At 42.3% G+C, this 57,671-nt stretch carries 46 protein-coding genes (2 of these 46 only partly in view); 13 read left to right on the forward strand and 33 right to left on the reverse strand.

Going from position 1 to position 57,671, the window contains the following annotated elements; all coding sequences use genetic code 11:
• Nucleotides 1–1,560, forward strand: the 3' portion of a protein-coding gene (locus tag G7092_RS14750; RefSeq protein ID WP_166090541.1) for an ABC-F family ATP-binding cassette domain-containing protein. The gene continues 363 nt to the left of window position 1, outside the view; 1,560 of the gene's 1,923 nt are visible here — the last part of the coding sequence; the start codon falls outside the window, past its left edge; it ends in the stop codon at nt 1,558–1,560.
• Nucleotides 1,561–1,663: 103 nt separating this feature from the next.
• Here G7092_RS14750 and G7092_RS14755 read toward each other — a convergent pair whose 3' ends face one another.
• From G7092_RS14755 to G7092_RS14765, 3 genes are all read right to left on the reverse strand, one after another.
• The gene (locus G7092_RS14755) at nt 1,664–3,118 is read right to left on the reverse strand and encodes an alpha-L-fucosidase (protein WP_166090542.1); all 1,455 of its coding nucleotides are present in this window, start codon (nt 3,116–3,118) and stop codon (nt 1,664–1,666) included.
• A gap of 234 nt (nt 3,119–3,352) precedes the next feature.
• A complete protein-coding gene (locus tag G7092_RS14760) occupies nt 3,353–4,855 on the reverse strand; it encodes a RagB/SusD family nutrient uptake outer membrane protein (protein WP_166090543.1) in 1,503 nt (500 codons plus the stop codon).
• Between the two features lie 27 nt (nt 4,856–4,882).
• Nucleotides 4,883–8,026, reverse strand: coding sequence for a SusC/RagA family TonB-linked outer membrane protein (locus G7092_RS14765; RefSeq protein WP_166090544.1), 3,144 nt, complete (start codon nt 8,024–8,026; stop codon nt 4,883–4,885).
• Nucleotides 8,027–9,272: 1,246 nt separating this feature from the next.
• On the opposite strand from G7092_RS14765, the gene G7092_RS14770 reads away from it, so the two are divergent.
• The 5 genes from G7092_RS14770 (at nt 9,273) to G7092_RS14790 (ending at nt 13,314) form a co-directional block, all read left to right on the forward strand.
• Nucleotides 9,273–10,529, forward strand: coding sequence for a type IX secretion system plug protein (locus tag G7092_RS14770; protein WP_166090545.1), 1,257 nt, complete (start codon nt 9,273–9,275; stop codon nt 10,527–10,529).
• Between the two features lie 119 nt (nt 10,530–10,648).
• Complete coding sequence (locus G7092_RS14775) at nt 10,649–11,188, forward strand: acyl-CoA thioesterase (protein WP_166090546.1); 540 nt, start codon at nt 10,649–10,651, stop codon at nt 11,186–11,188.
• Nucleotides 11,189–11,231: 43 nt separating this feature from the next.
• Nucleotides 11,232–11,606 (forward strand): nuclear transport factor 2 family protein, encoded by a 375-nt coding sequence (locus G7092_RS14780; RefSeq protein WP_166090548.1) that lies wholly within the window; start codon nt 11,232–11,234, stop codon nt 11,604–11,606.
• A gap of 24 nt (nt 11,607–11,630) precedes the next feature.
• Nucleotides 11,631–11,834, forward strand: coding sequence for a YqaE/Pmp3 family membrane protein (locus G7092_RS31045; RefSeq protein ID WP_166090549.1), 204 nt, complete (start codon nt 11,631–11,633; stop codon nt 11,832–11,834).
• Nucleotides 11,835–11,967: 133 nt separating this feature from the next.
• Entirely contained in the window at nt 11,968–13,314 is a 1,347-nt protein-coding gene (locus tag G7092_RS14790; RefSeq protein WP_166090550.1) for a sigma-54-dependent transcriptional regulator, read from the forward strand.
• A gap of 26 nt (nt 13,315–13,340) precedes the next feature.
• On the opposite strand, the gene G7092_RS14795 is transcribed toward G7092_RS14790, so the two are convergent.
• Nucleotides 13,341–13,877: an HAAS signaling domain-containing protein gene (locus G7092_RS14795; protein WP_166090551.1), complete on the reverse strand. Its 537-nt coding sequence runs from the start codon at nt 13,875–13,877 to the stop codon at nt 13,341–13,343.
• 56 nt (nt 13,878–13,933) lie between these two features.
• Entirely contained in the window at nt 13,934–14,266 is a 333-nt protein-coding gene (locus G7092_RS14800; RefSeq protein ID WP_166090552.1) for a PadR family transcriptional regulator, read from the reverse strand.
• 155 nt (nt 14,267–14,421) lie between these two features.
• Between G7092_RS14800 and G7092_RS14805 the strand changes: the two genes are divergently transcribed.
• Nucleotides 14,422–15,492: an SDR family oxidoreductase gene (locus G7092_RS14805; protein ID WP_166090553.1), complete on the forward strand. Its 1,071-nt coding sequence runs from the start codon at nt 14,422–14,424 to the stop codon at nt 15,490–15,492.
• A 55-nt stretch (nt 15,493–15,547) separates the two neighbouring features.
• On the opposite strand, the gene G7092_RS14810 is transcribed toward G7092_RS14805, so the two are convergent.
• Entirely contained in the window at nt 15,548–15,796 is a 249-nt protein-coding gene (locus tag G7092_RS14810) for an antibiotic biosynthesis monooxygenase (protein WP_166090554.1), read from the reverse strand.
• A 343-nt stretch (nt 15,797–16,139) separates the two neighbouring features.
• Here G7092_RS14810 and G7092_RS14815 point away from each other — a divergent pair, with 343 nt between their 5' ends.
• Complete coding sequence (locus tag G7092_RS14815) at nt 16,140–18,578, forward strand: T9SS type B sorting domain-containing protein (protein WP_166090555.1); 2,439 nt, start codon at nt 16,140–16,142, stop codon at nt 18,576–18,578.
• 12 nt (nt 18,579–18,590) lie between these two features.
• Here G7092_RS14815 and G7092_RS14820 read toward each other — a convergent pair whose 3' ends face one another.
• The 9 genes from G7092_RS14820 to G7092_RS14860 form a co-directional block, all read right to left on the reverse strand.
• Entirely contained in the window at nt 18,591–18,941 is a 351-nt protein-coding gene (locus G7092_RS14820) for a VOC family protein (protein ID WP_166090556.1), read from the reverse strand.
• 40 nt (nt 18,942–18,981) lie between these two features.
• Nucleotides 18,982–19,887: a DMT family transporter gene (locus G7092_RS14825; protein WP_166090557.1), complete on the reverse strand. Its 906-nt coding sequence runs from the start codon at nt 19,885–19,887 to the stop codon at nt 18,982–18,984.
• Between the two features lie 203 nt (nt 19,888–20,090).
• Complete coding sequence (locus G7092_RS14830) at nt 20,091–21,128, reverse strand: DUF1735 domain-containing protein (protein WP_166090559.1); 1,038 nt, start codon at nt 21,126–21,128, stop codon at nt 20,091–20,093.
• A 72-nt stretch (nt 21,129–21,200) separates the two neighbouring features.
• Entirely contained in the window at nt 21,201–22,889 is a 1,689-nt protein-coding gene (locus G7092_RS14835; protein ID WP_166090560.1) for a RagB/SusD family nutrient uptake outer membrane protein, read from the reverse strand.
• Between the two features lie 25 nt (nt 22,890–22,914).
• Nucleotides 22,915–25,767, reverse strand: a complete 2,853-nt coding sequence (locus tag G7092_RS14840; RefSeq protein WP_166090561.1) for a SusC/RagA family TonB-linked outer membrane protein — start codon at nt 25,765–25,767, stop codon at nt 22,915–22,917.
• Between the two features lie 32 nt (nt 25,768–25,799).
• Complete coding sequence (locus tag G7092_RS14845) at nt 25,800–27,638, reverse strand: RagB/SusD family nutrient uptake outer membrane protein (RefSeq protein ID WP_166090562.1); 1,839 nt, start codon at nt 27,636–27,638, stop codon at nt 25,800–25,802.
• An 18-nt stretch (nt 27,639–27,656) separates the two neighbouring features.
• Complete coding sequence (locus G7092_RS14850) at nt 27,657–31,181, reverse strand: TonB-dependent receptor (protein ID WP_235953830.1); 3,525 nt, start codon at nt 31,179–31,181, stop codon at nt 27,657–27,659.
• Between the two features lie 217 nt (nt 31,182–31,398).
• The gene (locus G7092_RS14855) at nt 31,399–32,610 is read right to left on the reverse strand and encodes a FecR family protein (protein ID WP_166090564.1); all 1,212 of its coding nucleotides are present in this window, start codon (nt 32,608–32,610) and stop codon (nt 31,399–31,401) included.
• A gap of 86 nt (nt 32,611–32,696) precedes the next feature.
• On the reverse strand, nt 32,697–33,275 hold the full coding sequence (locus G7092_RS14860; protein ID WP_166090565.1) for an RNA polymerase sigma factor: 579 nt from the start codon (nt 33,273–33,275) through the stop codon (nt 32,697–32,699).
• A gap of 285 nt (nt 33,276–33,560) precedes the next feature.
• On the opposite strand from G7092_RS14860, the gene G7092_RS14865 reads away from it, so the two are divergent.
• Entirely contained in the window at nt 33,561–34,325 is a 765-nt protein-coding gene (locus G7092_RS14865; RefSeq protein ID WP_166090566.1) for a DeoR/GlpR family DNA-binding transcription regulator, read from the forward strand.
• 7 nt (nt 34,326–34,332) lie between these two features.
• On the opposite strand, the gene G7092_RS14870 is transcribed toward G7092_RS14865, so the two are convergent.
• The 17 genes from G7092_RS14870 to G7092_RS14950 form a co-directional block, all read right to left on the reverse strand.
• A complete protein-coding gene (locus tag G7092_RS14870) occupies nt 34,333–35,064 on the reverse strand; it encodes an acyl-CoA desaturase (RefSeq protein ID WP_166090567.1) in 732 nt (243 codons plus the stop codon).
• A gap of 342 nt (nt 35,065–35,406) precedes the next feature.
• Nucleotides 35,407–35,697, reverse strand: coding sequence for a hypothetical protein (locus G7092_RS14875; RefSeq protein WP_166090568.1), 291 nt, complete (start codon nt 35,695–35,697; stop codon nt 35,407–35,409).
• Nucleotides 35,698–35,734: 37 nt separating this feature from the next.
• Nucleotides 35,735–36,022, reverse strand: coding sequence for an RNA recognition motif domain-containing protein (locus tag G7092_RS14880; RefSeq protein WP_166090569.1), 288 nt, complete (start codon nt 36,020–36,022; stop codon nt 35,735–35,737).
• A 279-nt stretch (nt 36,023–36,301) separates the two neighbouring features.
• Nucleotides 36,302–36,874 carry a hypothetical protein gene (locus tag G7092_RS14885; RefSeq protein ID WP_166090570.1) on the reverse strand — a complete coding sequence of 191 codons (573 nt, stop codon included), beginning with the start codon at nt 36,872–36,874 and terminating at the stop codon, nt 36,302–36,304.
• A gap of 157 nt (nt 36,875–37,031) precedes the next feature.
• Complete coding sequence (locus G7092_RS14890) at nt 37,032–38,438, reverse strand: outer membrane beta-barrel protein (protein ID WP_202985275.1); 1,407 nt, start codon at nt 38,436–38,438, stop codon at nt 37,032–37,034.
• Nucleotides 38,439–38,666: 228 nt separating this feature from the next.
• Nucleotides 38,667–40,007, reverse strand: coding sequence for a sigma-54-dependent transcriptional regulator (locus tag G7092_RS14895; protein WP_166090571.1), 1,341 nt, complete (start codon nt 40,005–40,007; stop codon nt 38,667–38,669).
• Nucleotides 39,982–41,154 (reverse strand): M20 family metallo-hydrolase, encoded by a 1,173-nt coding sequence (locus G7092_RS14900; RefSeq protein WP_317169996.1) that lies wholly within the window; start codon nt 41,152–41,154, stop codon nt 39,982–39,984. Before G7092_RS14900 ends, G7092_RS14895 begins: the two co-directional genes overlap by 26 nt.
• Before the next feature lie 12 nt (nt 41,155–41,166).
• On the reverse strand, nt 41,167–41,712 hold the full coding sequence (locus tag G7092_RS14905; protein WP_166090572.1) for a GNAT family N-acetyltransferase: 546 nt from the start codon (nt 41,710–41,712) through the stop codon (nt 41,167–41,169).
• 208 nt (nt 41,713–41,920) lie between these two features.
• Nucleotides 41,921–42,103 (reverse strand): hypothetical protein, encoded by a 183-nt coding sequence (locus G7092_RS14910; protein ID WP_166090573.1) that lies wholly within the window; start codon nt 42,101–42,103, stop codon nt 41,921–41,923.
• A 189-nt stretch (nt 42,104–42,292) separates the two neighbouring features.
• Nucleotides 42,293–43,531: an SAM-dependent methyltransferase gene (locus G7092_RS14915; RefSeq protein ID WP_166090574.1), complete on the reverse strand. Its 1,239-nt coding sequence runs from the start codon at nt 43,529–43,531 to the stop codon at nt 42,293–42,295.
• A 68-nt stretch (nt 43,532–43,599) separates the two neighbouring features.
• Nucleotides 43,600–44,424, reverse strand: a complete 825-nt coding sequence (locus tag G7092_RS14920; RefSeq protein ID WP_166090575.1) for a DUF1365 domain-containing protein — start codon at nt 44,422–44,424, stop codon at nt 43,600–43,602.
• Nucleotides 44,425–44,427: 3 nt separating this feature from the next.
• Nucleotides 44,428–45,726: an NAD(P)/FAD-dependent oxidoreductase gene (locus tag G7092_RS14925; protein WP_166090576.1), complete on the reverse strand. Its 1,299-nt coding sequence runs from the start codon at nt 45,724–45,726 to the stop codon at nt 44,428–44,430.
• Nucleotide 45,727: 1 nt separating this feature from the next.
• A complete protein-coding gene (locus G7092_RS14930) occupies nt 45,728–46,870 on the reverse strand; it encodes an alpha/beta hydrolase (RefSeq protein WP_166090577.1) in 1,143 nt (380 codons plus the stop codon).
• Nucleotides 46,867–47,901: an SAM-dependent methyltransferase gene (locus G7092_RS14935; RefSeq protein ID WP_166090578.1), complete on the reverse strand. Its 1,035-nt coding sequence runs from the start codon at nt 47,899–47,901 to the stop codon at nt 46,867–46,869. Before G7092_RS14935 ends, G7092_RS14930 begins: the two co-directional genes overlap by 4 nt.
• 470 nt (nt 47,902–48,371) lie before the next feature.
• Nucleotides 48,372–49,166, reverse strand: a complete 795-nt coding sequence (locus G7092_RS14940; RefSeq protein ID WP_166090580.1) for a DUF1295 domain-containing protein — start codon at nt 49,164–49,166, stop codon at nt 48,372–48,374.
• Complete coding sequence (locus G7092_RS14945; protein WP_166090581.1) at nt 49,159–49,494, reverse strand: DUF1475 family protein; 336 nt, start codon at nt 49,492–49,494, stop codon at nt 49,159–49,161. Before G7092_RS14945 ends, G7092_RS14940 begins: the two co-directional genes overlap by 8 nt.
• 6 nt (nt 49,495–49,500) lie before the next feature.
• Entirely contained in the window at nt 49,501–50,031 is a 531-nt protein-coding gene (locus tag G7092_RS14950; protein ID WP_235953831.1) for a peroxiredoxin, read from the reverse strand.
• 160 nt (nt 50,032–50,191) lie between these two features.
• Between G7092_RS14950 and G7092_RS14955 the strand changes: the two genes are divergently transcribed.
• Nucleotides 50,192–51,004 carry an SDR family oxidoreductase gene (locus G7092_RS14955; protein ID WP_166090583.1) on the forward strand — a complete coding sequence of 271 codons (813 nt, stop codon included), beginning with the start codon at nt 50,192–50,194 and terminating at the stop codon, nt 51,002–51,004.
• Between the two features lie 188 nt (nt 51,005–51,192).
• On the forward strand, nt 51,193–52,095 hold the full coding sequence (locus tag G7092_RS14960; protein WP_166090585.1) for a helix-turn-helix domain-containing protein: 903 nt from the start codon (nt 51,193–51,195) through the stop codon (nt 52,093–52,095).
• A 201-nt stretch (nt 52,096–52,296) separates the two neighbouring features.
• On the opposite strand, the gene G7092_RS14965 is transcribed toward G7092_RS14960, so the two are convergent.
• Nucleotides 52,297–53,043, reverse strand: a complete 747-nt coding sequence (locus G7092_RS14965; protein ID WP_166090586.1) for a DeoR/GlpR family DNA-binding transcription regulator — start codon at nt 53,041–53,043, stop codon at nt 52,297–52,299.
• Between the two features lie 507 nt (nt 53,044–53,550).
• Here G7092_RS14965 and G7092_RS14970 point away from each other — a divergent pair.
• Both G7092_RS14970 and G7092_RS14975 read left to right on the forward strand, forming a co-directional pair.
• Complete coding sequence (locus tag G7092_RS14970; protein WP_166090588.1) at nt 53,551–56,676, forward strand: SusC/RagA family TonB-linked outer membrane protein; 3,126 nt, start codon at nt 53,551–53,553, stop codon at nt 56,674–56,676.
• A 12-nt stretch (nt 56,677–56,688) separates the two neighbouring features.
• Nucleotides 56,689–57,671, forward strand: the 5' portion of a protein-coding gene (locus G7092_RS14975; RefSeq protein ID WP_166090589.1) for a SusD/RagB family nutrient-binding outer membrane lipoprotein. 604 nt of this gene lie beyond the right edge of the window; only the first 983 of its 1,587 coding nucleotides appear in the window; it begins with the start codon at nt 56,689–56,691; its stop codon lies beyond the right edge, outside the window.

Here is a 57,671-nt window from a genome sequence, read left to right on the forward strand (position 1 = left end):
AAGCAACATGAGTTTGAACTGCTTGATGGCTATAACATTGAATATAAAGCCCGCGAAATTTTAGCCGGTTTGGGTTTTAGCGACAGCGATTGCGCACGCAAGCTTAACACCTTTTCGGGTGGATGGCGCATGCGGGTAATGCTGGCCAAAATATTATTACAAGCTCCTGATATCCTGCTGCTGGATGAGCCTACCAACCACCTGGACTTACCGTCTATCCAATGGCTGGAAGATTATTTGAAAGCATTTAACGGCGCTATCATCATTGTATCGCACGATAGATGGTTCCTGGATAAAGTGATCAACCGCACGGTAGAATCGCGCAAAGGCAAGCTTACTGTTTACGCCGGTAACTATACTTTTTATCTGGAAGAGAAAGCCCTGCGCGAAGAAATTCAGCGTGGCGAGTTCAAAAACCAGCAATCAAAAATAAAACAGGAAGAGCGTTTGATCGAGCGTTTCCGTGCCAAGGCATCCAAAGCAAAAATGGCACAATCACGTATCAAAATGCTCGATAAAATGGAGCGTATTGATGATGTGGATGATGATAACCCGACAGTTAACTTCGCGTTCCGTTTCAGTAAGCAATCGGGCCGCCATGTGGTAACTTTAGAGCATATCATTAAAAAATATCCGGCTATTGATATTTTGAATGGCGGTGAAGCCGTAATTGAAAAAGGCGATAAAATAGCCCTGATCGGTGCCAACGGTAAGGGTAAGTCAACCTTGCTGCGGATCATTGCTTCGGCAGATAAAGATTTTCAGGGTACGGTAACTACCGGGCATAATGTAACTACTACGTTTTTTGCCCAGCACCAGCTGGAGTCCCTGCACCTGGAAAACCAGATATTGCAGGAGCTACAGGCTTTTGCCCCAAAACATACCGATACGGAACTGCGTACCATCCTGGGTTCGTTCCTGTTTACGGGTGATGATGTATTCAAGAAGATCAAGGTACTTTCGGGTGGCGAAAAATCGCGCGTGGCTTTGGCCAAGGCCCTTACTGCCGATGCCAACTTCCTGGTACTGGATGAGCCCACCAACCACCTGGATATGCAATCGGTAAACATCCTGATCCAGGCGCTCGAGCAATACGAAGGCACGTTCATCGTGGTATCGCACGACAGGTATTTCCTGGATAACGTAGCCAACAAGATCTGGTTTATCGAAGATCAGAAGATCAAGATTTACCCGGGTACTTATGCCGAGTATGATGAGTGGGCGGCTAAACGTAAGCTGGAACCTAAAACAGACATCCCTGCTCCTCAGCCTAAAAAGGAAGAGAAAAAACCGGAGCCGGCTAAACAACCTCAAGGCGAAAACAAATTCCAACAGCTTAAAAAACTGAACCAGGATCTGGCCAAAATGGAAGAGCAGATCTCTGAATTGGAGAAAGTTGTAAAGCAACTGGAAGCCCAACTGGCCGATGATAAAATTTATACCGATAGCAACAAGCTAAAAGATACCAACGCCAGCTATACCCAAAAACAAGCCGAACTAAAACAGGTTCAGCAAAAATGGGAAGATCTGGCAGAGCAGATCATGGAGTTGGAGGCGTAGAGCCCCCTAGCCCCCTGAAGGGGGAACTTTTTGATTTGCAAATTATTATAAGACTTCCGAAGTTTTAAAAACTTCGGAAGTCTTATAATTTCCAGCTCCACAATTACAAGACCTGCTTAAGCTTAATCACCAGCAACTCCGCAGACACCTCCCCGGGCTTTAATGCCGAGAGGTCGATAATACAATCGCTGCCCACATTTTTGAATTTTAGTGCTTTGCTGCTTCCTAAAACAGTAGCTACGGTGTTTGCTCCTGCATGAAAGGCGCGTAACTTAAATTGTGGTACATAGGCAGGCAGTATACAGTACAGGTCTTTATTTTTTTTGGTAAAAAAGGCTTCCACATAAGTGGTGTCTTTTTGAGGTTTTACCAACTGCGCGATGCTGTAACCTGCCATATAGCTTTTTCCGCTTTTTTCACGTTTGATACCCGGGCTCCACTGGTAGGGTTGTTTATAGGCCTTTGTTTCGTAAATAGCTTCGCCGTTTATTTTTAGCCAGTTGCCTATTTCGGTAAGGCGCTGCTGCATGATCACGGGGATTCGCCCGTCAGCCGTCGGACCAATATCTAACAATAAATTCCCGCCGCGCGATACAATATCTGTCAGCATCAGGATCAAATCGTGCCCACTTTTGTAATCCTTCAGTTGCTCGTTACGGTTATAGCCGTAGGAATGCCCTATCCCCTGGCTTTCTTCCCAAATCACGTTGGCATCCATTCCGGCTCCATACTCCGATGTGGTGTAGGTAGCGCCCGTATTTTTCCCGCGGGTATTACTTCCCCAGCGGTCGTCAACCACCACTTCTTTAGCCACCGGCGAGTCGTTAAACAACCAGGCCAGCAATTCCGGGCTATGCCATTCCGCATCCGTCAGGTCCCATTCACCATCCGAAAAAATAATGGAAGGTTTGTATTTGGTTATCAGATCTTTGAATTGCGGAAACATATGTTCGGTCACAAAGCGTTTTTTATCTTTTAGCCATAGCGGATTGTACCACTCATATAGCGAATAATAATAACCCATTTTCAGCCCTTGTTGTCTCACGGCATTGGTCAGGTCGCCCAGCAGATCGCGTTTGGGTGTGCCGGTTACCGCGTTCCAGGGATGCCCCCAGTCACGGTCGGCTTCGGGACTGTTCCATAAACAATAGCCTTCGTGATGTTTGGAGGTAAGCACAACATAACGTGCGCCCGAGTTTTTAAATACCTGCGCCCATTGCTGCGGATCAAACATTTCGGCCTTAAACATGGGCTCAAACTGGGGGTATAAAAAATCCGCACCATAGTTTTTGTTATGAAAAGCGGTAAACTCATTGGGCGTCTTGGGTTCAATGCGGTTCCAATACCATTCGGCATAGCTCATACCGCTGTTCTCAATTACCGGCGCGTAAGCCGGAACAGCATATAAACCCCAATGAATAAATATGCCAAACTTATCCTGGTGAAACCATTCGGGCATTTTTCTTGTATTTAAGGAGGCCCAGTTAGCCTCGTACTGTTGGGCCGAAACCACACCGAAGCTCAAAACCGCGAGCAACAGCATCAATATTTTTTTCATATAGTTGTTTTTTGATTTGGTTTAACTAATGTAGTCTATAATAATAAAATTCTGTCATGCCGAACTTGTTTCGGCACCCCACGTGCTAAGCATAACCGTCTGTCCTGTGAGATCCTGAAACAAGTTCAGGATGACACGCTTCTTAAAAGACTTCCGAAGTTTTAAAAACTTCGGAAGTCTTACCTTACAATTCCCCCAATCACTAATTCACTAACTCACTAATTCACTAACTAATTAATATCCCTTCGTTGGCACCAGATTCGGGTTATTCCGCAACTCCCGGCTTGGTATCGGGAATAACAGTTCCCTGTCTGTTAAAACCGGACCGTATGAAAACTTATGGCCTACATAATTATCAAAACCTTTAGTAACCTCATTAAATGCTTTGCGGGTACGCGCCATATCAAACCAGGTAATGTTTTCAAAGCAGAGCTCATACCAGCGTTCGCGCCAGATGGCCTCGCGGAACTGGTCTTTTGATAAACCGCTCAGATTAGGTAGTTGCGCCCTTGTCCTGATCTGGTTAACTGCGTCATATGCTTTTGCCGTCGGCCCGCCAACTTCGTTGGAAGCTTCGGCATAAACCAACAGCACATCGGCATAGCGGATGAGCGACCAGTTCAGATCACTATTGGCTGTAGTTGTTTGGGCTACTACATCAAATATCTTATAAATAAAGTATCCCCCCAGATCAACCACTTTACTTCTATCGTCCTGATTGGTGAATTTAGTAAAAAAGAATTGCCCCTCTTTTGCCCGCAAATCAGCAGGATCGTAAGATTGTACAAAGGCGGCCATAGCATAGATACCCCCGGTTTCGCTGGAGTAGGCCGAGATATTTTTATTATAAGGGATGATGAGCTCCTGCCAGTTTCCGGGGATGATCTGCGTTTTATACTGGATCATAAAAATGTTCTCGTCCACATTTTTCTTCGCCGGGTTATGCAGGTCGTAATAGTTATCAAACAATTTAAACTGTTTGGAGTCTAATACTTCTGCCGATTTTTTGGCTGCCAGGTCATAATACTCTGCGCCTTTTTGCAAAGGGTAACCGGCCATGGTGAGGTATACTTTGGCCAATAACGATTTTACGGCACCCAAAGTTACCTTTCCGCTGGCGTCAGTCCATGGTAAGCCCGAAGCCTCGGCAGTTTTCAAATCATCCACAATCACTTTATAAACATCTTCTGCGGATGCCTGCTTTGGTCGTAACTGTGTTGATTGCAGATCAACAGGTTCGGTTATCAGCGGTATATTGCCAAACAGCTGCACCAACGTAAAATAATACCAGGCCCGTAAAAAACGGGCTTCACCCAACAGTCTTTTCGACTCGGTGGCATCCATCGCTATCCCCGGTATTTTGGCTATAGAAAGGTTCGCATTGCCTATGCCTTTATAATAATTTTGCCAATAACTTAACCCATAGCCATTATCGGCAGTGTTGCGCAGGTCTTTTACAAAATAGCTGTCAACAGCTTGCCCAAGATCGGTAGCGGCCTGGCCGGTTGCAAATTCTGTCATTGTCCAGGCTCCGCCGCCAAAGCCGCTGCTCATGGGATCGCGCAAGCTGGCATAAATAGCATTTACCGAACTGCGGGCATGCTCAGGCTTGGTAAAGTAATTATCTACAGTAAAATTACTCTTGTCCGTTTCATTTAAAAATTTCTTACATCCGGTAACACCTAAGGTACCAACTGCTAAGGCCAGTAACCCGTATTTTTTTATGATAGTTTTCATGATTTTTCTCTTAATTTTTGCAATAAATTATAATCCGATGTTCAATCCAACCAGGAATACCCTTGGCTTTGGATAATCATACAGGGTTAAGCCCTGATCAAAAGGCGCGCTGGAGTTGGAAACCTCCGGATCGTACCCTTTATACTTGGTGGCCACAAAGAAATTTTGCACCGAACCATAGATTCTTAACCGGCTCAATTTTAATTTGGAGATAGTTTTTGACGGAAAAGTGTATGCCAGCAACAAATTACGCCCGCGGATAAACGATCCATCGGTTACCTTATGGCTATCATTATTGGTGGTATAATAAGCATTGATAGGGCGGATCTGCGCGATAGGTGTATTCTGATTAGTTTCGGTCCAGGCATTCAGCACTGTTTTATAACTGTTGGCGATGCCCTGCCTGTCTTCGGCCGAGTGGATGCTCCTGTCCAATACATCATTACCATAGGTGTATTGCAGATCAACAGTAAGCGACCATGATTTGTACTGAAATGTGTTGAGGAAAGTACCAAAACCATCGGGGATACCTTTCCCGATGATGGTGCGGTCCAGGTCGTTTATCGTACCGTCGTTATTCAGGTCTTTATACTTGATATCGCCAGGCAGCATACCATACTTTTTGGCTTCGGCCGCCTCGGCAGTTCCCCAGGTTCCTAAACTAACCCGACCAAAGAAAGAGCCCACCGGCTGGCCAACCCTGATGATGCCATTGCCCGATAATATATCGGCATTACCATTGGCCAGGGCCAGCACTTTATTTTTATTAACGGAGATATTGAAGGTAGTGCTCCAGGTAAAATCCCCGGTTTTGATATTGGTAGAGTTGAGGGTAAACTCGATACCCTTGTTCTCCATACTGCCCACGTTGGAGTAAACACTGCCGTAACCGCTGGAAAATGGCAGCGGGGCATCCAGCAGCATACCATCTACTTTGCGGCGGTACAGATCAAGCTCCAGGTTCAGCCTGTTGTTGAACAGGCCCAGCTCCATTCCAAAATCCAGCTGTTTGGTTTTTTCCCATTGCAAGGTGGAGTTGGCTACCCGGTTGGTACCTACACCAATATTACGTTCGCCATTAAAAATAACGTTATAGTTACCCAGCCCTGCCAATGCCCTGTATGCTGGAATTTCGGAGTTACCGGTAGCACCATAACTGGCCCGGAGTTTTAAATTGGAAATGGCCGGGATATTCTTCATAAAGTCCTCTTCCATTACCCGCCAGGCCAAAGCCGCCGATGGGAAGAAAGCGAATTGATTATCGGCCCCAAATTTTGAAGAGCCATCATAACGGCCGGTAAAGGTGACCAGATATTTATCGCGAAGACTATAATTGACACGTCCAAAATACGAGTTTAGCCCATACGCCTGCGCGTTGGAATAAGGCGCCTGCGGACTTGACCCGGCACCCAGATTATTGAATTGGAAATAAGGATCGGTAAAGCCTTGTGTACTTGCCTGGTCTTCAAAGCGGTCAACATGCTGCCAGGAAACACCGCCCATGGCGGTTACCGCGTGTATTTTAGCAAACCGTTTATTATAAGTAAGGTAGTTTTCAAACTGCCATGAATTGTAGCGGTTATTGTTTACGGAAGCATCGCCATTATCCGAAATATATTGCATGCCTTTCACAGCCGAATAATCCTCCCGCTGATTAATGATATTGACACCTACGGTTGATTTAAAATCCAATCCCGGGGCCAGGTGAATGTTGGCCGACATGTCGCCCAATAAGGTTTGGGTATGCAATAGCGATATCCTGTCGGCAGCTATCCGTAAAGGGTTATCGCCACCCTCCATTCCCGGGTAATCGCGGTTACTGGCCCAGCTGCCATCAGGATACCTTACCGGGATGATGGGCAGTTCTTCGATCACCTGGCGCATCATGGTAATACCGCCGCCATCCAACTGATCAACCTGTTTATCGTCCTGGTTGGTATAACTCAGCGTACCGCCAATTTTTATCCAGCTTTTTACCTGGCTGTCAAACACAAAACGACCGGCAAATCTTTTTTGCCATGAACCCCTTGCCAGACCCGCCTGGTTACGATAGTTTAAAAAAGCGCCAAGGTTTCTTTTTTCGTCGCCATCAGTAATACCCAATTGGTGGTTTTGCGTAAAGGCCTTTTGAAATGCTTCTTCCTGCCAATCGGTATCATACAACGGGTTGCCGCTGGCATCAAACAGTTTAGGATTGGTACGTTTGGTTTTGGGATTGGTATATTTTGTACCGGTGGCCCAACCAACCGGATCGTACTTTTGGGCGTTGGCATAAGCCAGGTCCTCAACAGCCAAAAACTCTTTGGAGTTGAGTACAGCCAGCTTTTTAGGAAGCACACCGATGCTGAAATCGGGATCATAGGTAATTTTACCACCGCCCGAAGTTCCGCGTTTGGTGGTTACCAGGATAACACCATTGGCTCCACGCGCACCATAAATAGCGGTAGACGAAGCATCTTTTAATACCTCGATAGAGGCGATATCATTCGGGTTCAGATAATCTATCGGCGTACTTCCGTTCCGCAGATCTACAGGGTTCAGGATCACCCCATCTATTACATATAGTGGATTATTGGAAACACTCAATGAACTGGAGCCGCGGATGCGGATATTAGATCGGGCACCAGGCCTGCCGGAGTTGGATGACACATTAACACCGGATACGCGGCCAGATAAGCCCTGGTTTAAAGATGATACCGGGCGCTCCTGTAATGTTTCGGATTTTACCGTACCCACAGAGCCCGTTAAGTCTGATTTTTTAACAGATCCGTAGCCGATAACTACCACCTCATCTAATTTTTTTGATTGCGGTACCAGTTTGATTACCATATTGCCGGAAGCGCTGTTTACTTCCTGGGTAATATACCCGACGTAGGAAACCACCAGGATGGCATTGTCAGGCAGCCCTTTCAAACTAAAGTTACCTTCCGTATCGGTTATGGCGGCTTTGTCAACATTCTTTACTTTAATAGTAGCTCCGGGTATGCCAAGGCCATTCTCATCCACAACTTTGCCCTTTACATCAATAGGTAAAATGGATGAATAATGCAGGGTTCGTAAGCTTTTGGCATTTAGCGGCATGGTGATGGCCATCAATACAGCCAATACAACATACATGATCTTGAGGCCCAAGGCCGGACCTCTGGAAGACAGGGGAAAAATTAATCTCATAGCAGGAAATTTAATTGGGTTACAGGTTAATGAATGAGAGCAGTCAACTTGCAGATAAGACTGCTCACCAGGTGTAAATTGGATAAGATATGTGGGCCATCAACGTTTAGCCGTACGCCCATAAATGCAGCCAGCATACAACATCGGCTACTTTTTTGGGCAAAGCGCGGCCATTACAAGGCAGGGGTAAAACTTGTTTCATTACGAGAAAATTAATTAGTTACAGATTAACCAAATTAGGCTATCAATAGACAGCCATAGCTGTCTGCCTTACTTTAAAAAATAAGTGTGGTTAAATTTTCAGGCTCAGATTTGATAGCATCACTAATACAGTGCGTTCAATAAGAATGATCTTTTTTGGCAAAGCATGGCCACCGGGGGGAAGAGTGTAAATTTTTTTCATTGCAGGAAAATTTAACTGGTTACAGGTTAATTGGTTTAAGCAGTCAATGTGCATAGATATTGCCGCCTATTTTTTAATGTTATAAAACTATAATACTGTCTACTGCCATTAGTCACCAATATGAGCAAACTATTATGTTATCTTAACATGCAAATAATCAATGATATAGATTGCTTATTAAATGTAATTTATACGGTTATTTATTTTATCTGTTGGCAGATCTATGGTATCCCAATCTTGCTTTTTGCATCGGGCAGACGACTCACCCCGTCTACGCTTCGCTGGACGCCCCTCTCTTCGCCTGCGGCGGAAAGAGGGTGAGAATTTTCTACTGTATGTCATTGCGAGGAGGAACGACGAAGCAATCTCCTCGCATACATGAACACGAGGAGATTGCCACGCTGCGCTCGCAATGACATGCAACAGAGGGGGCTTTGCTCCCAAAATCCTTGCTCCTTATTCCAAAAATTCGTATATTTATAAATAACAGCCCGGCTGCCTTTTAAACAGGTAGCCGGGCTGTTCTGTTAAGAGCAAAACAAGGCCAAAAATTGGCCGTTTTATATACAGTTATTTGACAATCAATTATTTAATACTTTTTAAAGTTTCAAAAACACGCTAAAACAGCTTCAAAATTTGTTAAAAAGTGTTAAAATCGATGATTTTGAGTTAATTTTTGAATGATTTTACGCCGTTTTTGAGCAGAAAAGTGTTAAAATCCAGGGTTTAAAAAGGTTTCCTGAAAGGATAATTTTTTAAATACGCGATACCCCGTTATTTCTGTTCCGGAATTTCTTAAATTTCGCCACGCCGATCAGGCCAAATAAAATAAGCTTATACAAAATGAGAAAACATTGCTACCTACTGGTTCTCTTATTCACTACCCTGCGGGGATTTGCGCAATCGCCTTATGATAATAATGTGTATGATCCGGCTATCAAAAGCGTGGAATTTTACAATACCCAAAAGCAGGGCTCATTTCCGGTAATCGCTTTAGGATCAACAGAAAAAGTAACACTAGCCTTTGATGATTTGCGTGGCGGTAGTCGTAATTACTACTATACCATTGAACACTGCGATACCCGCTGGAACTCGTCAAACCTATCTACCGCCGAGTATCTGCAAAGCTTCACCGACGACCGTTTGTATACTTACACCTACTCTACCGGTACCATTCAAAAATATACACACTATGAGCTCAAGCTGCCAAATAACAATATAGCACCCAAAATATCAGGCAATTACATACTCAAAGTTTATGAAAATGGTGACCAGTCGAAACCTGTACTTACGCGCCGCCTATATGTAGTCAACAAAAAGGTATCTATAGCGGCCACTGTCGGCACCTCGCTGGATGTGCAAACCCGCAAAACCAATCAAAAGGTAAATTTCACGGTTGACTATGCTGGTTTACCAATACAAAATCCATCGTTCGAGATCCGTGCTTTACTCATGCAGAACGCGCGCACCCAAACAGGTATCTTAAACACGCAGCCAACCTATATACGCGGTACACAACTGGTTTATAACGATGTATCAATCAATGATTTTCCCGGCCGTAACGAGTTCAGGCTGTTTGATACCCGTACGTTAAAGCTTAATTCCCAGCGTATTTTGCGTATTATAAAAGATACGACCAACAATGTGGTGCTACTTACCGACCCTGTTCGTGACAGCCCGGATTATCTGTTACTGTATGATAATAACGGCAAATTCTTTGTACTGAACCAGGATGGCACCGACCCACGTACAGATGCCGATTATGCTCATATTTATTTTAGCCTGGCCCCTTATAAATCTGCAGCAGAGGGAAGCCCCTATATTGTCGGCGCTTTTAATGATTATAAACTGGATGACCGCAGTAAGTTAACCATGGGCGACGATGGTAAATACCATATCAACTTGCTCCTGAAACAGGGTGTATATGATTATGAATACGTCTGGTATGACAACGCCACCAAAAGAGCCAGCGATATCCCATTGGAAGGCAGTCATTTTGAAACCGAAAATGATTACCAGCTGCTTATCTACTACCGTGCTCCCACCGCCCGCTGGGACGAACTGGTTGGCTTTGGGGAATTGAACAGTGTGAAAAAGTAGGGCCAGGGATCAAGGATTTTTAGAACAAGGAACAAGGATCTGAGAAGCAAAAAAATCCTTACTCCTTGTTCAAAAAATCCTTGCTCCAAAAATGCTTATCTTTGCATAAAATTCAGCACATGACCGGAAAATCGCCCAAAGAATCATATACCATCATGAACGAGCTGGTATTACCCAATGATACCAATACATTAAACAACCTGATGGGTGGGCGCCTGCTGCACTGGATGGATATTGCTGCAGCTATATCTGCGCAAAAACATTGCAACCGTATTGTAGTAACTGCTTCGGTTGATAACGTATCGTTTCAGTCACCCATTAAACTGGGTGATGTAATCAGTATTGAGGCTAAGGTAACCCGCGCATTCACTACTTCGGTTGAGGTAAGGATGGATGTATGGGCGCAAAATATCCCCTCAGGCACCCGTGCAAAAAGTAACGAAGCCTACTACACTTTCGTAGCCCTGGATAGCGAAGGACAAAAAACAACTGTACCTGCCCTAATACCCGAAACGGAAGAAGAGATCAAGCTATTTGAAGGTGCCCTACGCCGCCGGCAACTACGTTTAATACTTGGTGGAAAAATGCAGCCAAATGACGCCACCGAACTCAAAGCCTTATTTTTTGGCGAACAATTACCACTCAACCTGCGCGACTAATAGTAGCGTAACAAAAAAATAGTTTCGCTGTCTAAACAGTGTAATGAGGATAATAAGCAAAGATGAAATTATTAAGAATGAGCGGCAACTGTTAGCTGCCATGAAAAGTAGTGATATATCCGTCTTAGATTATTTACTGCATGATGATTTGATCTTCACCAATCATATGGGGCAAGTATTAACCAAAGAAATGGATTTAGATGCCCACAGATCAGGCAGCCTTGGCATTCATGATATCCAGATTAGTGAACAGGCTATTCGTTTCATAGAAGATATAGCTATTGTTACCGTTAAAAAATACATTGCCGGAAAGTATAATGATGAGGCATTTGAAGGTACATTTCGCTTTACCAGGATTTGGAAGATGTTTAACCATGATTGGAAAATCATAGCAGTGAGTAGTGTCCTTTTACAATAAACTTTACTGTTAAATTTTAGAGCCATGAGATACTTTTTATGTTTCTTATTCCCTCCGCTGGCCATCCTGACCACTGGCCGTATCGGAGCATTTATATTGAATATACTTTTAACTCTGTGTTTCTGGATACCGGGCGTAATACATTCCATACTGGTAACCAACGATTATTATGAGGCCAAAAGGCACCGTCAGCTGATGCGTGCCACCCGTCGGGCAAGGGCCTGGTAAACCACTGATCAAAATGATTACGTTAATCCCGCTGATTATGTTGGTTGATCTTGGATTCTCCATATTCCCCTGGCATCAATGAAATCAGTGCAATCATTAAAATCAACGGTCAAAATTTACCATATTTGCCATCATGCAAAAAGGCAAGCTCTTAATTATTGATGACGAGGAACGGTTACGCAACCTGCTTGCTCGTATCCTGCAATTGGAGGGGCACGAGGTTTTTACCGCCGCCAATGGAAAAGATGGTCTGCGCAAATTGCAGCAGGAATATATACACGTAGTCCTCAGTGATGTAAAGCTGCCCGATACCGATGGCATCACCCTTTCAGAAACCATCAAGAAGAATTATCCTTCAACAGAAATTATTGTACTAACCGCTTACGGTACTATTAACGATGGTGTAAAAGCCATTAAAGCCGGGGCGTTTGACTATATCACCAAAGGCGATGATAACGAAAAGATCATCCCGCTGGTAAGTAAGGCTATGGATAAAGCCCTGTTGCAGCAAACCGTTATAGAGCTGCAAAGCAAGCTGAACGATAAGTTTGGTTTCGACAGGCTTATTGGCAGATCAACTGCTATTAGCGACGTGATCAAGCTGGCGCAAAAGGTGGCCTTAACCGATACTACCGTTTTATTATTGGGTGAAACAGGCACAGGCAAGGAAATTTTTGCCGAAGCTATTCACCAGGCCAGCAACCGAAATACCAAATCGTTCGTGGCGGTAAACTGCAGCGCGTTTACCAAGGAATTGTTGGAAAGCGAGCTGTTTGGTCATAAAGCCGGGTCATTCACCGGGGCGCTGAAAGATAAAAAAGGGCTTTTTGAGGAAGCTAATGGAGGTACCATTTTTTTAGATGAGATAGGCGAATTGGATCATGATCTGCAAGCCAAATTACTCCGGGTGCTGGAATCACAACAGTTTTTAAAAATTGGTGATATTAAGCCGACACAGGTAAATGTACGCATACTGGCAGCAACCAACCGCAATCTGCAAACCGAAATAGCCGAGGGACATTTCCGGTCAGACCTGTTTTACCGGCTTTCAGTTTTTCAGATCACCTTGCCTGCCTTGCGCGAACGTAAAAAAGATATCAAACTGCTCGCCGAATATTTCATGCAACACTTTGCCTTAAAGGTGAAAAAGCAGATCAATGAATTGAGCGACGAGTTTATCCGCAAACTGGAGGATTACCCATGGCCAGGCAATATCCGTGAGCTGAAAAACATTATTGAACGGGCAGTGATACTGGCCGATACCCACATTCTGGATGAAACTCTGTTACCTTACGAAATTCAGCAACAACAAGTAAAAACTGGCATCCCGATATCGGCATTTGATCTGTCATCAGTAGAAAAACTACATATTCAGCGGGTTCTGAACCATACGCATGGTAACCGTGCCGAAGCAGCACAGCTTCTCAACATCGGCGTAGCTACTTTATACAGAAAACTGAAGGAATACGGTCTGGAATAACATCGACTGCTTTAGTTAAAGTATCTTTAAAAAAGTGATTCTTTAGCTTTTGATAATGACATCTTTAACAACACGGTGATCACCATATACAGCAAAATGGTGATAAAAAGGCAAATAGGAATAAATTTCGATCCAAGTACTTCATGCACGTTGCTGGTGTCACTACTAAAACCAAAAACAAAACTTTGTGAAGAGATAAATAAACCAGTATGGCTTGGAACAATGATCTTAGCGACACAAAGGAAGCCGAATGCAAACGTAAATAAATACAGCAAACCAAAAAGAATATACTTAAACGCGTAGGCCCCATGTCTAAAAATCCCAGTAATCAGTCCCCAGATTATCCTGAAAGGATTAAAGGTACTCACAGCTCTTTCCAGCTTTTTGGTTATTACCCATTCTGTTAAATACGTTTGTGGCTCTCCCAGATTTTCCAGGGCCTGCTCCACTGTTGTTTCAGGATAATTATTCAGGCTTTCAAAAATATGGCTGCTAATCTCTCTTTGAATATCTGCTTGATCATGCTTAGGTAATTTATTAATCAGGCTGTTCACCTCTTTCATATAGACTTTATAATGCTGGTCGTTTAGTAACGTGTCTTTGTTCATGATTTAATATTTTAAATAAGGTTTTCAAGATTGGCGGAAAGCACTGTCCAAAATGTGATCATTTTGTCTAAAGATGCCTGGCCGTTATTGGTGATGCTATAATATTTACGGGGCATACCGGTTTCCATTTCTACCCATTTTGATTCAATTAATAAATCATCTTTTAAACGGTTCAGAAGCGGGTAAATGGTTCCTTCGCTGATATCATATCCAGAAGCTAACTTAATTTGTTCCAATAATTCATATCCGTATTGTTCTTTCTTTTTTAAAAGCAAAAGAATAATGAAATCAAGCGTACCCTTTTTCATTTGCGTTTCCCATTTTGCTATAACATTGGACTCCATAATATAAAGCTATACAAATAGCATCGTATTACAATGTATTATATAAAAAATATTTTCATTCTTACTTCACACCAATCTTACATACTAATGCTTGTTTTTTACAGGATTCAAAGAGGGTAAAAGTTTGAATTTTGATATCAGCAACAAACAATATCATGCATAACCAAATTTCAAATCCTACTAAAACAGCACTAATAGTTGGCGCCAATGGCGTTATTGGCACCAACCTCATCAACCACCTGGTATCGCTTGGTAATTGGAATATTATTGGGCTTTCCAGGCGTGGGGGTATTTCTTCAACAAACCTGACCTACATCCCCGTAAACTTGCTCGACAAAGAAGATACCGCCAAACAACTGAGTGCATTATCGGCTGTCACCCATATATTTTATGCAGCCTACCAGGATAAACCTACCTGGGCCGAACTGGTAGAACCCAATTTAGCTATGCTGGTAAACGTGGTTGATGTCATCGAGCCTATAGCTTTAAACCTGCAGCATATCAGTCTGATGCAGGGATATAAGGTTTATGGCGCCCATCTTGGCCCCTTTAAAACGCCCGCTAAAGAGAGCGATGCAGGACATATGCCGCCGGAATTTAACGTTGATCAGCAAAATTTTCTGGAACGGCGGCAGCAAGGCAAAAATTGGACGTGGTCGACTATCCGACCTTCGGTAGTAGGTGGTATTGCGCTAGGTAACCCTATGAATCTGGCCCTGCTTATTGCTGTTTACGCTACTGTTTCTAAAGAGTTAGGCATCCCTTTACGCTTTCCGGGCAAACCGGGAGCCTATGATAAACTGATGGAAATGACTGATGCAGGATTATTGGCAAAAGCCACCGTATGGGCGGCTACTGATCCAAGGTGTGCTAATCAGGCTTTTAATATCAACAACGGCGACCTCTTTCGATGGAATGACATGTGGCCAAAAATTGCCCGCTATTTTGATATGGAAACCGCACCTCCACTGCAAATGCCTCTACAAACGGTAATGGCCGATAAAGCGCCGATATGGGGGAAGATACAAGAAAAACACGGGCTCGAAAAGCATCGCTATGAAGCTATTTCTTATTGGGGCTTTGGTGATTTTGTTTTTTCGTGGGATTACGACTTTTTTGCCGATGGCTCCAAAGCCCGCCGTTTTGGCTTTCATGAATATGTAGATACCGAACAAATGTTTGTGGATCTGTTTGATGAATTTCGTCGTAAAAAAGTAATTCCTTAAGTATGAATAGAGCATCGGCAGGTATTCCAATAAAATATACCTGCCGATGCCTTAATTAATTGGCTACGGGTTGAAAAACAGCCCGTACCATCGTAATATTTAGGCGGCTCAACAATTCGGCCGGATTAAAGTCAATGCGCTGGTATTCTGCCTGTACCTTGAGTTTGGCCTGGTTTAAGGCCTCTTCACTTTCCCAGTTGGCAATGGTTATACAAATCATGTTTCCGTTTTCGTCTATGCGTTCGTAGGCTGCATCGCCTAAAAAACCGGGTAAGTTTTTAATAAAATCCCTGTTGAAGTTCATCCGTTCGGTAAATTCTTGTTTGCCGTTTTGGGGGATTACAAATTTGTCGATGAATACCAATAATGAATAATATGGATATAAGCGTACTGAACATAATGAACCGTATTTTCGTTTAATTTGCTAATTAACAACTTTGTGTTAACTGATGGGTAATGGGATGCATTATCTGTAATACAAGGAAAAGATGCTTTCAACTTCTATTTCAGCCTCTGCCTATTACCTAAAAAATTATAGGATAATTGCTGGTGCATCCCCAGCATTAAAAAAGAGCCTGTGCGTATTTTGCCTGTTAATTTTTGCCGTTAGTACGGCTCAGGCGCAAACTCCGCAGATTACACCTAAAATGGCGGTAAGATTACAGCTTGACGAAACCGGTCATAAAACCATTGCCTATACAGATGTTGCCGATATCAGTGGGCTGGCTGCAAATGGTACTGTTACGGTTAATCCGTCTCAACTCGATTGTTCATCACTTGGCGCGCAAACCATAACCGTTACAGCCAGTAATGGTACACCAGGCACCACTCAAACAAAAGCAATACCGGTTATAGTTGCCAGTACTCCCATATTTTCAACTTATCATGATGTAGCTATTCCGGCAGACAATAGCTGTAATACCGCTCTGCCTGATTATACCACAATGTTTGCTCCTCATGATATTTGTACAAATGTCACACTTAGTATTAAACAGGAACCTCTTGCAGGTACAGCACTAATTGTAAACCAGCCTACCACTATTACACTCACGGCTGGTGATCAGTTTGGGGGCACTACGGCTGTTTTTTTTTCGGTTACCGCTTATGCTGTCCCGGTAATTTTTCCAAAACCCGGCCCTATAACACTTAAACTAAGTGAGGGTGGAATTTACGAGGTACAGGTTAGCGATTTGGGTCAACCATTTGTATGTGATGGCAGTACACTAACGAATACTATAAGCCCTCCAAATTTAAGTTGTGCAAATCTCGGAAATCAAACCATTACACTTACCAGTAGCAATTTACGACCAAATCCCCAGGCTGTTACTTTTAGTGTACCTTCTGATGCGGTAACCGATGCAGCCGGTAACATTTACGTGGCTGACAGCTATAGTTGCAGCATTAGAAAAATTGCAAGCAACGGCGTGGTAACAACCTTTGCGGGTGGTAGCGGTTGTGGATATGCAGATGGTAACGGCGCTACAGCAAAATTCAAAGTAGTTAATGGCATCACCATTGACCCGGCAGGGAATTTATATGTCATTGATGAAAATGACCGTGTGAGGAAGATAGCGCCCGATGGTACCGTTACTACCCTGGCCGGTAATGGCCAAAACAAAACGGCTGACGGATTGGGTACAGCCGCGAGTTTTCAGGATCCGAAAGGTATCACCATAGATGCTGCCGGCAATTTATATATAACACAGGGCGATTATCTGATTCGTAAAGTAACACCTGGAGGCCTGGTTACCACCATTACAGCACCTCCATCTGTTTCAAAATTAAATAGCCCTATAGGTATCACTACAGACCCCCAGGGGAATTTATACGTAACCGATTTCAGCAGTGCCATTAAAAAGATAGCTCCTGATGGTACCATTACCACTATAGCAGGTCATGACGGTTCAGGATTTACTGATGGTACAGGAGCAGCAGCGAGTTTTAACCAACCAAAAGGCATTATCAGGGATAATCAAGGGAATTTATATGTTACTGATTCAAAAAATAATGCCATCCGTAAGATCGATCCATCAGGTAACGTTACCACGCTTCAGTTGTATACTACCAACCCCGGAGATAATGCTACTTTAAATAATCCCATTGGCATAAAGCTGGATCCGTTTGGTAACCTCATTGTTGTTGATACCTATAATGAACGTATAGTACGCATAACCCCAGCCGGACAGTTTACCACTATAGCAGGAAACGGCATTGTTGGCAATAGTAATGGTAATACCAATACCCCACCCATGCTGGGCGGTACAGTTTCTATCAATGTGCCCGTAACAGTGGTAAGTTCTATTAACTCTACTTCTCCGCAAGGCGGTATCATGTCTACCATTAGCTCCTTACCAGCTGATGCTACTGTATGTGCGGGAAAACCTATTGACTTTACAGCAAGCATTCCGGCAGGTACAACAGTCAGTTATCAATGGCAGGTAAACGGTGTTAATGCCGGATTCAATCAACCAACCTTTAGTAGCAGTACCCTGCAAAACGGTGATATGGTTACTTGTGTTACGGCTAATAATGCAAGCTGTACAGTACCGCAAACCAGTACACCTATACAAGCTCATATTAATCCGTCACCGGGAATTGTTTTCAATCAGAATCCAACTATAAAGCTGGGCGAAAGTGTAACTTTGGCTCCACAACTCTCAGGAGATATTGTGTCCTTAAGCTGGTCGCCGGCATTTGGTCTGAGTAGTACCAGCACGACATATCCACTGGCCAACCCGGGCGTTACCACTACCTATTATCTTACGGCTACCTCATCAATCGGCTGTCAAACTACCGTTCCGGTTACGGTTACGGTAATAACACCTATTCATATCCCCAATACCTTTACACCCAATGGCGATGGGTTTAATGATTTATGGAAAATTGACGATCTGATCAACTATCCAAATTGCACGGTTAGTATATTTAACCGTTATGGCCAGGCTCTGTTTCATACCAATGGTTATGGGACACCCTGGGACGGAACTTATCACGGCGGCAAAGTACCATCAGGTACTTATTATTATATCATCGATTTAAAGAATGGCAGCAAACCCCTGGCTGGTTGGGTAGCTATTATCCGATAATAGATCGGCATACTATAGATGGGCTAGTATATTAATCAGCTTGCCAAAAGGATCGCGCACATAAAAACGCCTTACACCCCAGGGTTCATCAACAGGCCCGTAGATTACTTTAAAGCCGCCTTTACGCACCCGCTCAAACGCAACGCCAATATCATCAACTTCTATAGAAATATCCGGAACCGGTGTACCAGAGCCGCCTTCTGATGCAAAGCTAATCTGAATACTCATATTATCAGAGGATCCGTATGTTGCTATCCAACCATGATCCATCAGCACTTCAAGTCCTAAAACATCCTGATAAAAACGTTTGATCTCTGCAATATCAGGTGTGCTGATATTGGTTACTATGCGTTTAACTTTCATCGATATTTCTATTTATAAATGCAAACTTGTCTGAATTATTTTAACCAGTCAGCCGGCTTTTCCAGGTACTGAGCATAATTCCGCCTAAAACTAAAACCGCGCCGGCTATCTGTAAAATATTGATATGCTCATTTAAAAAAACAAGAGATATAATCAACCCAACTACAGGATCAAGGTTAGCAAAATTTCCAACCTGTGCCGCGGTTAATAATTGTAGCGATTTGCTATATAGTAAATAACAGATACCCGAGGATACAGCACCGAGATAAAGGATCGCCAGCCATGAATTCAGGTGTATAACCGGCCAGCCAGAATGCCTGTTTTCAAATATAGCCGCGGGTAGTAAACATAGTGAACCAATACATGTACTTAGACTGGTGATCAGCAGTGGATTAAATTGAGCTGCAGTCTTTTTTGACATGATCGTATATGCCGCCCATGAAATTACCGCAATAATCATTAATAGGTTTCCAGTTATACTGTTTCGGGTATCGCTGTTATTATCGCTTGATAAAAACCCAATGAGCATTACACCTAGTAAAGAGGCAATTACCCCAATGATCTGCACAGCAGACAGTTTTTCTTTAAGGAACATTGCGGCAAATAAGGTTATGCAAATCGGAATAAAACCCTGTATCAGAGAACCCACTGATGCAGAAGTCATTTGAGCCGAGATATTAAAAAGGGTATAAAAACAGGTAACGCCAGTTAAACCCATAAAAATGATAGAAAACCAGGGCACACCAATTAAATATTCCCTGATCGGCTTATCCTTGTTGATCAAAAATATAAGCAGTAATGTGATAGCACCTACAGAACAACGACAAAAAGCAAGCGTTAACGGCTGTATATCATTGATGATCATCTTAGTTACAGGGTAACTGCTCCCCCAAACAATCATGACAAATAATATACTGCTTAGGCCTATTAACTTTTTATTTAACATTTTTTGAAGGTACTCTATATTTGAAAATTTGTAAGCAAATAATAAACAATTTATATCTAAACCGAGCATAAGATAGTCTGTTTGGGTATAATAACCTGAAATATAGAACGCAAAAAAGCGCCCCGTATCTCACCCCGGGACGCTTCATAGTACCAATATACTATATCAACTATATCTCAAAAAGAGCTCGTTAATATCATTGGTTAATTAACCCTTCTAAAATCTATATTAGTCAATTTTATACCGCCGGTCCCCAGGTTATCCCCACCTGATTTAATAACCAGCCAAACCGTGCCGGCATTAGGAAATGAAACAACATTACCGCTACCAACACATTTAACAACTGATAGTAAGCCATTAAAAGGTGCGTTTCCACAACCGGTCCAGGTATTTAGTGCCATGCGTATACCACCATCACTATAGTCTTTATTTTGCGTTGGTTGTAACGTACTTAGGTAAACCTCAAACCAAGTATTTGTTGCACCCTGACCCTGTACATTAAAATCTATCTTATACTGTTTGTTGGCTCTTACTTCAAAAGATTGATAAACACCCTGATGCCCGCCGTTACCACCAGATGCCAGTATGCTTCCGTCATCGTTAACCTTAAACGTAACATTGTCATTAGAAGCGATCTTTAAAACTGTCCATTTGGTTTTATCAACCATGTTTGTTTTTGGTGTAACTGCATCTAATAACTGGTCTACATCAAAATAAATAATCACCTTATTCATATCGGTATTGATAGCCTGCTTTGACGAATTGGCTATTTTAATACCTAAAGCCGCAGTTTTTCCGCCATACTTTGCCATAGAAGAAATTTTTACTTTAGGAATGATAACACCCTGCATAATATGATTATTAAGTGCTACAGAATCTTTTGATGGTAAGATATAATCAGCAGGATCAAGTATAACGGTATTGGCAGGTAAGGCACCTGATGTAATTAAACCTGCTATCGCAGTATTATCAATACCTACATCTACAGTTAAGGCATCAAAGTTTGATTCGCCGCCACGATATACTGGGACAGAAAAATTAGCTGTACCAGCTACACTGTCAACAGTTAGTTTTCCGTCAACAAGCGCATTCACAAGTCCGTTTGGCTTTTCTGCCTGTGGTAAATAAACTTTCACCGCTGGATTTGATTTTACACCTTCCAGGTATTCCTGCTTGCAGGAAGCTATGGTCAACACTAAACAGGCAGCCCATTTTAGCATTGATGATACATGAATTTTCATAAAATATTTTTTAAATCCTTATTTATTAAAAAGGGATCATCACATTTTATTTATATGATGATCCGGATATGATTACCAGCCGGGGTTTTGTTTCCAGTTAGTTTTCGCGATTTCGCTCTGCGGAATCGGGAACCAATTCATTTTTTCGTCAAACACCCTTTCTTCAAGTTGTTTAACGGCATAGCTATATGTCCCCCCCGAATTAGTTATCTCGATACGGTTTACCGGCGTTTTAAAATATACCGAGCCTTCTTTCCACCTGCGCACATCCCAGAAACGCTGATCTTCATAACTTAACTCTACATTCCGTTCATGCTCGATAGCCTGCTGATTCAAGGCTGTTAATACGGGCATTTTTACACGCTGCCTTACTTTGTTGATAGCTTGCATGGCTGTCATTCCGTATCCTTGCGGGTCAGCATTGGCACCATAGGCATTGTACATAGCCTCGGCATAATTCAACAGGAGCTCGCCATATCTGAAATAGATCCAGGCGTGATTGGCAGTAGTATTATTCACCAGATCGATAGATTGATTAGTCCATTTTGACATGTAGTATCCTGTTTTAGTGGCATTTTGCTTTGGCAATCCACTATTACCTCCAGTAAATGTTTCGATAGTTGTGGATTTAAAAGTAGACCCATTATACACCACGGTGGCCGCGAAACGGGGATCGCGGTTCTGGTAAGGATTGGCCGCTTGGGTTGGATCGCTCCAACTAAAAGGCACCGAACCGGTTATATTACCTGATCCATCTTTTTGGACTACTTCGAAACTCTCTACAAAGTTTTCAGTTGGTGCAATACTCCTACCCCTGCTATTCTGAAATACAATAGGATAGTTTGCATACTCAACCGTATTTATAGCACCGTAACGACGATAAAAAATAAGCTCGGCTGATGTTGTGCTATTTGCACTGTACAAATTAGTATAATTAGCATCAAGCGAATAAGCGTTCAAGGCCATTACATCATGTGCTGCTGCTGCTGCCTGTGCCCAGGTTACGGTTGAGCCGTTATCTTTAAAAAGCGGACTTGCCCCATATAACAAAGCTTTTGCTTTTAGCGCCTTTATGGCTCCCTGCGTAACACGACCAGCCTCATACCAAGAATAAGGGGTAAGGTTAGCGGGTATAATAGCCGCCGACTTATCGCATAAGGTAACAATGTATTTAAGAGACTCATCAAGAGAGTTTCTTTGCACATTTTTCCAGGTGTTAGCATCGTCATAATCAAACGGCTGATCAAAAATGGGTACCCCTCCATAACGTTTAACCAGCTCGAGGTAGAAAAATGCTTTTAAAAAAAGCACCTCGCCTTCCATGAATTTAACATTATTACGTGCGTTAAAATAGGTGGTTGAGTCTGTTGATGTGATCTTATCTTTAATATAAGAAATATCAACCGCGTTTTTATTTTTCAGATAAAGATTGGCTTGTCTTATCCCTTTAAAATTCCTGGCCCATACATCAGCAGGGTTACTGTACTGGTTCCAGGTACCTGTATTAAAAGTTTGCGACGTATCTAACGGATCGGTGGCTTCCGCGTTATCGGTAGCTGCCTCCATATCCAGATTAGCAAGCCCATCGGGCAGATAACTGTATACATTCCAAACCTGCTGCTGTACATAGGTATAGTTGCTGTAAAGTTTATCAACAGTAACACCAGCCTGTAAAGTTTGCACATCCAGGTAATCGCGTTTACAGGAGTAAAACAGTGTGCTTATTGCCAGCAATGTTATTATATATCGATTTTTTTTCATTTCCTTGTAATTACAATAGTTTATACTACAATTTCACTTTCATTCCAAAACTTACCGTTTTCATTAAAGGATACCCCATCGAAAGGCGTTCGGCCTCCAAACCATCAATTTTATCCCACGTAAACAAATTGGTTCCGTTCACAAATATTCTTACGGCATCAAGTTTCTTTAAAAAGCCTTTTTGAGGTAAAGTATAGCCCAGTTCAACGCTGCGTAATTTCAGGAAATCGCCATTACGCATCCAGAAATCTGAAGCCTGGGTATTATTGGCATTGCTCAAGGTAGAAAGGCGGGGCGAAGTTGCTGTAGCAGCGTTTTCAGGAGTCCAGCTGTTTGCCGAAAATGCGGTGATGTTGTTGCCATTTACAAATGGCTTAATATAATAAGGCGCATCATCAAGCAAACTTACGGTACGGTGCATTACTCCTTGCAGATAGGCATCAAAATCAAAGCCTTTAAATTTGAACCCGAGATTAAAGCCGATAGTAATTTCGGGCAGCTTGGTATAATTTAAGGGTACTTTATCATAATCATTAATGATACCATTGCCATCCTGATCAGCAAATTTCAGATCCCCTGGCTTCACATTGGTATAAGAAGAAGCTGGTATCCCTTTCTTTAAGTTACCATTGGCATCAAAATCAGACTGCTGATAGAAGCCCTTGAAAACCAATCCCCGCATTTGGTCAATAGGGTAACCTTGCGTGTATAAATAGTTATAAGGTTGCGGAGCCTCAGACCGTTTGGTTATCTTATTCCGGGCAAAAGACACCGAGCCACCTACATAATATTCAAAATCATGGTGCTTTTCGTCAAATTTAAGAGAGGCTTCAAGTCCTTTATTATGTACCTCGCCTGTATTGGCATATTGTAAATTAAAACCAGTATAATCAGGCACGCCGGCCGACGGGATCTCGAGAATACCAGTACGTTTTTCTGTAAACACATCAATAGTACCCGAAAACTTTTTCCATAACGTCCAATCAATACCAATATTAAGCGTGGTTTTCTTTTCCCATGCGGCATTAGCATTGGTAAAAGGGCCTTCTGCCAGGCCTCCATGATTGGTATTAGCCGTTCCGGTTATCCACCCGGGTGCACTTACTGCAAATTGCTGATACAGGAATCGGTAGTTTTCGTTGATATTACCTGTGGAGCCATAAGAAGCTCTTAGTTTCAGGAAATTGAAGGCTGCATTATCTTTCAGGAAATCTTCTTTAGATACTATCCAGCCTAAACCTACGGCAGGGAAAAAGCCATACCGGTTACCTGGTGCAAAATCGGCTGACCCGTTGTATGCAGCAGAAAAATCAACAATGTATTTTTGATCGTAATCATAGGTTAAATCACCAGACAAGCCCTGGGTGCGTACCTGATAAACCAAACCATTGTGGCTATAGCCCTGTCTGCGGGCCATGATCATACCGGTAAAAGTATGTTTACCAAAACTACGGTCATAATCAAAACCAACCTGCACAGTAGTCCGGTTCCAAAATGGGCCACCATTATCATTACTTGACTGACTGATAGTGCCTATTGTTTTATAAACAACACTACCGTTTGACATCACGGGCTGGTCATTGGCATCTTTTACAATCTCATAAGAAGGCACCGAGAAAAGTTTCTGATAAACACCAACATATTGATTGCTGAATGCTACCAATCCACGCAGATCCAGACCTTTGGTTATGGCATCCAGCTTTTGAGTAAAGCTAAAGGTAGTTTGCAGGGTTCGGGTATGGGAGCTGTATACTCCATTTTGCTGTAAAAGCTCAACCGGATTAAAACCATATGCCGAATTATTACCCCATGAACCGTTCGGGTTTTTCACCGGGAAGGCAGAAGCCGGCAGATACATCAGCGCATTGAACACATCACCGGCGGCAAAGCCCGACGGAGTATTTCTATCCTCAGTTATACCACTGATGTTGGCCATTACGGATAGATTCTTGTTCAACTGTAATTCCACATTGGCCCGAAGGTTTAGTTTGGTATACTTGGCATTGGTACCAAAATCCTTATCAATAACATCGGCATTCTTGTATAAGCCATCAAAATTGGTATAGTTCATTAATACAAAATACTTAGCCGTAGCATTGCCACCCCGGAAAGAAAAATTGTAATCCTGAATAGTTGATGTTTTTTTAAGAAGCTCGTCATACCAGTTCACGTTTGGATGAAAGGGATCGTTAGCTGCTTTATACAACTCGGGATTAGGATACTTAATAGGTAGTCCATCATTCTTTAATGCCTGATTGTAGCCGGTGGTGTAACCATAGGCATCCATTACCTTGGGCAAGTCAATAGCACTAAGTATCCCATACCTGCCGTTAACGGTTATCTGAGTTTTAGGTACCACAGCGCCTCTTTTAGTTTTAATACTTAATACTCCTGCCCCACCCTGCAATCCGTATACGGCTAATGCAGTGGCATCTTTTAACAGTGTTACCGATTCTATTTCATAGGCAGATAAACCGCTTATAGCTCCCATATCAACCTGCGAACCATCCAGATAAATAAGCACCTGGTTTCCGGCTATATTCCAGCTGCTTTGCCCCCTTACATAAAGTGTAGGGTTATCATAACCGGGTTCGCCAGATCCGGTTACTACTGTTAAACCCGGAATCCGTCCCTGAAGTGTATTTAATAAGTTACCTACCGTCATATGGGTTAAATCTTCACCCGGCAGGGTAAAAACAGCGCCTGTATTTCTCCATGATTTTTCAGTTTTTATTCCACCGTCAATTATACTTTTTGTAACACTATTGTTGGCTTTAGTGGAATCTGCCTGATTAACATTCGTAGTTTGCGCGGTAGCGACAGAAAAACTACAGAACGTAAAAATCCATGCAAAAAGGGTTATATATTCTTTTTTCATTTTTCTCATTAATTGTTAATGTGTATAGCTGATTACCACCCGGGGTTTTGTCCGTCCCAACTCTTATTACCCAGATACCTTAAACTGATCTCTTTACTTGGGAATGGAACGTAGTAGTATTTCGGTGGAAACACTCTGGTAACAAAAGGCACCACCTGCCAGGTTCGCTTTAACTGCCCGTCTGTACCCTTCCTGGCGGTAGTTTGTATACCATGTAAAGTGCCGTTCAATACCGATTTTGCCTTTAACCAACGATTAAGATCATTATATCGATGTCCTTCGTAGGCCAATTCGATAGTACGCTCATTTTGTATGGCATCTCTGAACGAACTGGGGTCAGCAGGATGTTTTTCCGGCATTCCGGCCCGTTTCCTGATCAAATTAAGGTAGTTGGTGGCATCGCCTCCTGGCCCCTGGTATTCATTCAAGGCTTCGGCATAGCTTAAATAAAATTCAGCTAACCTAAATACAGGCCATGCCAGGTGATTGTCGGTCATATTATCAACACGGGCAACAAACTTATATACCTCCGTAGCATAACCATCAACCCCGGCATCACTACTGGCTAAATTGCCATCGGTTGGATAATCGCCTTTTTTATAATAGGCTAAAACACCACGCTGACTACTATAATATTTACCATCATAAGCAATGGTTTGGTAAAACCGCGGATCAAGATTAAGGGCAGTCATATCAACCGGCAGATCGGCACCGGTAGCGGGTAAAGTCCATTTAGTACCGTCCATTTTTTCATATTGCTGGATAAACTCAACGGGCACATTGTTTTTAACTCCCCATTGTGCCAAACGTAGCTTTGACGATAAATACTGCCCCCATACAAAACCACTACCTGCCTGGTTGGCCGTGTTCACCAATATCAGTTCCTGATTGGCAAATACATTCCATACCGATTCATAGTCACCAAGTGTGGCGTAGGTTTCGCCAGTTGTTAAAGGTTTACCTGTATTGAATAATGATACCCCTGCACCTCCCGCATTATCTATTACATCTTTAGCTGCTTTAGCTGCCTTATTCCAACGCTCCTGATCATAGCTGGGATAAGCCAATACCGTGTCGCGGCCATCGCCAAAACGGGCTCCTGATACTTCAGCCTTTAAATTGGCAGGTGTGTTATAAAGCGGACTTGCGGCATACAACAATATCCTGGCCTTTAAAGCCAATGCTGCTAGTTTGGTAACCTTTCCAAAATCGGCAGAGGCACGTGTAGCGGGCAGCATACTTGCCGCCTGGTCGCACCATTTAACAACACTATCCACTACAGATTGCACCGAGCTGCGAGGCACTGCAATCTTTGAATCGCCATCCAATGGTTTGTTTACGATGGGAATACCGCCATAATATCTGAATGCTTCAAAATGCTGCATAGCCCGGCAAAACAGTGCTTGCCCTTTTACATCCGTTTTCCAATTGGCGTCAGCATCGGCAACCTTATTGATATTTTTCAATACCAGGTTGGCCTGCCTTATGCCTTTGTAATGCCAGCCATATCCTGGGCCATTATCCGCGCCAAAACCATAATCACAATTAGCATCAGCGCTCATGTTGCCAGTTATATATGAGCCTGTACCAATGGTATTTGAGGCCCAGTCATAGGCCGGGTGTATAATGTAAAGCTGGTCTGTAATGGCTTCGGGCCGGCAACCATCATAGGTTTGGGGGAAGTACCCTCTTACACACAGGTAATACATTTCTGCAATGGCATACTGTGCCTGGTTCTTGCTGTCAAAAATAGTATCAACGGTTACTGATCCACCTTTGGGTTTTTCCAGAAAGCTTTTTTTACAGCTTGTAGAAGCCAGACCACCTATCAAACCCACAAAAAGCAATATGATTATATTTATTCTTTTCATCACTTAGCTATTAATTGATTAAAAATTAACATTTAAACCCACGTTATAAGTTCGGGTTAGCGGATAGCCGATGTAGCCTAAATTTTCGGGATCACCCCATATTTTATTAGGCGACCAGGTGTACAGATTCAATCCATTCACATAGAAACGAGCGGATTTAATGCCTACCTTTTTCAAAAAGCTTGGCTTAAGCGTGTATCCTATTTCCATATTTTTTAACCGCAGATAAGAGGTACTTTTCAGGAAAAAAGTATTATAAGCAGCCGCCTGATTATAAGCCGCAATAGGAAAATCGATTCTGTCGCCATTGTCGTAACGTTCCTGGGTAAAGCGATTCAGATCCACATCAAAAAGTGATTGTTGTTTATTAAAGTGCAGCTCCTGCATAGCATATTTAGCTACCCCTCCAACACCTTGTAATAAGGCCGAAAAATCGAATCCTTTATAGCTGAAACCGAATGATAAGCCATAACTTAGCTCGGGGATGTTAGTTTTTCCGGTTCGTACATAATCTTTTTCGTTGATGACACCATCGCCATTAACATCAACCAGCCTAACTTCGCCGGGTTGTAAAGGAGCCCCTGCATAACCTAAATCTTTCTGATAAACCGGGTTCCCGGCAGCGTTTACATAAGGTTTCCCGTTTTTATCTAAAGCCCTTACCGGACTTGACAGAATAGGGTTTCCATTACTGTCAACAGCATATAGTTGTGACCAGGATGTGTATAAACCATCGGCTTGCAGGTATGATCCCTGATTGATCGGTCGACCGGTAGCTGCATTATATTCCTGTCCCGGGGCGATAGCCTCATCTTGAAAAATAATCTTGTTCTTGTTGGTTGAGGCATTTCCTTTTACCCACCAGGTAAATTTCCCCGGAGCGCTGTTATAGGTGATCTCCAGCTCATTACCCCAGTTTTTCACCTCACCCAAATTATATGGAGGTAAAGTTGCCTGAACTATACCAGGTACGCTTCCCCTGTATGAAAGAATGTTTTTACGATGCTCGTTAAAGTGATCAAACGTAACGGTAACACGTTCGTTAAACAGATGCGCCTCTAAACCTATGTTTGATTTGGTGGCAACCTCCCAGGTAACATTGGGATTACCCAATACATTCTCCATGGCTCCTTGTACACTGTTACGATCGTTGAGCGTTCCAAAAGTGTAACTATCTCCATATTTCCAAGTATCAGGTAAATACAAGTAGCGGGCAAGCTGCGGGGGATTACTTCCTGGTACATAAATACCATCATTACCGACTTTACCTAAACTTCCCCGAACCTTCAAATAGGTCACGTAATCGGTTTTGGGGAAAAAGGATTCGTTACTGGCAATCCATCCCAATGAATAGGCCGGTAGAAAGCCAAATCGTTTGCCTTCGGGGAAATTTTCAGATCCGTTATAGCCCATGTTATACTCGGCCAGGTAACGATTATCATATGCGTAAGTTACCCTTGCTGCTGCACCTTCATAGGCGTGCGGTAAATCAGGCACATAGGTTGGGTCATACCTTTTTTCGGCATTCGCCAGTATTAAACCTGTAACAGCATGTTTTTTAGCGAAAGTGTGATTGTAATTTATCGCGAACTCACCATATAACTTACGCCATTTTCCGGTGTAATAATCCGTTGACCTCATTGGTGCTACGTCATTGGTTAGCTGCACCAGGATTGGATTTAATTTATCGCCGTTGGGGTTTGCTCTCACGCCATACAGTAAAGGTGTATATTTTCCGTAGGAGCGATCCTGAAAATAGCTGTCGTAAGCACCTCTGGCATTTATTGACAAGCCTTCGGTAATGAAATCAAGTTTGTGCGTTAATTTAATAGAAGAGTTTAAAGTGCTATTGGTATTGATGTTGTAATTGTTGCTGTTGGCTATAGCATATAATGGATTGAGCTGTTCATTCTGGTTGCTAAAAGGCACAACAAATTTGCCGTTGATAATACCAGGAGATCCAAGTGGCGACGACCATAGGATACGTTTTTCCCAGGTATACTCGTCATTATCCATCCCGGTTATGGTCACATACTGTGTAGCTATATCAACCGATACCCTGAAGTTTTTATTGACATCAAAATCAAGATTTGAACGCAAATTGTAGCGTTTTTTCTTGAATTGCATGTCATCTCCAAATGGCATATAATCGGTATTAAATAACCCGCCCTGTTTTAGATAGCCCAGGGACACAAAATATTTTACAGATGGCGTGCCACCGGTAATATTGACATTGTACTGTGTTTGCGGCGTGAACTTATTGAAGATCTGTTTTTTCCAATCCTGATCGGGATGCCCGTATGGATCGTAATAGGGATTGGGCTTACCATTCACGGTAGGCGTATGGGCATTCTGATAATATTTCAGATCCTCCGGAGAATAATAGATGGTGGCTTCTTTTACCCAATTAGCATCTCTTTTCTGAGCAAAATCATTCCAGGTTTTTATATCTGCATCACGGGAATGCTGTATCCAATAATTTTCATAACTCTGTTCATTTAATAATGAGGCATACTGGTAAGAGTTTACAAAATTAGGCATACTGGAAAATTGTGATATGGCTGTCTGGGCGGTACCACTTACCTTTGGAGCCCCCTCCTTACCACGCTTAGTAGTTATTAAAATAACACCATTGGCCCCACGAACACCATATACTGCTGTAGCCGAAGCATCCTTTAATATGCTCACCGTTTCAACCTCGTTAGGGTCAATATCATTATAAGTATCGCGGGCTACACCGTCTACCATGATCAATGGAGCGGTTACGCCCGTATAGGTTCCTATACCACGTACATATAAAGTGGAGTTATCATCACCAGGTTTACCCGAAGTTTGAATAGCTGTTAAACCCGATAAACGCCCGGCTAGCGCGTTGCTCAAATTTGCAGTCGGCGACTGCACCAAATCTTTGGTGCCTATAGAAGTAATGGCCCCGGTAACGGATTCTTTCTTTTGAGTTCCGTAACCCACTACTACAACTTCGTTCAGATCCGTTGGATTATCTTCGAGCGTTATATTGAGCTGGGGTTTACCATTAAGTGGTATTTCGCGTGTTACAAAACCAACAAAGCTGAAAACCAATATGGCATTATCATCGCTAACGTTAATAGTATAATTTCCATTATTGTCGGTCACCACTCCCGTTTTTGTCCCCTTCTCTTTAATAGTTACCCCAGGCAGGGGGAAACCTTTATTATCAGTAACTTTTCCTGAAATCTTTTTCGGGGGCTTTATATTATCGTCCTGACCTGTTTTTTTACTAATTAATATGGTTTTATTTTCAATTACATAAGTGAGTAATTGGTTGTCAAAGCACCTGTCAAGCGCTAATTTTAAAGGGACATTTTTAAGATCAAGGCTTACCGGTTTGGCAAACTTCAAATCATCTGAGTTATATAAAAAATCGTAACCTGTTTGATTTTGTATTTGCTCAAATACTTCTTTCAGATTGCTTTTTTCGGCCTTCAATGTAACCTTCTGCGCGTAAGTTGCTGCTGTTACCTGTAAAAAGGTGGCCGTTAGCAAAATTAGGGTTAGTTTCATGATAAGCACAGGTTTATATAGGCGCCCACGTTGTTTGCCGCAAGTAAATGCAGTAAAATTTTTATACATTTGAATGTCAGTTTATTAATTAAGTGGTTGTATTCGCTGCAATTAATTTCATTATCTGTCATAGCCGGATATGGCTGACACCAGGGGCGGTCCGAAACGCTCCTGGTTTATTTCCAGATAATCATAAGTGAGAAATGGGAATGTAGATTTATTGCATAACTATAATCCTCCTTCCTGTAATTTTAAAGTGTACCTTTCCTATTTTTTCCAGATTATTCAATAATTCTGTAATTCCTTTGGAGCGGTAAAATGTGCCCCCAAAACACTGATTCTCAAAGCTGCCCTGATATTCAACATCTACATCATACCAGCGCGACAACTTTTTCATGATGGTGTTAATATTGTCGTCATTAAATACGAAATACCCATTTTTCCAGGCCATCACCTGATTGATGCTGGCATCAGAAATATTAATTAAATCGGCGTTATTTTTCACTACCGCCTGTTGGCCAGGCTTCAATAAACGCTGTTTACTATTTTTTGTAATCAGAACAGATCCTTCTAACAAAGTAGTGGTAAGCTCTGAGTCATCAGCATAAGCTGCGATATTGAAATGTGTCCCCAAAACTTTCACACACACATTATTTACACACACATAAAAAGGCTTATCCTTATTTTTAGCGACTTCGAAATAGGCTTCACCGGTAAGTTTTACATGCCTTTCGTTACCGGCAAACTCAACCGGGTAGCTTAAGGATGAAGAAGAGTTTAGCCACACATTAGTACCATCTGGAAGTTTTACTTTATACTCACCTCCCCGGGGAGTAGTCAATGTATTATATACAGTATCAGTGTTGGAGATGGTTGGATGATTATCGGTCTCTGTGTTGTAAACCAATCCTTCATTGTGAGCTTTGTTAACTATTGTGCGGCCCGATTTTGTGAGCATCCCATCAGCTGCGCTGTCTAGTAAAATAACTTTTCCATTAGCCAGCGTTAACGTTGCTTTAGCGCTGCCCGGTAAAATTTGGGCAGATTTAACTACAGCCAAATTATCCTGATCCGTTACTTTGTGATATTTGTTAAATAAAAAATAAAAGCTAACAGCGCTAAAAAAAATAAGGAGAGCAGCAACTCTTATCCAACTGCGGTACCATTTATTTACGGGCTTAGCATCCTCAGGCTCTTCGTTTTGACGGATAAACCTGGAATCGGATTTAATGCGCTCTAAAACTTTTTTAGCTTGAAAACGATTAAATTCCGGCCCTTCTTCCAGCGTTAGTAATCGCTCATCTATTGTCTTCGCTATTTCATCCGGGTCGTTATTTCGCAGATAATCAAGCAACTCAATACAATCAGTATCAGTTATGGTATTGTTAAAATACTGTTGCAATAAACGCTCGAGTTTATCCTTGTTCATATATAATGGTTTATAATACCCAGGATGGGCTTGGTATGTAGAGAACACACCAACTGTATGATAGGACTAGTCAGAAATAAAAAAAATTATATCCAGAAAAATAAAACTGCAAAATAGATGAGATCTGAATACTGTAAATGAGATTTTAAGGTTTTGAGCGCCTCAACCATATGGTTTTTTACCGTATTGGGCGATATCTGCAATTGATCGGCTATTTCTTTATGTGATAGATGCTCTACACGACTTAATCTGAATATTAACTGCTGTTGTTTGGGCAATTTATTAATGATCTTTTCTGTAAACTGCTCCAGTTCATTCACCAGCAGATCCTCTTCTGTATCGTTATGTATGGTTGCCACACGGCCGATCAATTTATCGGCGAACTCTCTTGACTGGCAAATTTGCCTTAACGCGTTTAATGATAATCTTTTGGCAATTACATAAATGTACAGCCATATATTTCCTTCGGGGTTCAGTTTCTCCCGGCTCATCCAAAGATTTATAAAACACTCCTGAACAACTTCTTCGCTCTGCTCCCTGTCTTTTAAAAATCTGAATGCCAGTCTGTAAACTTTTTCACAGTACATTTCATAGATAGCATCAAATGCAGACTCTTCGCCTGCAATCAATTGCTGAATTTGATTACTGTTAATAATTTTATGCACTTTACTATTTACGTTTATAATTAATTGGGACATAAATATAGACAGGAATTTTTGATATTACCATCCACTTTTCTATTTATATACCACTACATTAACACTACCAGAAAAAAATATTAAGAACAGTAAGCTAATAATAAGTTAAAGTTGATGTAATATACAAGAGCTGTAAATCATCACCGGTCATACGGTCTTACTTCTTTTCACTGTAGAAGTTAATAGTGTACTTTATTAAGTAATTGATAGGCATAATTTGTAATTTGGCCATATAAATTTGATTGATGATTTATGATCAATTTAACAGAGCGACACCAGTATATTATCAATAAAATGCAAAAAGAAGGCTATGTTGAAGTAGTTGACTTATGCAAAGAGTTAAAAGTTTCGTCCGTAACTATCAGGAAGGATCTGAAATATCTGGAAGAAAAAAACTTGCTTTTTCGTACGCATGGGGGTGCAACACAAAGTAATCCTTACACTACAGACCGACCTGTAAATGAAAAAGAAAAAATAAAATCGAACGAGAAGATGCGCATCGGGGCTGCCGCTGCCGGCCTAATAGGCGTTAATGATTCCATTATTCTGGCCTCTGGGACAACCATACAGGCCTTTGCAAAAAGCATACAAGCCAAGGAAGCTCTTACGGTTATTACTTCGTCATTAAATGTGGCTATTGAATTAATCCATACCCCTGGGGTTGAGGTATTGCAACTGGGGGGAATGATCAGAAAAAGCTCTTCATCGGTGATGGGAGCTTATGCAGAAAATATTCTGAAAGATTTCTTTTGCAGCATGCTGTTTTTAGGAGTGGATGGTATTGATATTGAATATGGACTAACCACCACCAATGCCATGGAGGCTCATCTGAATAAACAAATGATGGCCATTTCCAACAAAACTATTGTACTGGCCGATTCGACCAAATTCGGGAAACGCGGATTTGGTAAAATATGCAATATTGATGAAATAGATCAGATCATTACCGATGATCAGATATCTGATCACGTAGTAAACACACTGGAAAGCGCTGGCGTTACCGTTACCATTGCTTAATGACAGCTTAAAAAGCCTTACGCAATTTGATGATCCGCATCCAATGCATCAGTTTCATCACGGGGTAAACCGGATCTATCTCAAACCATTTTTTGCCAAAATTAGCGCTGTTTGGATGCCTGTGATGATTGTTTTGAAATAGCTCTCCCAACATCAGGAAATCAAATGGGGTGGTATTTTTTGACTGATCGTTATTATCAAAATTAGTATAACCATATTTATGCCCGCACCAGTTCACAATAGCCCCGTGAACAGGCCCCATCATAAAATGTATGGGTAAAAGCAGAAACATCCACCAATGACTGGCATAAACAAGATAAAAACAGGTATATGCAGCTCCAAATAGTAGCCTGGAGAGTATAGAAGAACCTATCCTGTCAATTAACGGCCATTCGGGATAATTGCCCGAAAACCTGGCTTCGGGTTCTGTAGTTCTTTTTAAATGATCCCTGAATGTTATAATAGTAGCCTTCATCATTTGAAAAATATCCGTAAAGAAATGAGGGGAATGTGGATCTTTCTCGGTATCACTGTAAGCATGGTGCTCGCGGTGCATGATGGCATAAGCCCTTGGGTTTAAAAATGAGGCTCCCTCAAAAAAATAAGCCATTAAATAAAATACCCGTTCGGCAGTTTTACTGGTAGTAAACATGCGATGGGACGCATAGCGGTGTTGAAAAAAGGTTTGGAAAAACAAGGACAAAAACCAATGTGCAATAAAAAAAATGAGGATCGTCATAAAATAAACTAATGTGAATTAATCACCGTCAGTTCATCGGCTTTAATGACGAACGCATGGCTTAATGATCGGAAAAGCCAGAGAAGGATAATATGAATTATTCTTTGAGTTCGACGACGAGTATGCTATGTAGCGGAGTGCTGCAAGTTAATACCTTTTCATGATCATTATTACAATAAATGATTTCTAAATTGTTATTATTTCGTTTTAAAATTATTCCCTTATGGCAGTTTTGCAGGCGAGGGCTATACGGGCAATTTCATCCTAGCATTTAAAGGTAACACCCCGGTTGTTTCGGCGTAAAGTCCGTCAAAATTCCATTTTAAACCAATCAGAAATATCTCAGACAGATTTCCATATCTTGAATACGTTTTCGTACCGGGAATCAGTATCACGTATAACAACCGATAAGTGATCCTGGCGTACTGGAAAATGCTGATCGATAGCACCATATATTTTTTGCAGGAGATTACCCAGCTTTTGTTCAAAATCAGCTTTACTGATACTGATCAGTACCTGGTTACCCAAAGCAGCCACAATCCCTTGTTCTCCAATCTCGCTTTTTAGCAAATGGATCACGTTAACCGTTAAGGTTCTGGCAGCAATTTCTGCCATTGTTATCATTTCGTTCATTATAATACCCCAATTAAAATGGTAAAAGCGTACTTGTTTATCTTAATGAGATACGTGGGCGTTTATGTACGTGGATTTCTTCAGGTTGCTGATCGGCTAGTTTAACCACAATGTCCCGATCACCAATGGTACTGCCGTCAAGTTCTTTGATCGCCTGCAATCCTTGCTGATTATCCTGCATCTCAACAAAACCAAAGCCTTTACTTTTACCTGTTTTGGGTTCTGTTATAATTTTAACTGCAATAACGGCACCAAATAATTCAAACAATTGCCTGATACCTACACCACCTACATAGAATGGAATATTGGCTACAAAAATTTTCATAGTTCCTGATTTTTAATGATAAACACTTATTAACCTTCAGTTAATAAATAACGATTCGGATTTATGAAAAGTTTAAGATATTTATAAAAATTACTGATTATGATTTATTGATGACAACAATTATAAACCAGGCAGTTCAGAAAACAGCGCTAACCTTCTGAAAACAAGGCACGAACAGCAAATTACAACATAATCACAAAATTAAAAAGCCCGGCTTTGTACCGAGCTTTTTACATTATGGACGCGTTAATAGTTAATTAGAGAATAATTTATTGGGCATTAAGCGTGTTTAAAGTACAGATATTTGATCTCGTACTGGCGACTCACCTTATCAAATGCCACGAGATCAGCATCACTCCGGAAATGATTTCGAATACCGTAACGAAACTCGGTACGGGCCGGAAAGCTTTTATCCATATTTTCTATAGTTAAACTTAAAACTGGGTTTGCTGTGCTGACGCTATAAAAGTAACGTTCAACAGGCGCATATCCTTTGCCTTGCTGGGCCAGCTGCTGACGACTGTAAAGCATAAAACCGGCGGTATCCAGTATTTTATAAGTTGCGTTATCATAAAGCCTGAAATCCTGGTTATTTTGACGGTATCCAAATATTTCACTTTTAGATAACTTCATTTTTTTACCCTGGTAAACCAGTGTTACATACTTTCCGTTTAAAAATCCGTTCAATTGGAGTTTATCGTTTTTATCCAGGGCATAACTTAATTTCCCCGATTTGTAATCCTGCTCGTTAAGATATATACCATTGACGTTTTTTGTACTTTGTGCTTGTGATCGTACACCTTGTATACAGATCACCATCACTACGATGAGCACCTTGATTGATGTTTTCATTTTTTATATTATTTAATGATGCCATACTATAAACTAATAGTATTTCTTTAAAAAGCCGGGCTGCCCCCCCGGCTCCTACCTTACTAAACTTACCCGACACTTGAGCGTAAGTTATTGCAGATTTTGTAATATTTTAGCCAAAAGCTAATTAAAGCAATTAAAACCTTACTAATAATGCACCTATAAACCTTGTTTCGGATGGTACCAGATCGGGTGTAAAATCTGTTGGTACCGGGGTGGTATTATATCCATCAGGAGAAGTTACGCCACCGTGGCCGGCAAAATAAGGTACACTGGCGTGGCGATGTACAACCTCCAGGCGAAAGGTCAGATAATCATTCGGCATCAGGTCAATCGTGGTTGAATAGTCATAACCATGAAACTGGTCGCCGGGGTTAGCTGTAAACGGATGCGAACCAACTGCTCCTGTATTAATAGCAGGTATAGGATTGGCATCTCCTGTTGGATATAACACCAGGTAACGACCCGGGTTATTGATCACACCACCGCCAATTGTCCAGCCTAAATGACCTTTGGCCATTACCATACGATGATAGATCATACCACTGGCAAAATATTGAGCCGGCCCTTTGACAGGATCTGCGTGGAAACCATTTACGCCATCACCTTTTTCAAAACCGATGTCGCCGGTGATAGAGAATGCAGCGCTGTTAACAAAGCTGCCTTTATCCTGACTTTTAAAATAACGTACCTCGATGCTATTATCTGAGTGAAAACGTTTTCTCCCTGGTTTATCCTGAGTATCGGCACCATAATAAGTATTGGTTAATGCCTGAAACCATTCTACTGGGCGCCATAAAATCTGGCCGCCTACACCTGGCTGGCTATTGAACATACCATATGATTGCCAGCCGTTTATCAGCCATGGCTCGATTTTCAGCTTATCGCTTACAAATATCTGTACCCGGATACCGTTAAAAAACCAAGGCGTATTATCAGATGTAAATGATGGCTGATAGGCCCAGTTTTCGGCATTATAATAAGAAAATAAACCTACGTATGACATGAATATACCTGCATCAACGTTAATGCCATGTAGCACATTAAAATGATAACCAGCATTGGCTTCACTTAAATAACGATAGGCGGTGCCCAAATCATACTGTCCACGGGTAACACTTAAGTCGTTACGCGGTACTACCGTGGCACGTGTACCAAACTGGGTAAGCACGCTGGCACGAACATTATCATAGTGAAAATCGCCACCGAAGGCAACGGTTGAAATTTCAAACTCATGATCACGGGCCAACGCGGTTGAACCCACTACAGTATGATCGATAGGATTATGATTTGAAGCGGTATAGTTAAAATCAAGCAGGAAACGGCCGGTAAAGTATTTGGTGTCTAACAGGGCTTTATGCCTCCGATCGTTACCGTTAAGCCAGGTGAAGTCGCCAAAAGCAAATGGTTCAGCAGGTGCAGCTTTGGTTTTTACAGTATCCTTAACCATGGTACTATCCTTTTTCAAGGTAGTTGCATGATCCTGGGAATAGGCAGCAGTTAATGTAATGCCTAAAACAAGTGACAATAGAAATCTTTTCATTTTAAATATGGATATTATTTGTTTTTTGTGGCGCGGTAAAGTTTTATTTTGTTGCCTGCCGCAACCACGTTTGTACTATTTGATACTTAGTAGCCAATAGGTATACCAGACTGGCACACCCGGTATATATTAATTGATTATCAGCAACTTATTATAAATTTTACTTTTCTGACGCTGCTTATCAAAAGAAAACCGTCTCACTTTATTAAGACGGTTTTCTCATTTTGATCAGTTCATGAGTATTTGGTATTCCTCAATTTTGCGGTAGAGTGTTGCCAGGCCAATACCGAGTATCCTGGCGGCCTCGGTTTTATTGCCCTTGGTGTATTTTAATATACGCCTGATGTGGTGTCTCTCCACGCTGTGCAGATCAAGCGCAACCAGGTCATAATAGCCACCATTATGAAATTCATAAGGTAACAGCTTTGGGGTAAGTAGTGGCTCATCCATTAGGATAATTACCCTTTCTATCACATTTTTTAGCTCCCGGATATTCCCGTTCCACTTGTGTTGGTTCAACAGCTTCAAAAAGGTTGCATCTACATCAGGTATTTTCTTTTTAACCTTAGCAGAGTAAACTTTTATAAAATGCCGGGCCAATACCTCTATATCCCCTATCCGTTCACGTAATGGAGGTAATACAATGGAAAATCCGGACAAACGGTAAAACAAATCAAGCCTAAAATGTCCTTCTTCTGATTCTTTTTGCAGGTCGCGGTTAGTAGCGGCAATCAAGCGTACATTTATTTTGGTGGTTTTTGTTTCGCCAATTTTAATAAAAGTACCATTTTCCAATACGCGCAGTAATTTAGCTTGCAAGTCATGACTCATTTCTCCTAATTCATCTAAAAAAATAGTTCCACCACTGGCTTCTTCAAATAAGCCTTTTTTATCTTTAACAGCCCCGGTAAACGCCCCGGCCTTATAGCCAAACAACTCGCTTTCCAACAATTCTTTACTAAATGCGCTGCAGTTAACCGCCACAAAGGGTTTATCTTTTCTTAGACTCTCATAATGTATGGCTTCGGCAAACACCTCTTTGCCTGTACCCGTTTCACCTAACAGTAAAACAGTAGCATCCGTTCTCGCTACCTTTCTTGCCAATTCAACGGCCTCTAAAATAGCGGGGGATCTTCCTAAAACTATAGGGAATCCATGCTGTGCTTCTACCTGATCCTGTAGTTCACTCACCTGGTATTGTAAGTTTGCCTTTTGTATAGCTTTACTCACCATAGGTATGATCTTATCATTATCATCACCTTTGGTGAGATAATCAAAGGCTCCGTTCTTGATGGCTAAAACCCCATCACTGATAGTACCAAAGGCAGTAAGATTGATCACCTCGATATAAGGTTTGATTTGTTTGATCTTGCTTACCAGGTCTACCCCATTGGCGTCGGGTAATTTTACATCACTCAAAACAACCATAATATCCTCACGCTCAACTATACGTATGCCTGCTTTGGCATTAGATGCCTGTACTACATGATACCCTTCCAGGCTTAGTATACGGGCCAGTAATTCGCTGAGCTTAACCTCGTCATCAATTATTAATATGTTTGATTTCATTTCTGTACTTATTTGGATTGTTGATCAACATCAGCGGCAGGGTTTCCAATAACCGCACATAGGTGTTGATCCCTTTTTTGATCTCTTCGAGATAGATAAACTCATCCGAAGAATGAGATCTGGCCGAATCGCCCGGGCCTATTTTTACTGATGGAATGGTTAACCATGCCTGATCTGAAGTGGTTGGTGAACTGTAGGTTTTACATCCTATGGCTATGCCTGCCTTCACAATGGGATGATCAATGGGAACCGAAGATGCCCCTAATGATCCCGGGCGGACCGTGATTTGGCATGATACATTCTTTTTGATGGTATCCAGGATCTCCTGCTGGGTGTAGGTATCATCATTACGGATATCAACAGTAAACTCACATAAAGCTGGAACAATATTATGTTGCAGGCCCGATTTGATGATGGTAATGGTCATTTTTACAGGTGATAGCCCGCTCAACTGCTGCGGAAACTGATAATTCCTGAACCAGTCCAGATCCTTCAGACATTTGTGAATGGCGTTATCTCCTTCTTCCCTGGCAGCATGGCCTGAACGGCCGTTGCTTATGCAGTCGATCACCAGGTTCCCTTTTTCGGCAACTGCCATTTGTAATAAGGTAGGTTCGCCTACTATGGCTAATTCCAGTTTACCCAGCAAGGGTAGAATGGATTTAATTCCATTTTGACCGGAGTTTTCCTCCTCGGCAGTTGCTGCCAGGCACAGGTTAAACCCAAGGCCCTGATAACAATAAAAATGCAGAAAGGTAGCTATAAGTGATACCAGGCAACCCCCAGCATCATTGCTGCCCAGCCCATATAATTTCCCCAAGGCTATTTCGGGACAAAAGGGGTCATTCGTATAACCTTCATTAGGCTTAACGGTATCCAAATGAGAATTGAGTAAAATGGTGGGTTTAGTACTGTCGTAATATTTATTATAGCACCAAAGGTTATTCCCTTTTCTTTTTACTTTGATAGAGTAACCAGCCAGATACCGCTGCACAATATCCGCCACGGCCCCTTCGTTGCCACTAAATGAAGGGGTTTTAATCAATTGTTGCAGCAAACTTACCGACTCACTAAAAAGCTGTGCGTTCATAGGCAGGCCTGTCCATAACGGAGAAACATCCGCCCGCTCATTCAAATCTTTTATCATAACCATAAATAATTAGTTTAACTGTGGATCAAATAACATGGCGGTGCACAAACAATTGCACCTGTTTTTATTTTGCAATACATCGTAGTTAACACAGCTTTTACAGCTGTCCCAAAATCTGGCTTCCTGTGCAACCTCACTATAGGTTACGGGTTCAAAACCGAGCTTGGTATTCATTTTCATAATGGCTAAACCCGAGGTGATACTGAACACCTTTGCAGATGGGTACTTAGTTCGGGATAATTCAAATATTTGTGTTTTAATTTGGGAAGCTACACCCTGGTTACGGTGTTTAGGAGATACGATAAGACCACTATTGGAAACAAATTTTTCATTGTCCCAGGTTTCAATGTAGGAGAAACCAACCCATTCGCCGTTTTCGGTGATGGCAACTATCGCTTTGCCTTCATCAATTTTTTCTATTATAGCGGCTGCAGATCTTTTGGATATTCCCGAGCCCCTGGCTATTGCGGAACTTTCCATTTCATGGATAATCTGGTCGGCAAAAACCACGTCAGACGGAATAGCTGACCTTATAATAATTCGTTCATCTTCCATTTATTTTTTTAGTTTATTTCAGTTACAAGCATGGATTGTTTTTATAACTGTATATACTCCATTGCCAAAAGAATGCCCATTTCACTGGTCGACGCATATTTATGTGTTTAGTCCATTTAAATGCAGATTTTATTTTTCAACCCTGTGCCAAGGCATAAAAAAAACCTATCAAAATGAAAGGCTTTTTTTCAATTTAAGCAATATTGGGTTATTGTACGGAGTGGGGTTGCATCGGATTATCGATGTAATGTTCAAGATATCCTTCTTCGTTTACTGCAAATTTGCTTAATCCAGTCGCAATTGCTGTTTTTTTTCTTTTAGGGCTAGCTAACGGAATAATAATAACCGCTAATAAAGCTACTATTCTAAGTATGATATAAATTGGTGCCATGATATAATATTAAATCAGGACGCTTAAACCAATAAAATGCCATAAAGCACTTATTACTGTTAAATTGGTCTAAAACAAGCATTAAATCAATAAAATGGGCCGATTTATAAAAGCAGGCAAAAACTTTCCTATCATTTTGAGACTAGCATATTATCAAAATGATAGAAAATAGCCTTACACTGGAGTAACTTAATAGCTAATATTATTTGGCCGGGAGTATACCAGGTGCATTACGTTAATGTTACGCATGGTAAAGGCAGCTTCGCAGTAGCAGAAATAGTAATTCCATTTGCGGATAAAGGTATCATCAAAACCAAGCATTTTAATTTTCGAAAGGTTGTTGTTGAACTGATCATGCCATAGCCTTAAAGTTTTGGCATAATCAATACCTAAGTCTTTAATGTCTATCAGGGTCATATCGCCTGTACGATTCACAGAGCCATTGATAGCCGCCACCGATGGCAGCAATGAACCCGGGAAAATATGTTTTTGTATCCAATCGACACCCTTACGCAGGCTATCGTACCTGGAATCGGGCGAGGTAATTACCTGTATAGCCAGTATCCCACTTTTCTTGAGCAGTTCGTGACATTTTTTGAAATAACCATCCAGGAATTTGTGGCCAACGGCTTCCAGCATTTCTACCGATACAATCTTGTCAAACTGACCTTCCATCAGCCGGTAATCCTGCAATAAAATTTTAACTCTATCACTTAAACCCGCGGCTTCAACACGTTCAACTGCCAGTTTATGCTGTTCTTCGGATATGGTTAAAGAAGTGACTTTACAACCGTAAGTTTGGGCCATATATATGGCATTACCACCCCAACCACTACCTATCTCTAACACATGGTCATGCGGTTTTAAATGCAGCTGACGGCACAAACGCTCATATTTTGCCAATTGAGCCTCCTGTAAACTCAGTCCATCACGATAAAAATAAGCACTGGAATAGGTCATGGTAGGATCCAGGAAACTGGCAAAAAAGTCATTATTCAAATCGTAATGCTCTGCTATGTTTTTCCGTGATCCGCTAACCGTGTTGGCTCTTTTAGAATGATATAGCTTATTGAACCATTTAAACAGATTAAGGGCTATGGTTTTTGTTCGGCTGCCAGATACGCCAGGGGCATTTTCAATGTTTAGGAGCACCCATTTAATAACGTTGGTAATATTATCAGTATCCCAAAGTCCATCAGTATAGGCCTCTCCAAAGCCAATATCTCCATATAATATAATCCGTTTGTAGAAAGCTTCGTCGTTTATAGTTATGCTTGCTGTAATATTACCCTCGCCTGTACCCATCGTTAATATCTCTCCGCATGGCAAAGTCAGATAAAGGGTTCCTTTATCCATCTTGTACAAAAGCTTTAAAACAATGTCCTGGTAAATACCGGTACGTCCGGCAATGGCGAGTGTATTATCCATTAGTAAGTATATGCTGTAGTGTTTATGTTTAAAGCATATACGGATTATATATTATAAACAGTTTTTGATCAGGATACATATTTTGATGGATAGGGACGGTATACCTCTTTTTGAAGCTGCAGATTATCGCCCTTACGATGAAAGGGCAGTTTTTTGAACCACAATTTTAAAGCCTGCCAATGGATCAACGTGATTACCTGGAGTGTAATAAGCGGGAAACTCAAAAAATAAAGCAGCAAATTAGCATCTGTTAAAGGTTTACGGCTACCACTAAGGGTGCTGATAAAAAACCGCTTGCCTTCACGGTCATAATCATCAATTTTCACTTGTAATTTTTCGCCGGGTATTTGCAGATCAAAATCAAAATTGGTATCCATATCGATGAATGGCGATACGTAGAAATATTTTTCGGTATTGAGCTTAAAACTGCTGGCCTGCTGTGTTTCGGCACCTAAAAAATAAGGCTTCATTTCCCGAAAGGTATTACAAACCTCTACAACCGAGCAAACGGGCCGGTCATCATCATCAAAACAAAAATAAAAAGACACCGGATTAAACTGGTAACCTAAGGTACACAGGTTGGTTAACACCATGATCCGCTTAGGCGCCATAACAATACCCTGTGTCTGCAGATAGTTATTGATATGCTCCCTGGTATTTTTGGAGATATCCGGCTTTTCGCGCGGTAATTGCAAATGATCTTTATCTCTGAAGTTGAATAGATTGAAGCGGTTGCGGCTCATCAGTTTCAACCGTTTATTTAATCCATCTATTTCATCCAGATCGAGGTAAAACATAAATATATGGTAATGGAAGCGGTGTACTTTTGGGGCCATGCGATGGTGCATCACCTTTGCCTTATATAAACAGGAGTTAATTGCGCCGCTTGCCATAATTTAATATACGTATGAAGTACCTGGTTGGTTTATATCGCCGTAAACCGGTCGGCCCAATAAGTGAGAACACAGCTTAACCGCACTGGCGAAGGCATCTTCATGAAAGCCATATTTAAAATAGCTGCCGCAGAAATAGATAGGTCCCTGCTCATTCAATTGGTGCAACTCTGCCTGAGCGTTAATAGCGGGTACGTCAAACAGCGGATGTTCGTAATCTATCTCTTTGATGATTTTTTTCTCGTCGATATTATCATGCGGATTGATAGAAACAAAGTAATTCTTTTTTTCAGACACGCCTTGCAATTTGTTCATCCAGTAAATAGTGCTGGGTAATAGTTTATCCTGCTGCATTTGTATGCGGTAATTCCAGCTGCTCCAGGCCAGTTTTGTTTTGGGCATCACGCCTTCGTCGGTATGCAGGGTAGCTTTGTTATATTGATACTTAAAATTTGATAACAGCCTTTGCTCGTTTGGCGTGGGTTCATCGAGCATGGCTAGGGCCTGGTCGCCGTGACTGGCAATAATCACTCTATCAAACACCTCCCGTGAGCCGTCGGCAGCATGAACAGTAGCTTTACCATCCGCATTGCGAGATACCTTAATGGCTTTACGACCCACATAAATCCGATCCTTAAATGGCCGGATCAGGATTTCCCGGTATGATTGACTACCATCTACCGGTGTATACCATTGATGTTGCGTATCCAGCCCTAAAAAACCATGATTCAGAAAAAACCGGATAAGAGTTACCGCCGGAAAATCAAGCATCTGCTCCATCGGGGTTGACCATACCGCCGAGCTCATAGGTACCAGGTATTTCCACAGCATATCATCACTATAACCAAACTCCTTAATGTACCTGCCGATGGAGTAATCGGCATATTTAGGATTGTCCAGTATTTGAACACTCTCTTTATTGAACCTGCCAATCTGCATCAGCATTTTGATATAGCGGGGACTAAATATGTTTTTACGCTGCGCGAATAAATGATTAACACTAGAGCCGCTATACTCCAGACCGGTAGGCACATGTTGTACGCTAAATGACATGTCGGTCTTTTTAACCGGAGCGCCTATCTCCTCAAAAAGGCGACAAAGATTGGGGTAAGTTTTATAGTTAAACACCATAAAACCAGTATCAATATACACGGGCTTACCATCCTCATCAACAGTAACGGTATTGGTATGCCCGCCGATGTAGTTATTCTGTTCGTAGAAGGTAAGATCGGTTTCTTTCTGTAAAAAATGTCCGCATCCCATGCCGGCAATACCGGTACCGATGATGGCCGTTTTGTGCATATTATTGAGTTATAGTATTTAAAAAAGTTTCAACCGCATAGGTAGATAGCTGCCCGCCCGGGCCATTCAAATGGTAATCAAAACCGTGCGTGGCCCAGGGCAGTTTTAACCAATAATGTTTGATGCCGTTTTGCTGTAGTTTCTGGTTCAATCTGCGGCTATGTTCATAGGCTACCAATACATCATTTGCACCATGAATAATAAGCGTCGGCGGCGATTGCCGGCTTACAAACTCCAATGGCGAGCAAGCCACGTATTTGGCAGGCACCTGCTCATAAGGGCCGCCTATGTAATTCACCATCACCTTGCGCGAATCCATGATCAGGGGATTGGAGGGTATAGAATACCCCCAAACCATATCGGCCGGGCCATAAAAATCAATCACTCCTTTTATAGAAGCATCATGCAGGGTATAAGCCGCCAGCAAAGCTATCTGAGCCCCAGCCGACCGGCCCAGCAGCACGAATTTGTTGGTATCGATATATAGCTCATCGGCATGATGGCGTAAATATTCGAGACAGTTTTTAATGTCTTCAACCGGCGCAGGTGTTTGGTATTTGGGGGCAAGTCGATAATTGATGGCTGCCACGTGATACCCCTGTTCTGCCAGAATACTGTTCAGCTCCGGTAATTGCTGGCTATCCCCACTGCTCCAGGAGCCACCGTGTATCACAATAACACAAGGTCGTTTACCCAACACGCGCGATTGATAAAAGTCGAGGTTCAAAGTAATATCCGGATAACTTATATATGGATAAGTTTTATAAGCTAATGCCGGGGTACTTTTCAAAAGCTTCATCAAACTAAATGGCTGTTGACCTGCACTGAAAACTGTCGGTGAACTGTCGCTGTGTATGCCACCTAAAGTCGTGGTCATATCAGGTTGAAGATTCCCGGCAATGATATAAGCTCTTACTATTGGCGAAATAAACAGCAGTAATGTTACAATACCCAGCGCAGTACCTGCAGTTCGGTATGAGCTTATCCATACCCCCGAAACAGTGAATACGGTTGTCAGGCCAATAAATATAACCGGGTATTCGGCCACTACAATGGCGGCCAGCCACAGGTAGTAAGCAGGAGCTTTGAATACTGTTAGCAGAGAAAGCAGAAATAATATAAGAAGTAGTATCAGCCTGATCATTTTTGTGTTTTATGAAAAAGGTAATGGCTCACCAGCCATTCGTTACCCTGGTTAAAGTTCCATAGTTCGGCGCAGGCCATATAAAAAATACGCCAGTAAACCCACCATTTCAATGCCTCATTTTTGCCATAGGTTTCCTCAAACAATGGCATGATCTCTTTTTTATGGGCATCCATATTTACCAGCCAGGCTTCGGATGTTTTGCCATAGTGCGTACCATTTACATGCCAGTGCTTTTCAACTACCAGATCATCATTAAAATACGACATCAGATCGTCCGAAGGCATGATACCACCAGTAAAAAAGTACTTGCTCATCCAGTCGGTTTCGTCAATTACCTCAAAAAGGTAAGCATACTCCTTATGGGTAAAAATATGGATCCACAGTTTACCATCTGGTTTTAAAAACGAAGCTACTTTAGCCATTAACAACTGGTAATTACGCATATGCTCAAACATCTCTACCGATACCACCCGGTCAAATTTATCATCGATGGTAAAAACGTTAATATCCGCAGTGATCACTGTGAGGTTTTTAATACCCCGCTGTTTAGCCTGCTCATCAATGTATACTTTTTGCGTGCGCGAGTTGGATACCACTTTAAAGGTGCTACCAGGATACCTTGCGGCCATATACAGCGATAACGAGCCCCAGCCGCAACCCAGCTCCAATACCTGCTGCCCGTTTTCCAGCTCGGCACGCTGGCAGGTTAGTTCCAGCATATCTGTTTCGGAAGTATCAATATCGGTTACACCGGGTTTCCAGTAGCCTGACGAATATTTCAGGTTTTTACCCAGGCAGTATTGGTAAAACGCTGTTGGTACCTCATAATGCTGCTGGTTGGCATCGGCTGTATTTACCGCTATAGGCGAGGCTTTTAACTGGGAAATCAGCTCCATTAAGTGTGCTTGTTGCTGTTCTACACCACCTTTATTTTCATCGGCGAGGCGTTGTTTTAAAAGTTTGCGGATACCCTGTCTCAGTAAAAAATCAGGAACCTTGTTTTGTTCTATTAGTTTATCGTACCACATAAGTTTAGGATATCCGTATAACGATTTTTACGCGATACGATGTAAGCCTTGTTTTTAAAGGATATTACGTGTTTTACAACTTTTTGGATTGTATCACCTCCCACATTTTGTACAAAAAACTTTTTAAACTTTTATTTTAACACTTTTCTGCCTCAAAACGAGGCAAAAACTGACGAAAAACACTCGAAAACCAGTTCAAAACCATCAATTTTAACACTTTTTAACAAATTAAAACATGGTTTTGAAAGCTTTAAAAAGCATTAAATTATTGATATTCAAATAACTCTGCACCAAATAGTCGATTTTTTGGTCTTTTATTTCCTTAACAGAACGGCCCGGTTTTCCTGATAAAAGGAAAACCGGGCCGTTGTATATAAAGATACCTAAAAAAACTGATGATATCAAATGCTTCTACCGGATGTCTGTGACGACACGGACAAGGGTGCAAAGAAGTTCCCCCCTTCAGGAGGCTAGGGACGTTTAAACCAGGGAATAAACACACTGGTGCTGGCCTGGTATTTTTTAAAAGCCTCGCCTTTGGAACGTAACGACTGCTCTTCGGTAGCCGGAATGCCCGTTACTTTTAACAAGAGGTATAATATAATAGCCGGACTGATCACAGCCACATATCCATAAGGCGAGCCCAGCGCAAATACAAAGTATGATACCCACATCAGCCATTCGAAAAAATAATTGGGGTGGCGCGAATAATTCCACAAGCCTTCTGAACATACTTTGCCCTTATTGGCCGGATCGCGTTTGAATGCGGCCAGCTGCCTGTCGGCAATAGTTTCGCCGGTTACGCTGATAAACCATAGTGCAAAACCCGCGTATTCAAATGCGGATAACTGCGGATTGGTATCCATCGCACTGATAAAAAAGGGTATGGCCAGCAGCACATTGGAAATGGCCTGAAACTGGAAGAAAAAGAAAAATTTGCGATCGGGATTGGGCGCCCATTCTTTTCGTAATTGCTGGTATCGGCCCTCTTCCTCCTTAATATGTTTCAGTATGCGGATGGCCAGGTGTGTGCCTAAACGCAAACCGGCCAATATCACCATAGCACAGATCAGATGCCTGCGCGTAGCGAAACCGGGAGCCAGCAGCCATAGTATTACACCGATAACCGGAAAATTATACGACCAGAAGATATCAACCACACCGGCATTTTTTATTTTCCGCGCCCAAAACCATACCAGCAGCATGATGCTGCAGCAAGCCAGCAGGCAATAAATAATGAGGCATGGTAAAGAATGGCTATTCATTTCTGGCGGTAAAGAGTTCTTTCAACCCTTCGTTTTCTTTTAGGTGAAACAGTTGGATGAGCACAAAAGCTATAGTGGCAATACTACCCAGCATCACTAATAGCACGAGCCATACAATTTTAAGTAAAACGCCTTTCTCTTTATAGCAAACCCACAGATAGATAACCAGCACATTGGCATAAAAATCCCATAGCGTAGCCCGCATCCAGGGTATCGATCCCAGGAAATCCCATTCCTTAATTAAATTGCTTTCCATGCTTGTGGAGATCACCACGTAGCTCATCCATACAAACAGGATGCTAAAGATTATTTTTAAGGTGGTTATCATAGGCTGTTATTTTGACGACCTGATAAACTTCATGGCATCATCGGCATGTTCTTTACCTTCCAGCATAGCCGCGTGCGTATACACCACGTTGCCTTTCAAATCAACAATAAAAGTTTCCCTGCCCGACATGAAGAATTTCTTTTTCACCCCAAACAAATTGTAAACCCTATTGTCCGGGTCGCTCAGTAAGGTGAAAGGTAATTTGTAATGATCAACAAAACCTTTATGACTGGCTACTGTCCCACCGTTGATGCCAATCACTTTGGCCCCGGCTTTAGTAAAATCATTAAAACTATCGCGAAAAGCGCAGGCTTCTTTGGTGCAAACCATGCTTTCGTCTTTAGGGTAAAAATAAATAACCAGGATGTGTTTACCCACCTCGTCAGCCATTTTAAACAGCTTGCCATTTTGATCGTACAAGGAAAAATCGGGCGCTTTTTCGCCGGCTTCAATATGCTTTTGCGCTTTCGCTGTAAAGCTGAACAGGTAAAAAGCGATCAGCATCAGCCCTATACCTTTTATAATGGTTTTACTCATAGCCCTATATACGGGAATAAACGGTGATGAGTTTTTAATTTCAATCACAGATCACCATTCCATTCCCTCATCCCCCAAAAGTATAAGTGATCAGTAGAAAAGTATAAATCAACCACAGCCATTCGGCGCAACTTTGCTTCAGTAATTAAATATAACAACAATGAAAAAGACAGTATTAATCACCGGCGCTTCCTCTGGATTTGGAAAAGAGGCCGTTAAATTATTTCATAAAAACAACTGGAACGTAATAGCTACCATGCGTTCGCCAGAAAAAGAAACAGAATTATCAACACTCGACCAGGTTTTGTTAACCAAACTAGATGTGACCGACAAAGCCAGCATACAAAACGCGGTGAAAGCCGGTATCGAAAAATTTGGCCAGATTGATGTACTGGTGAATAACGCAGGCTACGGCGCGTTTGGCGCATTAGAAGCAGCCAGCGAGGCAGAGATCAAAAAACAATTTGATGTTAATTTCTTTGGACTGATTGATGTGACCAAAGCTTTATTACCCCTGATGCGTGAGCAAAAATCGGGCGTTATCATCAACGTTTCTTCTATAGGTGGTAAGGTTACTTTCCCCTTCTCATCCCTTTATCATGCCACTAAATTTGCCTTGGAGGGCTTAACAGAATCTATCCAATACGAGTTAAATCCATTGGGTATCCACTTAAAAATAGTTGAACCGGGTGGTTATAAAACTGAGTTTGCTGGCCGTTCGATGGCTATTTACGGCGTTGGCGAATCTGGCGATTACCAGGTTCCATTTGATAAATTTCTCCAATCAATAGAACACTGGCCAATGTCTGAAAACCTTAACGAAGTAGCCGAAGCTATTTATGAGGCGGCCACCGATGGTACCGAAAAACTGCGTTACCCTGTAGGGCATGATGCCGAACCAATATTGGGAGCAAGACACCAAATGAATGATGCGGATTTCAAAAAAATGATAGTTGGCCAGCTTGGCATTTAGACTTTTGGAACAAGGATTTTTGGAGCAAGGAACAAGGATATAAGGAGCAAGGACTAAGGAAAAAGAAAAGTCCTTGCTCTTTGTTCCAAAAATCTTTATTCCCCCAAAAGTCCTTGCTCCTTGTTCCCAAAATCCTTACTCTCCACGAAGTCCCTTTTTTATAGTAACTTTATTTGATCAATAAAAACATGGCCGATAAATATATTGAACTCGAATCCATCAGCGATCTGCACCGGATGGTACATTATACTCCTCCCAAGCATCCCCTGGTGAGTGTTATAGATCATGCCGACTTTTATGCCCGACGACCCAGAGTGGATGCATTTTACCGGTTTGGTTTTTACACCATTTCCTGCAAAAAGTTTGAGGGTGTTTTAAAATACGGCAAGGGCTATTATGATTTTGGTGAGGGCTCCCTGGTGTTTACAGCCCCCGGACAGGTTATTGCCCCCGGGCCGGATGTTTTTGTAGAAGAAGGCTGGGCGCTTTTCATCCACCCCGATCTGATCCATGGCACCGATCTGGGCCGGAAGATACACCAATATTCGTTTTTTAATTATGAGGTAAATGAGGCCTTGCACATTTCGGATGCGGAAAAATTGATCATCAAAGATTGTGTGGCTAAAATTGAAAAAGAGTATGCCCAAAACATCGACAAGCATTCGCAGGGACTCATCGTTAGCAATATTGAGTTGCTTTTAAATTACTGTAACCGCTTTTATGACCGGCAGTTTTATACCCGGTCCAGGGTTAATTCGGATGTGGTACAGCAGTTTGAAAAGCTATTGAAAGATTATTTTTCGCAAAATAACCTCATAGAAACCGGCTTGCCCAGCGTAAGTTATTTTGCCTCCAGGCTCAACCTTTCACCCAACTACCTCTCAGATCTGCTGGGCAAATTCACCGGTAAAACCACACAGGAGCATATCCATCTGGAATTGATTGACCATGCGAAATCACTGCTGTGGGGTACCAATAAATCTATCAGCGAAATTGCCTACGGCTTGGGCTTTGAGCACCCATCGCACTTCACCAAAATATTTAAATCAAAAACGGGAAAGTCGCCAAGTGAATACAGGATGATGAATTAGAGATTAATCAGACAGGTCATTTTATTAAAAAGTGGGTTTACATGGGTTTACACTTTTCATGACTTACACGCAATTAATTAACTCATAATCAATATATTAAATGCATTTAAACCCTTAAAACACGGTTTACATGTAAACCGTGTTTTAAGGGTATTTCCAACATTTATAGCCTTTGTAGTCGCTCGGCTATAAAATCACCTCTCAATAAAGCTGTATCCCTTTTTCTCTATAATCATCCAATACCAAATTGTCAGGATCAAGATCGGTGATCAGGTAATCAACCTTGGCCAGCGGACAAACATTCATCCGTTGTACCGAATTTAGTTTCTCAGAAATACACATCACTACCAGGCGGTTGGAGGCATTGATCATCGCCTTTTTCAGGTGTACAATGTTCAGATCAGAATCGGTTACGCCATCGGCTATCGAAATACCGTTGGTGCCTAAAAAACAAATATCAAACTTAATCTCGTGCAGATAGTTCACCACCTGCGAGCCCACGCAAACCTGCGAATCTTTGGAAAACTCCCCGCCTATCAATATCACCGTAATCAAAGGATGATCGGCCAATTGCAGCGCCACCAGCGGACTAATGGTAAATATGGTAACCGCCAGATTTTGAGGCAGGGCCTGCACCATTTCCAATACGGTTGTACCACCACCGGTTAACACCATCATACCGCTTTTTATAAGGCCGATAGCTTTGCCGGCAATAACCTTTTTAGCATCAACCGCATAGATATCGGTATGCTGAAAAGGATAGTGGAACGATTTGGACAGGGCGCCGCCGTGAACTTTCACAATCTGCCGGGAATCGTCCAGTTCCATGAGATCACGGCGTATGGTATCTTCGGATACATTCAGCGCCGTAGCCAGATCGGCCGATAATACTTTGTTATGTAGGTTTATTTGTTTGATGATAAATGCGTGGCGTTCCTTTTTAAGCATATACAAATGTAGTTTTTTGCATCAATCCTGAATCAATGGTGTTTATAGGGTTATAACTTCTATCGTATAGTCAACTCACCTCGGCATCGCTTTGCTCGCCGCCCCTCTCTTCGCCTACGGCGGAAAGAGGGCGGATGAACAAGGATTATGGGATCAAGGAATAAAGACTTTTTGCTCGCTTTGTCCTTACTCCTCAATTCAAAAATCTTTGCTCTTTTCGCCCCCTCTTTCCGCCGTAGGCGAAGAGAGGGTAATCCGGCGAAGCGCAGACCGGGTGAGTCGGTCTGCAAGATACCGCACTATAAACATGCGGTTATTTGCAACTTATAAAATAAAATCAGATAAATAGCGCATAATTAAAAATAAATTATACATATATTTAGCACAGACTTTATTACTATGCGGTTTTATGCAGGATTTACCGCCTGGTACCGGCGGAAATTATCTTAACGGGTTTCGCCCGGGAATTTGCAACTAACAAACACTATATAATTAACCCAATTAAGTATGAAAAAAAGTTTACTCTTTTTTTTCCTGGTATTATGCTGTTGTGCCCTAAAAACTATGGCGCAAGTACAAACCATTACCGGAAAAATCACCTCGGCAGATGACGGCAACCCACTGCCCGGGGTATCTGTAAGAATTAAAGGGACCAACACCGGCACCCAATCCGATTCAAAAGGCACCTATTCCATTGCTGCTAGTCCCGGCCAGGTGATCGTCTATTCTTTTATAGGTATGAAAATCCAGGAGAGGACAGTAGCTGCGGCCACGGTAGTGAACATAGCCATGCAGCCGGATGCTACCATGTTAAAGGAAGTGCCTATTACCGTGGGCTTTGGTGTAAAAGCCGACAAACGCTATTCTACCTCACCGGTGCAAACGGTTAAGGGCGAAGCCATTCAGCAAACCCAGCGCGAAAACTTTATCAATGCCCTGCAAGGCCGTGTGGCAGGCGCTACAGTTACCCCTACAGGAGGCAACCCGGGCGCGTCTTCGTCCATCGTATTACGTGGTTTAAATTCCATTGGCGGTTCAAACGCTCCGTTGTTTGTTATTGATGGTATCCGGGTAAGTAATGATGCGGTTGATCAAAGCACCCTGGCATCAAACGGCGATAATCGCCGGGAGGATTTTACCAACCGTATTGCGGATATTAACCCCGACGACATTGAATCGGTTACTGTACTGAAAGGTGCAGATGCAGCCGCGGTATATGGTTCATCGGCTTCGGGCGGAGCCATTGTGATCACCACCAGAAAAGGCCATGCCGGCCCAGGTACGGTTACTTATGACAATGATTTTGGCTTTGCTACCGCTTATCGTTTTCCTAAAATCCAGGACGTTTATGGCGTAGGACAAAACGGCAGCACCAGCGGTACGGTACGTACGTTGTTTGGACCGGCCTATGCCCCAGGTACAAAAACCTACAATAACCTGCAGGATATTATGCAAACCGGCCACACGGTTATTAATAACCTGGCCCTTGAAGGCGGTAACGAGATCACTACTTACCGGCTTTCGGCCTCTATCCGCAACACTACAGGTGTGCTGCCGGTAGCCTATAACGATAAAATTTCGCTGCGCTTTTCAGGAACGTCAAAAATATCCTCTAAATTAACCAGCAGCGCATCATTCAATTACTTTAATATTGATAACCGTAAGCTGAATAAAGGCAACTCAGGCACTTATATAGACGCCCTGGCCTGGCCTACTAATGATGATGTGCGTAATTACCTGAACCCAGATGGAACCCGCAGACTGATACTGCCGGCAAGTGCCGCCAATGTAACATCCGACGGGGCCATCGACTTTGACAACCCGCTTTGGGATGCCCACAATAACATTAGCCGCGACAAAACCAACCGCATGATTGGCAATATCGACCTGTCATTTGATGCCACCTCCTGGCTTAATTTGAGAGCGCTGGCAGGCATTGATTATGCCTCAACAGCGGGTAATAACTTTGTAAGCCAGTACAGCTCATCTTACCAAAATTCACCATTAAACAGCTTTGCATCTACCAGCGGTATTGCAACAGGTGGTATTATTGATAATTATAACGATGGCAACCTGCAGATCAACGGTTCGTTTTTCGCTACCGGCAAAAAACAGTTTGGCGATTTTAAAACTACGCTGGCTGTTGGTGCCGAAGCTATTTCTAACTCAGATGAGATCAATGGTTATTACGGCGAAAAATTCATACAGCCCGATTTTAACAACATCAACAATACTACACCAACTACCCAGCGCTCGTCAGACTATGTGAAGAAAGTACGTTATCTTTCCGGTATTGCCAGATTGGGTTTAGTGTATAAAGAAATACTGACCCTGAATGCTACCGCGCGTGAAGAGTATTCGTCCAAACTATCGGGCACACAGCAGGATCATTATTTTTATCCATCAGTGGGTCTTGGTTTTATATTTACCGAACTGCCTGGCTTAAAGGATAACCCTGTATTATCATTTGGTAAAATAAGGGCATCTTATGCCGAAGTGGGTAAAGACCCTGCCGCTCCTTACAAAATACGATCGACCTTATTACAGCAAACCACCACCGGCGGCGGTTTTGCTTATGATGTTACCGGCAACAATCCCAACCTGAAGCCCGAGCGCGATAAAGAGCTTGACCTGGGTGCCGAGTTTCAATTTTTTAATGGCCGTTTAGGTGCCGATATCAGCTATTACCAGGTAAAGGCAACCAACCAGATCTTTAACCCACGCATCAGCTATGCATCGGGTTATGTATTGGAATACATCAACGGCGGCGAAGTAAAGAACCATGGCTTTGAAGTATCCTTAACCGGTGCTCCTGTTAAATCAAAAGACTTTAGCTGGGATGTACTATTAAACTTTACTGCGGCCCGTGGCAAAGTAGTTAGCCTGGGCGGCTTACCAGAGTACTATAACTCCGATACCTGGATTTACTCCAACGTGCGCTCCAGCTTGTTTCCAGGCAGCAGTACTACTAACATTGCCGCTTTCGGTTATGCCAGAAACAATGCCGGTAAAGTACTTATAGATCCTACCAGCGGTTTACCCATCAGCAACGTAACTTTTGGCGTAGCCGGCGACAGGCAGCCGAAATTCAGCATTGGCCTGGGCAACCATTTTACCTTTAAGGATTTTGATCTGAACTTCCTGTTCGACATACGCAAAGGCGGCGATGTATTTAATGGCAACGAGCTTTTCATGACCAAATATGGCCTAAGTGAGCGCACCCTCAATCGCATGACGCCGATTATTGTACCTGGTGTTTTAAAAGATGGCAACGAAAACTCGGCTAATCCTACAGTCAACAATATCCAGGTTACGCCTAATACCCAGAACAACTATTATATTAATGCCATTGATGCCGATTTTATTGAGCACAATATCAACTGGGTAAGGTTAAAGGATATCACCTTAAGCTACAGATTACCGCAGTCGTTATTAAAACGTCAGAGCGTATTTAAATCGGCCAGTGTGTTTGTTACCGCTACGGATGTGTTTATGATCACCAATTATTCAGGCGCCGATCCTGATGTAAACGGCACCAACTCCTCCACTTTAGGAACAGGCGCTGCCGGTTTTGATTATGGTACCGTACCTACGCCGAGGGTAATTTCTTTAGGTTTAAAAGTGAAGTTATAAAAAGACGACAACATGAAAAGTTTTAAATATTCCTTACTTACTATGCTTGTGCTTTTTTCGGCAAGCAGTTGTAAAAAATATATTGATGTAAATACCAACCCAAATGCACCGGTCACAGCCGATGCATCTGCCCTGCTGCCGCCTATACAAGCGGGCATGGCACGTGGTGTTTGGTACGATAGCCGTTATATAGGCCAGTATGCCCAGGTGTGGGGATCGGCCACAGCCAATAACATTTGGGACGAAGAGGGCTACGCTCCCGCGTCCGACTCTAACGGCGAAATGTGGCGTACCGTTTATTTCAGTCTGGGTCAAAACATCACCTTGTTATGGCAGGATGCTATTCCTAAAAAGAAATGGGATTATGTGGCTGTTGGCTACGCATTACGTGCCTGGGGATGGCAAACCGGCGGCGACCTGTATGACCACATGATTGTAAAAGAAGCCTTTGACCCTACACGCCTTACCTTTGATTATGATGATGGCTCCGTTGTTTACGCCGAAGTGGTGAAGGATTGCCAGCTGGCTTTAAACTACATGAACCTGGCCATTAAAACAGATAACCAGATCGTATCGCCTACGCTGGCCAAAGGCGACTATATGTATTACGGCGATCGCAGTAAATGGATCAAATTTATTTACGCCATACTGGCTCAGAACGCCCTTCACCTCAGCAACAAAGCCACCTTTAATGCCGATAACGTAAAAAAATATGCCGACAGCTCGTTTGTGAGCAATGCGGATAATGCCAGCGTGGAGTGTAAAGGCTCACAATCCGGCGATTCCAATTTCTGGGGACCATCAAGAGGCAATATCGGCCCGTACAAACAATCAGATTTTATAGTGCGTTTGTTGGATGGTCGTATTTTTACAGGATCAGCCACACAGGACACCACTTTAGATCCGCGTATTAAACAATTGATATCACAAAGCAAGGATAAAGTATACCGTGGTGTTATAGGCACCAACGGCGACCCTAACGCAACAGATCCCAA

The organism is Mucilaginibacter inviolabilis, assembly GCF_011089895.1.
Taxonomy (GTDB): domain Bacteria; phylum Bacteroidota; class Bacteroidia; order Sphingobacteriales; family Sphingobacteriaceae; genus Mucilaginibacter; species Mucilaginibacter inviolabilis.

Coding starts and splice junctions, on each gene's coding strand:
- G7092_RS14950 (WP_235953831.1), bottom strand. CDS start 50,031: ATGAGTAAAACCATTATAAAAGGTATAGGGCTGATGCTGATCGCTTTT.
- G7092_RS14795 (WP_166090551.1), bottom strand. CDS start 13,877: ATGAAAGAGGTGAACAGCCTGATTAATAAATTACCTAAGCATGATCAA.
- G7092_RS14945 (WP_166090581.1), bottom strand. CDS start 49,494: ATGATAACCACCTTAAAAATAATCTTTAGCATCCTGTTTGTATGGATG.
- G7092_RS14835 (WP_166090560.1), bottom strand. CDS start 22,889: ATGAAAAAAAATCGATATATAATAACATTGCTGGCAATAAGCACACTG.
- G7092_RS14770 (WP_166090545.1), top strand. CDS start 9,273: ATGAGAAAACATTGCTACCTACTGGTTCTCTTATTCACTACCCTGCGG.
- G7092_RS14900 (WP_317169996.1), bottom strand. CDS start 41,154: ATGATAAAAGATTTGAATGAGCGGGCGGATGTTTCTCCGTTATGGACA.
- G7092_RS14870 (WP_166090567.1), bottom strand. CDS start 35,064: ATGACGATCCTCATTTTTTTTATTGCACATTGGTTTTTGTCCTTGTTT.
- G7092_RS14875 (WP_166090568.1), bottom strand. CDS start 35,697: ATGAACGAAATGATAACAATGGCAGAAATTGCTGCCAGAACCTTAACG.
- G7092_RS31045 (WP_166090549.1), top strand. CDS start 11,631: ATGAGATACTTTTTATGTTTCTTATTCCCTCCGCTGGCCATCCTGACC.
- G7092_RS14925 (WP_166090576.1), bottom strand. CDS start 45,726: ATGCACAAAACGGCCATCATCGGTACCGGTATTGCCGGCATGGGATGC.
- G7092_RS14805 (WP_166090553.1), top strand. CDS start 14,422: ATGCATAACCAAATTTCAAATCCTACTAAAACAGCACTAATAGTTGGC.
- G7092_RS14820 (WP_166090556.1), bottom strand. CDS start 18,941: ATGAAAGTTAAACGCATAGTAACCAATATCAGCACACCTGATATTGCA.
- G7092_RS14810 (WP_166090554.1), bottom strand. CDS start 15,796: ATGAACTTCAACAGGGATTTTATTAAAAACTTACCCGGTTTTTTAGGC.
- G7092_RS14825 (WP_166090557.1), bottom strand. CDS start 19,887: ATGTTAAATAAAAAGTTAATAGGCCTAAGCAGTATATTATTTGTCATG.
- G7092_RS14840 (WP_166090561.1), bottom strand. CDS start 25,767: ATGAAAAAAGAATATATAACCCTTTTTGCATGGATTTTTACGTTCTGT.
- G7092_RS14845 (WP_166090562.1), bottom strand. CDS start 27,638: ATGAAAAGAATAAATATAATCATATTGCTTTTTGTGGGTTTGATAGGT.
- G7092_RS14790 (WP_166090550.1), top strand. CDS start 11,968: ATGCAAAAAGGCAAGCTCTTAATTATTGATGACGAGGAACGGTTACGC.
- G7092_RS14775 (WP_166090546.1), top strand. CDS start 10,649: ATGACCGGAAAATCGCCCAAAGAATCATATACCATCATGAACGAGCTG.
- G7092_RS14930 (WP_166090577.1), bottom strand. CDS start 46,870: ATGATCAGGCTGATACTACTTCTTATATTATTTCTGCTTTCTCTGCTA.
- G7092_RS14885 (WP_166090570.1), bottom strand. CDS start 36,874: ATGAAAACATCAATCAAGGTGCTCATCGTAGTGATGGTGATCTGTATA.
- G7092_RS14760 (WP_166090543.1), bottom strand. CDS start 4,855: ATGAAAACTATCATAAAAAAATACGGGTTACTGGCCTTAGCAGTTGGT.
- G7092_RS14935 (WP_166090578.1), bottom strand. CDS start 47,901: ATGTGGTACGATAAACTAATAGAACAAAACAAGGTTCCTGATTTTTTA.
- G7092_RS14755 (WP_166090542.1), bottom strand. CDS start 3,118: ATGAAAAAAATATTGATGCTGTTGCTCGCGGTTTTGAGCTTCGGTGTG.
- G7092_RS14765 (WP_166090544.1), bottom strand. CDS start 8,026: ATGAGATTAATTTTTCCCCTGTCTTCCAGAGGTCCGGCCTTGGGCCTC.
- G7092_RS14800 (WP_166090552.1), bottom strand. CDS start 14,266: ATGGAGTCCAATGTTATAGCAAAATGGGAAACGCAAATGAAAAAGGGT.
- G7092_RS14895 (WP_166090571.1), bottom strand. CDS start 40,007: ATGAAATCAAACATATTAATAATTGATGACGAGGTTAAGCTCAGCGAA.
- G7092_RS14815 (WP_166090555.1), top strand. CDS start 16,140: ATGGCGGTAAGATTACAGCTTGACGAAACCGGTCATAAAACCATTGCC.
- G7092_RS14960 (WP_166090585.1), top strand. CDS start 51,193: ATGGCCGATAAATATATTGAACTCGAATCCATCAGCGATCTGCACCGG.
- G7092_RS14865 (WP_166090566.1), top strand. CDS start 33,561: ATGATCAATTTAACAGAGCGACACCAGTATATTATCAATAAAATGCAA.
- G7092_RS14890 (WP_202985275.1), bottom strand. CDS start 38,438: ATGAAAAGATTTCTATTGTCACTTGTTTTAGGCATTACATTAACTGCT.
- G7092_RS14955 (WP_166090583.1), top strand. CDS start 50,192: ATGAAAAAGACAGTATTAATCACCGGCGCTTCCTCTGGATTTGGAAAA.
- G7092_RS14850 (WP_235953830.1), bottom strand. CDS start 31,181: ATGAAACTAACCCTAATTTTGCTAACGGCCACCTTTTTACAGGTAACA.
- G7092_RS14880 (WP_166090569.1), bottom strand. CDS start 36,022: ATGAAAATTTTTGTAGCCAATATTCCATTCTATGTAGGTGGTGTAGGT.
- G7092_RS14965 (WP_166090586.1), bottom strand. CDS start 53,043: ATGCTTAAAAAGGAACGCCACGCATTTATCATCAAACAAATAAACCTA.
- G7092_RS14910 (WP_166090573.1), bottom strand. CDS start 42,103: ATGGCACCAATTTATATCATACTTAGAATAGTAGCTTTATTAGCGGTT.
- G7092_RS14830 (WP_166090559.1), bottom strand. CDS start 21,128: ATGAAAATTCATGTATCATCAATGCTAAAATGGGCTGCCTGTTTAGTG.
- G7092_RS14940 (WP_166090580.1), bottom strand. CDS start 49,166: ATGAATAGCCATTCTTTACCATGCCTCATTATTTATTGCCTGCTGGCT.
- G7092_RS14855 (WP_166090564.1), bottom strand. CDS start 32,610: ATGAACAAGGATAAACTCGAGCGTTTATTGCAACAGTATTTTAACAAT.
- G7092_RS14970 (WP_166090588.1), top strand. CDS start 53,551: ATGAAAAAAAGTTTACTCTTTTTTTTCCTGGTATTATGCTGTTGTGCC.
- G7092_RS14915 (WP_166090574.1), bottom strand. CDS start 43,531: ATGGATAATACACTCGCCATTGCCGGACGTACCGGTATTTACCAGGAC.
- G7092_RS14780 (WP_166090548.1), top strand. CDS start 11,232: ATGAGGATAATAAGCAAAGATGAAATTATTAAGAATGAGCGGCAACTG.
- G7092_RS14920 (WP_166090575.1), bottom strand. CDS start 44,424: ATGGCAAGCGGCGCAATTAACTCCTGTTTATATAAGGCAAAGGTGATG.
- G7092_RS14905 (WP_166090572.1), bottom strand. CDS start 41,712: ATGGAAGATGAACGAATTATTATAAGGTCAGCTATTCCGTCTGACGTG.